Origin of the sequence: Vagococcus acidifermentans (assembly GCF_003987655.1) — a bacterium.
Classification (GTDB): Bacteria; Bacillota; Bacilli; order Lactobacillales; family Vagococcaceae; genus Vagococcus_B; species Vagococcus_B acidifermentans.
In genome coordinates this window covers 114,249-166,432 of the sequence record NZ_NGKC01000005.1, presented here as the reverse complement: position 1 = coordinate 166,432, position 52,184 = coordinate 114,249, and the positions used below count along the sequence as shown (strand labels likewise).

Annotated in this window: 41 protein-coding genes and 1 pseudogene; 5 read left to right on the top strand and 37 right to left on the bottom strand. The window is 40.8% G+C overall.

Annotated features, from left to right (window positions below):
• From CBF27_RS06330 to CBF27_RS06320, 3 genes are all read right to left on the bottom strand, one after another.
• The coding region (locus CBF27_RS06330; protein ID WP_211334624.1) for a transposase at positions 1 to 388 on the bottom strand (388 nt) is incomplete at its 3' end.
• Between the two features lie 95 nt (positions 389 to 483).
• The gene (locus tag CBF27_RS06325; protein ID WP_126813473.1) at positions 484 to 2,148 is read right to left on the bottom strand and encodes an AIPR family protein; all 1,665 of its coding nucleotides are present in this window, start codon (positions 2,146 to 2,148) and stop codon (positions 484 to 486) included.
• A 16-nt stretch (positions 2,149 to 2,164) separates the two neighbouring features.
• The gene (locus CBF27_RS06320) at positions 2,165 to 3,262 is read right to left on the bottom strand and encodes an FRG domain-containing protein (protein ID WP_126813472.1); all 1,098 of its coding nucleotides are present in this window, start codon (positions 3,260 to 3,262) and stop codon (positions 2,165 to 2,167) included.
• A 432-nt stretch (positions 3,263 to 3,694) separates the two neighbouring features.
• Here CBF27_RS06320 and CBF27_RS14285 point away from each other — a divergent pair.
• Positions 3,695 to 3,790: pseudogene (locus tag CBF27_RS14285) on the top strand (IS6 family transposase); the annotation flags it as partial.
• A 958-nt stretch (positions 3,791 to 4,748) separates the two neighbouring features.
• Here the strand turns inward: CBF27_RS14285 and CBF27_RS06310 are convergent.
• From CBF27_RS06310 to CBF27_RS06225, 18 genes are all read right to left on the bottom strand, one after another.
• The gene (locus tag CBF27_RS06310) at positions 4,749 to 5,291 is read right to left on the bottom strand and encodes a DUF1097 family protein (protein WP_126813471.1); all 543 of its coding nucleotides are present in this window, start codon (positions 5,289 to 5,291) and stop codon (positions 4,749 to 4,751) included.
• A 258-nt stretch (positions 5,292 to 5,549) separates the two neighbouring features.
• Positions 5,550 to 6,467: a ribokinase gene (gene rbsK / locus CBF27_RS06305; protein ID WP_126813470.1), complete on the bottom strand. Its 918-nt coding sequence runs from the start codon at positions 6,465 to 6,467 to the stop codon at positions 5,550 to 5,552.
• Complete coding sequence (locus tag CBF27_RS06300; protein WP_126813469.1) at positions 6,464 to 7,402, bottom strand: nucleoside hydrolase; 939 nt, start codon at positions 7,400 to 7,402, stop codon at positions 6,464 to 6,466. Before CBF27_RS06300 ends, rbsK begins: the two co-directional genes overlap by 4 nt.
• The gene (locus CBF27_RS06295; RefSeq protein ID WP_126813468.1) at positions 7,402 to 8,196 is read right to left on the bottom strand and encodes an energy-coupling factor ABC transporter ATP-binding protein; all 795 of its coding nucleotides are present in this window, start codon (positions 8,194 to 8,196) and stop codon (positions 7,402 to 7,404) included. Before CBF27_RS06295 ends, CBF27_RS06300 begins: the two co-directional genes overlap by 1 nt.
• Positions 8,197 to 9,048, bottom strand: a complete 852-nt coding sequence (locus CBF27_RS06290; protein WP_126813467.1) for an energy-coupling factor ABC transporter ATP-binding protein — start codon at positions 9,046 to 9,048, stop codon at positions 8,197 to 8,199.
• The gene (locus tag CBF27_RS06285; protein WP_126813466.1) at positions 9,045 to 9,785 is read right to left on the bottom strand and encodes an energy-coupling factor transporter transmembrane component T; all 741 of its coding nucleotides are present in this window, start codon (positions 9,783 to 9,785) and stop codon (positions 9,045 to 9,047) included. The genes CBF27_RS06290 and CBF27_RS06285 overlap by 4 nt, the downstream gene beginning before the upstream one ends.
• Positions 9,782 to 10,387: an ECF transporter S component gene (locus CBF27_RS06280; protein WP_126813465.1), complete on the bottom strand. Its 606-nt coding sequence runs from the start codon at positions 10,385 to 10,387 to the stop codon at positions 9,782 to 9,784. Before CBF27_RS06280 ends, CBF27_RS06285 begins: the two co-directional genes overlap by 4 nt.
• A gap of 209 nt (positions 10,388 to 10,596) precedes the next feature.
• Positions 10,597 to 11,295, bottom strand: coding sequence for a Crp/Fnr family transcriptional regulator (locus CBF27_RS06275; RefSeq protein WP_126813464.1), 699 nt, complete (start codon positions 11,293 to 11,295; stop codon positions 10,597 to 10,599).
• 204 nt (positions 11,296 to 11,499) lie between these two features.
• Complete coding sequence (locus CBF27_RS06270; RefSeq protein ID WP_126813463.1) at positions 11,500 to 12,222, bottom strand: type IV toxin-antitoxin system AbiEi family antitoxin domain-containing protein; 723 nt, start codon at positions 12,220 to 12,222, stop codon at positions 11,500 to 11,502.
• A gap of 247 nt (positions 12,223 to 12,469) precedes the next feature.
• Positions 12,470 to 13,675: an amidohydrolase gene (locus CBF27_RS06265; protein ID WP_170175020.1), complete on the bottom strand. Its 1,206-nt coding sequence runs from the start codon at positions 13,673 to 13,675 to the stop codon at positions 12,470 to 12,472.
• Between the two features lie 20 nt (positions 13,676 to 13,695).
• Positions 13,696 to 14,886, bottom strand: coding sequence for a MalY/PatB family protein (locus tag CBF27_RS06260; protein WP_126813462.1), 1,191 nt, complete (start codon positions 14,884 to 14,886; stop codon positions 13,696 to 13,698).
• 23 nt (positions 14,887 to 14,909) lie between these two features.
• The gene (locus CBF27_RS06255; protein WP_126813461.1) at positions 14,910 to 16,121 is read right to left on the bottom strand and encodes a hypothetical protein; all 1,212 of its coding nucleotides are present in this window, start codon (positions 16,119 to 16,121) and stop codon (positions 14,910 to 14,912) included.
• A gap of 1,071 nt (positions 16,122 to 17,192) precedes the next feature.
• Positions 17,193 to 17,834: a hypothetical protein gene (locus CBF27_RS06250; RefSeq protein ID WP_126813460.1), complete on the bottom strand. Its 642-nt coding sequence runs from the start codon at positions 17,832 to 17,834 to the stop codon at positions 17,193 to 17,195.
• Between the two features lie 13 nt (positions 17,835 to 17,847).
• On the bottom strand, positions 17,848 to 18,537 hold the full coding sequence (locus tag CBF27_RS06245; protein ID WP_126813459.1) for a SipW-dependent-type signal peptide-containing protein: 690 nt from the start codon (positions 18,535 to 18,537) through the stop codon (positions 17,848 to 17,850).
• Complete coding sequence (locus CBF27_RS06240; RefSeq protein WP_126813458.1) at positions 18,527 to 19,096, bottom strand: signal peptidase I; 570 nt, start codon at positions 19,094 to 19,096, stop codon at positions 18,527 to 18,529. The genes CBF27_RS06245 and CBF27_RS06240 overlap by 11 nt, the downstream gene beginning before the upstream one ends.
• Before the next feature lie 64 nt (positions 19,097 to 19,160).
• Positions 19,161 to 19,457 carry a hypothetical protein gene (locus CBF27_RS06235; protein ID WP_126813457.1) on the bottom strand — a complete coding sequence of 99 codons (297 nt, stop codon included), beginning with the start codon at positions 19,455 to 19,457 and terminating at the stop codon, positions 19,161 to 19,163.
• A gap of 22 nt (positions 19,458 to 19,479) precedes the next feature.
• Positions 19,480 to 23,712 carry an endo-alpha-N-acetylgalactosaminidase family protein gene (locus CBF27_RS06230; RefSeq protein WP_170175019.1) on the bottom strand — a complete coding sequence of 1,411 codons (4,233 nt, stop codon included), beginning with the start codon at positions 23,710 to 23,712 and terminating at the stop codon, positions 19,480 to 19,482.
• A 284-nt stretch (positions 23,713 to 23,996) separates the two neighbouring features.
• Positions 23,997 to 27,392 (bottom strand): Cna B-type domain-containing protein, encoded by a 3,396-nt coding sequence (locus tag CBF27_RS06225; RefSeq protein WP_126813456.1) that lies wholly within the window; start codon positions 27,390 to 27,392, stop codon positions 23,997 to 23,999.
• Between the two features lie 557 nt (positions 27,393 to 27,949).
• Between CBF27_RS06225 and CBF27_RS06220 the strand changes: the two genes are divergently transcribed.
• A complete protein-coding gene (locus CBF27_RS06220; RefSeq protein WP_126813455.1) occupies positions 27,950 to 28,936 on the top strand; it encodes an ornithine cyclodeaminase family protein in 987 nt (328 codons plus the stop codon).
• Positions 28,937 to 29,088: 152 nt separating this feature from the next.
• Positions 29,089 to 30,675 carry an L-serine ammonia-lyase, iron-sulfur-dependent, subunit alpha gene (locus CBF27_RS06215; RefSeq protein WP_126813454.1) on the top strand — a complete coding sequence of 529 codons (1,587 nt, stop codon included), beginning with the start codon at positions 29,089 to 29,091 and terminating at the stop codon, positions 30,673 to 30,675.
• Positions 30,676 to 30,879: 204 nt separating this feature from the next.
• Here the strand turns inward: CBF27_RS06215 and CBF27_RS06210 are convergent, their stop codons facing one another.
• On the bottom strand, positions 30,880 to 33,342 hold the full coding sequence (locus CBF27_RS06210; protein WP_126813453.1) for a CoA-disulfide reductase: 2,463 nt from the start codon (positions 33,340 to 33,342) through the stop codon (positions 30,880 to 30,882).
• A 355-nt stretch (positions 33,343 to 33,697) separates the two neighbouring features.
• Between CBF27_RS06210 and CBF27_RS06205 the strand changes: the two genes are divergently transcribed.
• A complete protein-coding gene (locus tag CBF27_RS06205; RefSeq protein WP_126813452.1) occupies positions 33,698 to 33,958 on the top strand; it encodes a metal-sensitive transcriptional regulator in 261 nt (86 codons plus the stop codon).
• A 469-nt stretch (positions 33,959 to 34,427) separates the two neighbouring features.
• Here the strand turns inward: CBF27_RS06205 and CBF27_RS06200 are convergent, their stop codons facing one another.
• The 3 genes from CBF27_RS06200 to CBF27_RS06190 form a co-directional block, all read right to left on the bottom strand.
• Positions 34,428 to 35,390: an AraC family transcriptional regulator gene (locus CBF27_RS06200; RefSeq protein ID WP_211334623.1), complete on the bottom strand. Its 963-nt coding sequence runs from the start codon at positions 35,388 to 35,390 to the stop codon at positions 34,428 to 34,430.
• Between the two features lie 261 nt (positions 35,391 to 35,651).
• The gene (locus tag CBF27_RS06195; RefSeq protein WP_126813450.1) at positions 35,652 to 36,182 is read right to left on the bottom strand and encodes a chromate transporter; all 531 of its coding nucleotides are present in this window, start codon (positions 36,180 to 36,182) and stop codon (positions 35,652 to 35,654) included.
• A complete protein-coding gene (locus CBF27_RS06190) occupies positions 36,179 to 36,724 on the bottom strand; it encodes a chromate transporter (protein ID WP_170175018.1) in 546 nt (181 codons plus the stop codon). Before CBF27_RS06190 ends, CBF27_RS06195 begins: the two co-directional genes overlap by 4 nt.
• 84 nt (positions 36,725 to 36,808) lie before the next feature.
• Between CBF27_RS06190 and CBF27_RS06185 the strand changes: the two genes are divergently transcribed.
• On the top strand, positions 36,809 to 37,663 hold the full coding sequence (locus CBF27_RS06185) for a LysR family transcriptional regulator (protein WP_126813448.1): 855 nt from the start codon (positions 36,809 to 36,811) through the stop codon (positions 37,661 to 37,663).
• Positions 37,664 to 37,928: 265 nt separating this feature from the next.
• Here CBF27_RS06185 and CBF27_RS14350 read toward each other — a convergent pair whose 3' ends face one another.
• The 12 genes from CBF27_RS14350 to CBF27_RS06125 all read right to left on the bottom strand — a co-directional run bounded on the left by CBF27_RS14350 (position 37,929) and on the right by CBF27_RS06125 (position 52,182).
• The gene (locus tag CBF27_RS14350) at positions 37,929 to 38,930 is read right to left on the bottom strand and encodes a DUF4767 domain-containing protein (RefSeq protein ID WP_245985978.1); all 1,002 of its coding nucleotides are present in this window, start codon (positions 38,928 to 38,930) and stop codon (positions 37,929 to 37,931) included.
• Positions 38,931 to 39,222: 292 nt separating this feature from the next.
• The gene (gene preA, locus CBF27_RS06175; RefSeq protein WP_126813447.1) at positions 39,223 to 40,470 is read right to left on the bottom strand and encodes an NAD-dependent dihydropyrimidine dehydrogenase subunit PreA; all 1,248 of its coding nucleotides are present in this window, start codon (positions 40,468 to 40,470) and stop codon (positions 39,223 to 39,225) included.
• Positions 40,470 to 41,699, bottom strand: a complete 1,230-nt coding sequence (locus tag CBF27_RS06170) for an FAD-dependent oxidoreductase (protein WP_126813446.1) — start codon at positions 41,697 to 41,699, stop codon at positions 40,470 to 40,472. Before CBF27_RS06170 ends, preA begins: the two co-directional genes overlap by 1 nt.
• A 301-nt stretch (positions 41,700 to 42,000) precedes the next feature.
• The gene (locus tag CBF27_RS06165) at positions 42,001 to 42,849 is read right to left on the bottom strand and encodes a histidine phosphatase family protein (RefSeq protein ID WP_126813445.1); all 849 of its coding nucleotides are present in this window, start codon (positions 42,847 to 42,849) and stop codon (positions 42,001 to 42,003) included.
• Positions 42,850 to 42,861: 12 nt separating this feature from the next.
• A complete protein-coding gene (locus tag CBF27_RS06160) occupies positions 42,862 to 44,307 on the bottom strand; it encodes a glycoside hydrolase family 1 protein (RefSeq protein ID WP_126813444.1) in 1,446 nt (481 codons plus the stop codon).
• A 20-nt stretch (positions 44,308 to 44,327) separates the two neighbouring features.
• Positions 44,328 to 46,178 carry a beta-glucoside-specific PTS transporter subunit IIABC gene (locus CBF27_RS06155; protein WP_126813443.1) on the bottom strand — a complete coding sequence of 617 codons (1,851 nt, stop codon included), beginning with the start codon at positions 46,176 to 46,178 and terminating at the stop codon, positions 44,328 to 44,330.
• A gap of 21 nt (positions 46,179 to 46,199) precedes the next feature.
• Positions 46,200 to 47,039: a BglG family transcription antiterminator LicT gene (gene licT, locus CBF27_RS06150; protein ID WP_126813442.1), complete on the bottom strand. Its 840-nt coding sequence runs from the start codon at positions 47,037 to 47,039 to the stop codon at positions 46,200 to 46,202.
• A gap of 181 nt (positions 47,040 to 47,220) precedes the next feature.
• Entirely contained in the window at positions 47,221 to 48,855 is a 1,635-nt protein-coding gene (locus CBF27_RS06145; protein ID WP_126813441.1) for a glycoside hydrolase family 13 protein, read from the bottom strand.
• An 11-nt stretch (positions 48,856 to 48,866) separates the two neighbouring features.
• Positions 48,867 to 49,376 (bottom strand): glycoside hydrolase family 31 protein, encoded by a 510-nt coding sequence (locus CBF27_RS06140; protein WP_245985976.1) that lies wholly within the window; start codon positions 49,374 to 49,376, stop codon positions 48,867 to 48,869.
• Between the two features lie 134 nt (positions 49,377 to 49,510).
• Positions 49,511 to 50,290, bottom strand: a complete 780-nt coding sequence (locus CBF27_RS06135; RefSeq protein ID WP_126813440.1) for a PHP domain-containing protein — start codon at positions 50,288 to 50,290, stop codon at positions 49,511 to 49,513.
• 193 nt (positions 50,291 to 50,483) lie between these two features.
• Positions 50,484 to 51,254, bottom strand: a complete 771-nt coding sequence (locus tag CBF27_RS06130) for an ABC transporter permease (protein ID WP_126813439.1) — start codon at positions 51,252 to 51,254, stop codon at positions 50,484 to 50,486.
• Complete coding sequence (locus tag CBF27_RS06125) at positions 51,247 to 52,182, bottom strand: ABC transporter ATP-binding protein (RefSeq protein ID WP_126813438.1); 936 nt, start codon at positions 52,180 to 52,182, stop codon at positions 51,247 to 51,249. Before CBF27_RS06125 ends, CBF27_RS06130 begins: the two co-directional genes overlap by 8 nt.
• Positions 52,183 to 52,184 lie beyond the last annotated feature (2 nt).

Below are 52,184 nucleotides of genomic sequence, written 5' to 3'. Positions count from 1 at the left end.
TCCCACAGAGTTCTTCAACAATTTTAGAAACTTTACGAGTAGAAACACCCGAAACGTACATCTCAAGCATGGCAGCAAGCAGCGCTTTTTCATTTCGCTGATAACGCTCAAATACTGATGGTGAAAACCCGCCATCACGTGTTCTAGGCACTTTTAATTCAAGTGTTCCGACACGGGTCGTAAACTCCCGCTCATAGTAGCCATTTCGTTGGCTTTGACGTTTTTCTGATCGTTCGTAGTCCTCAGCTTGAATGTATTCCGTTCGTTGGCTTTCCATTAACTGGTTGAACACGGTGGTCAAAATGTTTTTAGACACCTCATCTTTTACTGAATGGTCAATCATTCTTTGAACCTCTTCGCTTTTCAGTGTAAAATGTACTTGGGTCATGTAAAGTCCTCCTAGGTATGTTTTTGTGGTTAAAAACATTGTACCGTAAAAGGGCTGTTACATGGCCTTTTATCTTTTACACAATTATATGGACTTTATCCTTTCAAGTAATCTAAATCCTTTTTATAATTCATTATATAAGTTAATATAAAATATACTCCATTTGTCGATATTGTTTTAAATTCCATTGAATAATTACTTTCTTCAAACTTTTGGAAACTATCCTTTAATGAACTATTTTTGCTTTTTTCAAAATCTTTGAAAATTTCATCTAAATAAGCTTTTACTCTAAATGCTTGATTAACATCTTTATATTCCTCTTTAAATTTTTCTCCAAAGCCATCGATATCATCTTTTTCTAAAAAATCTTGTCCTATAAAAATTGTTTTTTCAGCAAACTGATCGATATCATTATTATTTTCTGTTTTAGTTTTAATTTTCAACAAAGAATTTATTCCCTTGCTTCTAGCTGATCCTGGATGCTCATTTTTGTATGCCTCTACAATTCTTGCAAAAGCAATTAAAGAATACCTTTGTAAATAATTACTTTGAGTCTCACCCCTTCTTATAAATTCAAAGCTTATTTCAGAATCCGTTTTCTCCTCAAACGATAATTGATTAACAGCTTCTACAAAAGGCATTCTATATCTTAAATCCTCTGTAGTAATTGGTTTTTGTCTATTTAAAGATATCGTAATTTTCTCAATCTCCTTCGACATTACACTTTTTATATCATTATCTTTATTTTTTAAATTAACGGCTTTTTTCTCATTATCGTGCACTTCATAAAATGTGAAAATTCTAAAAATGACTTTAACTTTTCCAGTAATTTCTTCGAATAAACTAGAGGAGATTGTTTGTGCACCATTCACTACTGAAACAACCTTATCTTCTCCTAATAAAATTCTCAATCTATCATATCTGCTTAAATCTAATTGATCAAAGTTTTCAACATACATAGTGATTCCATTATTTAAAAACCAAAAAGATTCAGGATCTTCCTTAATTGTTTTTCTTATGGATGAATCGACTCCCAATTGTTCCTTAATCTGATATCTCAAATTCTTTTCAAATAAAGCTTCTCCTAAATCATCATAAAATGTTATTATATCTTTTAAATCTGCAGTAAATGCCATTCCTTTTAAGTATATATCTTTTTCATTATTATTTAGTTCTAATTTCTTTTCGACTTCTAAAGATTTAATTCTTCTTTCTAATTTTACAGAATTATATTTTTCTTTTAAAGGTTGTGGAATAAACAATGCTCTATAATTTATTTGACGTAGCAACATTTTTCCAAGTCCTTTTTCCTTGAAGACCTTTTGAAATAATTTTTTTATTTTTTTCTCTTCTTCTTTACTACTAACTATCCTTCTATCCTTAATACTATCAACTAGCATGTATATAAAAACATTTGGTTTGTCATTTTTTTTAACTTTCAATTCTGATAAATCAATATATTTGTCTCCTATACATTTTTCTATTTGATCGGTTAACCCTCCATTGTCAGTGAAAGCTGTCTTGATTTTCTTGTAATTAATAAAAATAAATATGTTTTGATCTTCAAGCATTTCTCCACTCTCATATGAGATACCCAGACTTGTATTAGTCAATCCTATTTTATCCTTAATTTCATTATTCAATAATTCATCTACCTGATTTACTAGGAGTGGATAGTCATATGATTCATTACCATTATCAGTTAATAATTGCGTTATCTCTTTACGTACCTTCATAGTATATTTATTATTTATAGACATCTCTAACTCCTCTTTTCTAATCTAAATAGTATTTCCTGGGTGCTAAATTTGATTCTTCTAAAAACCCTAACATTTCTAATTCTTCATATGTTGAATTAATATGCTTTTCAAATTTATCTTTTACTTCATCATAAATTCCATCTACAGATAATGAACTTTTCTTAAAATCTTCAATAGTCATATATGCAGTTTCTAAGTACTCTTCAAACTCAATTAATAGATCGTTATATGTATTTTGATTAATCTTTTTATTAATTAAATTATATTTTCCTAATTTAATGGATTGAATATACCCATCAATTGAATCAACAATACTCTCAACAGACTTATTAAGTGAATTATTAATTTCATATGTATCATTATTTAAGAGTTCTGATTTTTTCAATAAATAATCAACTTTATTAAAAATTTCTGGATACACTGTGCCCATATTATAACCAAAATTTGTTTCTAATTGGTGTCTGATTTGTTCCTTAAAAGCTCCATCTATAATAATTTGTTTTTGTTTATGCTTTGGATATTGTACAAATTCATTCCCCTTAAATAATATAAATCCTCCTTGTTGAGCAACAATTCTTTCATTAAGATAAGAATGATCAATTATTAGATGTTTATAGTTTAGCAGCCTAACTTCATTATACTTACCTTTTATAAGTTCATTAAACTCATCAGATAAATTTTTGGACATTGGGGAATAGAGCTCATCTACATTATAGATAATAACTACTGCATCTTTTCCATCACTACTTTTTATGTTTTTACTATAATGTGGTGTCACAGCAAAAAAAAGAGCTATTAGCGAGTTAAAACTAACATCCAGTAGTCTACTTGGGAATCCCCCGTGTTGTGCATTGATTGCTTTTTGTAAGTTATTATTTTTATTTTGCATACTATGTGATGAAAGCTCATCTAAAATATTTTGTTCAAAGTATTTTATCTCACTTAATTTTTTGTTACTTTCATCTCTAAATATATTAGGCATTCCAGAAACAGCATATCTTTCTTGCTCACCTCTAAAAACACATAGCTTATCATTACCGTAAGTCAATTCTCTTATTATAACATCAATTTGTCCTAAAAATTCAGAAACATTTTTTATCTTTTTTTGTTTCATTTTAGTTGTCTCCTCTCGTCCAAAAAATATAGTTAATTAATTCTATCATTTTAAAATTTAAAATGTTGATAGAATATTGATTTAAACGCTTTGTCTTATAATTAACTTTTTGTAACTATTGATGTTATGCTGAATTCATGAACACATTTTGGTAGAATTATGACTAAGAAAAAAAGAACGCGTCTAAGATGCAAAGAAAAATCTACTGAAGATTTTAAATAAACAGTGGTGGAACTATATCGTGCTGAAATCTCAGTGGATTAGCTGGTAAACGAATATGGAATGACAACACAGACTATTTATAAATGGATTAGACTCTACACACTGAGTAAGAAGTCAGACATTACAAAATCAGAATGGTCCTGTTGCAAAGTTTTCCAATCAAGTTCTTTTAGAGTAAACCTAGTCAAACACGGACTAGAAGGAATTAAGATGGATCACTTTAAAGGTAAACAATTTCAGAAAGATATTATCATTGTCACTGTAGTCTACAATCTTTAGTATAACCTTAGTTATCTTGAAGTCCAATAAATCCTTTATGATCGTGATATTAACGTGTGTCACACAATCATTTATCGTTAGTTTCAAGAGTAAGGGAAGCGATTCAAGACAATATAAGAGAAATTGAAAAGAAGGCGCTCCCTTTGGTTTTTCAGTTGTACTGAAATCAAAATATTATTGGGAGTTCCTGTTTAACTACAACAAATTAGCCAAAACTTGTCGTTCTCTGTAAACTTTGTAACGCAACTCTTTTTTATCATCGATATGCTTTAGAAGTTACCATAATCATCTGCCAAATGAAATGATTATGGTAACTTCCTAAAAGCCATCAAGGATATTATCTTTTTAAAACGAGTATCGAGAAAATGGTAGCAATATTCCCAAGTAAAACAAATACTTTTGCACTATTTTTATTTTTCCAACACTTTTTAAGACTTTTATCAAGTCCAAAAACATTGATAAATCAACAATCCTACCCAATACTGCCCACCATCAAAGAAGAGTGGGAATAGTAACAGCTAAGCTTCAACCCCTTATTTGCCAAGGATTTGATGCTTGGCTGATTGCAAAAATCCGCTTTATGATTCTTGTCAACTTTGTCGCTACTCTCGAAATTATTGTTGGAGTAAACATACCTGTAGGATTCCTGAGTCGCTTCGATGTCTTCATGGTTCAAACGATTTGATACTTCTAACAGTTCGCTCTTCACTACCAACACGGTTAATAAGGTCTTTTTGCCGAAATATACCTAGAAAGATAAACACACACAAATTTCTTTTGAAGTTTGTGTGTGAAGCTATGCTGAGCAAAATATTTATGCTGCTACTAAAATTGCCTGGTATTATGCAAACTAACACTGGTTAACAATTTCAATAAATTTTTCCTATTAAATCCGTTTGATTTCTCCATATTTTTATTGATTTTTGTCTCAACGACTGTTACTACAAAGCGTGTGTTGTTTATCTTTATGAAGCGCATGCTTTTCTCAATTATCCTTCAACTTATCCGTAATTTTAATGTAGACGAGATCCATCATGAAAGCCATAGTTAAGCCGTAAGCATACATGGCACAAGCAATCAATATACCAACAGTGATTGTTTTATCTCCTAAAAGTCCTTGACCAATAAACGGTGCCGGCCGTCCCCATAACAAGATTGTTACTGTCAATCCAGTAAAAGTTGCAGGCAGGCACCCGGGGAGTTTGTTATCGAAGACAATCACCGCACCAATACACAATAAAAAAATGAGAAGTCCACCATCAATGAAATTGATGGATAAAAATGAGAATAAATCAGAAAAATAATGCCAAATAAAATTAGAAAGCTGTCCCCAGACGAGACCCATTGTGAATGAGACAAACATTTGAAGACACTCTTTCTTTCGCATAGCTATATTTCCCATGAAATAAAACTGTAACGCAAGGAAACTAATCCAAATGAACTGGCCGATTTCTAATTTCCCAATCAATAGTGTTCCACTCAGATTAATTAGTGCTATCACAAGGCATAGTAAAAAATTGCTTTTCATCAAATCACCTCTTTAATTTACTTAAGATTTGCCTTTCCCATAGTTCGTTCACAAAAACTATGCCTATTTTATGCGTAGCCCTCATCGCTTATCAGTAGTGTTGATGAGAATTTTTCAAGCAATTCCGCCTATTTACTTGATGTCTACTATATTTTCTTAAATACCTCTTCAAGCCGCTGAAATCGCAACAACCTTATTGTAAAATTGAGTTTCAAAAAAATAATTGATTTTTCCTACACCATACACTAACCTAATCAATTAGAGATAAACAGACTGCCCTCGCTTTTTAATTTCTTCCAGTGTTGGCATCCCTTCTTGTGCTCCAACTTTTTCAACTGAGATTGAGGCTCCTAGAGTTGCCCATTTTACAGCATGTTTTAGCAGCATATTTTGGGATAAACAAACAGCAAGTATGCCATTAAACGTATCCCCAGCACCTGTCGTATCTGCCACCTCAACTGGTATTGCAGGAACTTCACACACTTGATTGTTGTCAATGTAAGCTGCTCCCTTTGATCCTCTGGTCACTATTACTTTGGTTCCTAATTTTTTCTCTAAATAAAGTAAATCTTCTGCAAATGTTTTTGGCTGTCCGAAAAGCTTGAAAATCTCATTAAATTCAGTTTCATTTGGGGTTAGATAATCTGTGTACGGTAACAGTACTTTTAAAGCTTGACAAAATGGCGCAGGATTTAACAGAGTAGGAATATTCTTTTGCTTAGCTATTTTAAATGCTCTACATAGAGCTGAAATAGGAATTTCAAGTTGTCCCAACAAAATACCAGCTTCCGAAATTACTTCTTGTTTTCTATCAACATAAGCTTCATCAGTTTTTTCATTGGCTCCTGAAATCACAATGATATGATTATCCCCTCTAGCTCTAGTAATTACGGCAGTACCTGTGGACATACCCTCCTCTATCTCAATATGTGATAAATCTATTTGTTTATCTTTAAGAGTGGTCCATATCTTTTCACCAAATGGATCTCTCCCGATTTTACCTAATAAAATAGTGGGTACCTGCATCTTAGCAGCTGCCACAGCTTGATTAGCGCCTTTACCTCCTGGATAGTACACAAGTTCTTGCCCTAAAATCGTTTCTCCAATTTTCGGAAAGCGGTCGCAGCTGACACTCAAGTCCATATTTAAACTCCCCAAGACAATTACTTTCTTCATTGAGCAATCTCCTCATCCAATTTTTCTAAGGCCTTCACTAACAGTTCGACAAACCCTTCCCGATCTACGTCCTCTAAAACCAAGGTGTTTTTCTTTTGACTAGCAGTCAAACGCTTATCAGCAAATGTGTGACCTCTTCCTATCCCTTCGTTAGTATCAACTGTGACAAAGTAGTGAGTACCAGTAAATAGAGCTGGCTTCAAGAGATATGCAATAGCACACAAATCATGAATGGGACTATCCTCAAAGCCAAACTGGCGCCCAGACTGATTGTAAAAATGCAGCAATTCATATGCTAAATGACTAACAGGCCCTTTGTTTTTTAGAGCTTGAATTTCAGAAACTTTTATGGCAGCTTTTTCGGTAACATCCAAACCTGCCATAATAATTGGAAGATTTGAATTAAAAACAATATGAGCAGCTTCGGGATCAATATAAATATTGAATTCTGCTAAAGCAGTCATATTACCGTGAGTCAATCCTCCGCCCATCAAACTGATAGCTTCGATTTTTTCATGAATTTCGGGATAACTTTTCAACAAGATGGCTATATTGGTCAAAGGAGCTAAACCAACGATTGTTACCTTCTCATCAACTGACATTATTTGTTTGTACATAAAATGTACAGCATTTTCATCAACAATCGGATAAGCAGTGTCTTTGAAATAAGGTCCATCCATACCACTTTGGCCGTGAGCTTCATCTGAAGGTATAAACTCCTTTACAAGCGGGCCTTTTTGCCCCATTGCTAAAGGGATAGTCGCTGAAACAAAACTAAGAACATTTTTAGCGTTTTGCGTCACTTTAGCTAATGTTTGATTACCGCCAACCGTTGTAATACCTATGATATTTAATTTTTGTGCATTCGCTAAAGCTGTCAAAATAGCTAAAGCGTCATCATGCCCAGGATCACAATCGATTAAAATATGTTTCATCAGAATACCCTCTCTATCAACTCATTTATTGTTATAATATCCTTAAAACCTAATCTATCAGCCAATTGACAGATATACGGCTGTTTTAAGTTAGCTTTTTTCAACAAAGGAAAATCCCAGAATATGATCTCTGGACTGGCATCTTGTTGCTTTTCTTTATCAGTTAAGACAATCACACGTTTGAATTGTTGAGCAACGAACTCCATATCATGGGTTATAGTGATCACAGTCTTATTTTCTTTAGAAAGATAAGTGATTATATCTGCCAATAACTCTGTAGATTCACGGTCTTGCCCCGCCGTAGGCTCATCCAAAATGATGACCGGTGTATCCATCACAATTACTGCTGCAATCGTCACAAATTTTCGTTTAGAATACGGAAGATTATAAGGATGCTCTTGTAAGACTTCACTCAAACCGCAAAGCGCTGCAGCTTTTTTTACTTTTTCTTGAATTGTTTGGGTTGGCAACTTTTTACTCACAAGACCATAGGCGATTTCTTTATAAATCGTTTCTTGAAAAATTTGCTCATCCGGATTTTGAAAAACATAACCCACAAGCCGGGACGTTTGGGCCGTCGTCATGCGGGCAGTCACGTTACCCTCAACCAGTACTTCACCTTTAGTTGGCTTCAACAGGCCGTTCATCAGCTTGACTGCAGTTGTTTTCCCTGCGCCATTTTGTCCGATGATTGCCACAGACTCGCCGAGGTCAAATTCCAGATTTAAATTTTTTACTGCTTCAAAACCATTTGGATAAGTATAAGAAACATTTTTCAATTGCAAGAAGCTCATTTATTTCACTTCCTCTCTTAATTTGGCATACGCTTCATCAAGGGTTAGCGGTAATCTTTTTTCCTTTTTTAGCTTCTCTTGCGCCATGGCTTCAAGAAAGAAACGTGTGACTTGCGGCAATTGGCCCCCATGCTTCAAAACTTCAGGATTAGATAACACTGACTTCACATCTCCAGATAAGACGATTTCGCCATCTGCCATCAAGATGATTTCATCACAATATTCTGCTAATAAATCTACTTTATGTTCCACCAAAATGACAGTTTTCCCCTGATGTTTCAATAGGTCAATCACTGAAAAAATTTCTTCAGTACTCTGTGGGTCAAGTTGGGATGTAGGTTCATCAAGGATTATTATTTCAGGATTCAAAGCTACTATCGAAGCTAAAGCTACACGCTGCTTCTGTCCTCCAGACAACTCAAACGGGTTCTTATCTTGCAAGTCAGCCAATTTAAACAGATCAATCAATTCTTCTACTTTAGCTATCATTTCTTGACGAGGAAAACCAAGATTTTCCATACCATAGGCAATTTCTTCATAAACTGTTTCTTTTACCCCTGAAATCTGAGTAAACGGATTTTGAAAAGAATAACCGATAATCGATGCGAGTTCTCCCTCTTTATATTCGTCAAGTTGTTTGTTTTTAAGGCGTATGTCCCCTTCCAGTTTCCCTTTATAAAAACTTGGAATAAATCCTCGGATAATATGGCACATTGTGGTTTTGCCCGCTTCATTTGCACCGAGAATTCCATAAACTTTACCTTTCTCAAATTCAAAAGAAAGATTATGAACAGCTTCTTTTTCTTCTAATGGATAAGTATAACTAACCTTTGACAATGATAAAAAACTCATTTTACTACCCTCCATATCATTAAACCTACTACAATCAACAAGCAACTCCAACTAATTAAATGATCCATAGTAGATTTTTTTATTTCATAAATAGAGGTTCTTTTATTCTTGGACGAAAAAGCTCTTGATTCCAAGGTCAAAACTCTCTCCTCTGTTTGTTGTATTGACGACAATACCAATGGCCCAATCATCGGAACAAATGATTTCATTCTAATCCATAAAGAGCCCTCTGTTTCAATCCCTCTTGATTTTTGGGCATCTGTAATAGCTTTTGAGAGCCCAGACATTTGTGGAATCAATTGAATAGTCGAAGCAACAACAAATGTCACTTTTTTGGGAACACCGGATTTCTCCAACGCATAATTGATATCTTTAGTACTTGTCACTTGGAAAAAATAAATGATGGCTGAGCTGATTCCAATAATTTTAGAAATCATCAACAGACTATTTTGCCATCCTGTTTCGGAAAAATGAAAAATCCACCACAAATGTTGTGAATCGTCATTTTTTACGATAAAAACTTGAATTGCAATTATAAACAATACGATTATCAATATCGACTTCATAAACACTGAAATAAAATTCCCAGCTGTTTTAGAAAAAAAGCTCAAAACAATAATTATAGGCAGGACAGCAAACTGGAGTTTGTAGCCTGGTGTAAACATACAAAGTAAAATAATCACCAACAGACAAAAAAATTTTGTAGAAGGATAAAGTTTTCCTATAGTACTTTTCATGCCAGCTCCCCCTTTTTGCGCACATAAGGTGCCCCGTAATTTAATTTAACCAAAAACCGGTCTGGTATCCTTCTAACAATCAGCCAACTAATAGAAAAATTAATAATGGTATTCACTGTACCTGAAATCAGATTAGTTGACATAACAGAGTTCCAGAGTTCTTGACCTGCTGCAAGAAATGCTGCTGTAATCAAATCCGTTCCTGCTCCGGTTACTCCGCCAAACATAAATACCGTCACTACTGCAGCAGATGTCGCTGAAATAACAGACAAAATCATGCAACTGATAATGACACCCACAATGTTCGTATAAAACTTCCACCTCGAAAGATAGCCTGAAACCAGCCCTACACACAAAGACACCAAGCCATACGCTATGGCAATTGGATTCAACATACCGCTTACCACATTACCTAATAGCCCCGTCATTCCACCGACCCATGGGCCTGCAATCATCGACACCATGATAGTGCCAATCATATCAATAAAAACTGGTAACTTTAAAATCGAAGATAATTGATAACCGACAACATTAAGAGAGACGCCAACTGGAATCAGCAACAGAGCAATCAAAGGAAAATCATATTTTAGACCTCTTTTCACTAAATAAAACCTCCATTTCTGTGAAACGCTTTCATTTAACAACATCATTATAAAAGGATTCCCATTTTTCGAAAAGGACATCTGTCTGTATTATGAAAAAGAGTTGCCACCAAATCATAGAATTGAAAAATCCCATAAAATCAATGATTTAGAAAGATGATTTCATGAGATTTTTTATTTAGTATTTAAAAGCTATTTATAAGTCAGCCTCAACCTGCCCAATAATTTTTTAATTTTTGATATTGGTCTTCTGAAATTTTTATTTTTTTTCCAGATATTGATATTTCACCATTCTTTTTCAGTTTGTGAACACTCCTGCCGACAGTTCGAATGCTGACACCAATTTGAGCTGCGATTTGTTCATAACTCATCTCAACCAAAAGACTGTCTTGGGATAAATATTTCATTTGAAGTTGCTCGGCATAGTTTAATAAAAACAAACGAAGCCGATCAATTCCCTCATAATAATAATAAATGCCATCATTGCCGGAACGCTGATACAAATCATCCGCCAACAATAAAGAACACTTCCTCAATAAATCCAAATCATTCATCAATATGTCATAAACGGCAGCTGACTCCACTTTAACAGCTACGACTTCCGTCAGACTAGTGATTGTCGCAACATATTGTTCATTTTTACTTAGTATCTCCAACAATCCCAGATTGCCATTTTGTTTATCAACTTGAAAATAGCGGTATTCACTTCCATCTTCATATTCCCGTTGTCCAATTGCCAATCCCTCAATAATAAAGTAGATATACTCAGGGAAATCGCCCCTTTGAACAATCATTTTACCTGGAGGATAAGTTACTGTTTGACCTTCTTTAGTCAAAAACTTAGCAACATCTGCATAATTTAGCAATTTATTTACTTGGTATTTTTCCCATACATCGTGCAACTTCATAATAACCCTCCCTTTTCATCTCCTCTTTTAAATGTTATCATTTTTTTATAAAAAATACATCAGACGTGTCCCTCTTATAACGAAAGCTTCTTTGTATGCTGATTTACTGATACGCATTAAAAATCGCTCGGTAGCATATCTGACATCTAAAATGCAGAGGCACGGCCTCGTCTTGCCAAGTTCTTTTTTATATCTCTAAATCTGTTAGGATTCATTGTTCAATACGACCTCTACAATCTGAAGGTTCTCCTCATATACACCTTCTTTTTTCGCCATTCTCAACAGCTTACGATGGTCAGCATCTTCTCGCTTCATGTAATCGATCACTACCTTGCTCCTGATTTCTTCGTCAACCGAATACTTAGGATTCATAATATCACAAATCGTTTTGTATATATTGGTAAATTGTGCATAGTTCCCTTGATTGGTCGGCATCACAACAGTGTTTTCTGCCACATCGAAATTCTTATCTCTAATCACCCTGAGGTTAGGCGTATTATTCAATGTTTGATTGTTATAATTGATATCAACCGAACACACTGTAAATCGAGGAAGCACGTTTGTCAAATTGTGGTGATACAAGGCCGTCTCGTGACTGAAAACCAGTTTCGGATATCTAATGTGAAGTTCGAACAGTTCGTCATGTTCTCCGGATATTTTTCTGAATACATTGCGAGCAACGTATTCATAGCCCATGCGTCGCAACAATTCCTTACCTGCCGTGCCGCTTAGGTACTCGACCCAGACAAAGTCTGTGACTGGAGCCGTTCTATCTGACAATTGTTTTAGCTTCGACGTAAGCACATTCGAATCCTTCTGAATCGATAGGAAAAGATTGATAATGTCATTCAGAGCCACGTAATTTTGTTTTTTCAGCGTATGCTTGATTAGATTCAGTACATTTGGGTGGTCCATGATCTCTTTCATCAGCGACCTATTATTTTTGTATAAGGGAGCAGCACTTTTATTCTGCCATAAACAATATGGTGGTGGCATATTTGCGTAAACCCAATGAAATAAGCCCTATTCAACTCATTTAAGAAGTTAAAAGTGCGGAGAAACAGTAAATAGCCTGACCTTTATACTAAAGTCAGGCTATTTGGTGTGTAGGCACCGTTTTATCAGGCGCCTGCTTTTTAGAGATTAAAGAAGATACAGCACTTTAAGACAATAATTATACATTAGCATTTTCATTTAAAAAGTTAATAGCAAATTTGACTGTGGAACCAAGGCTGTATGGCATAGCATCATTATCCATGTCAAAACGATCATTATGATGTTCAGCACCACTGCCCAACTCCTCATTTCCAATACCAACGAAAGCAAAAACACTAGGCGCTATTTTTTCATAATGTGAAAATGATTCGGAAGCATACCATTGAATACCTGTTACCAGTTTCTCTGGGTAGAGTTCTTTGACTCCTTCACGAGCGAGTAAAGATAGTTTATCATCATTGTACACAGGTATTGTGGCAATTTTCATGTCGTTTGAAAATTCAACTGTGCAAAGGTGAGCGGAAGCAGTTTTTTCCGTCAAATATTTGAAAACATCAAACGCCTTTTTACCTTCATTCAAATCAAAATATCTGAGACTACCGCTAATGCGAGCCTTTTCAGGAATAACATTATTGACTGTTCCTGCATGAAACTGAGTGAGTCCTAGAGTTACAGTTTTGCTAACATCTAGCTGATTCGCCCACGCACTAGTCAATCCGTTTAGGATGGCAGAAGCCGCAAAAATCGGATTGATAGATAAATCAGGACGTGACCCATGGCCGGAACGTCCGATAACCTCGAAGTCAATGACGATAGCTCCAGCCATTCTTGGACCGCTATCCAGACAAATTTGTCCAGTAGGCATGAAAGAAGTCAAGTGAGTCCCATAGATTGCATCAATAGATTGATCCTTGATGCCATCCAACATAGCCTCAATGCCTGAACCTATTTCCTCCCCTTCTTCAAACAGAAAAAGAACTCTACCTTGTAGATCATCTTTGATGTCCACTAAGAGCTTCATAGCTGCTAGTAAAACAGCCATATGCCCGTCATGACCACACATGTGAGCCACTCCATCATTTTTAGAAATCCATTTTCTTGGACCTTTTAAATTGTTTGGATTTTCTTGAATTGGCAGTGCATCGATGTCAGTACGTAATGCAACTGTTTTCCCAGGCTTGCCAGTATCAAGAATTGCAAAGAAGCCTGTTCCTTTGACTGGAATGATTGGCAAGCCCAACTTTTGAATTTCTTTTTTTAAAAATTCTGCCGTTTCATATTCTTGTGAGGATAGCTCAGGGTGCTGATGCAGATAGACTCGAGTTTCTTTCATATAAGGAGTTAGTTCGTTTATTTTTTCCAGTAATATTTGATTATTGATCATAATAAAGTTTCCCCCTGTTTTTAGAATGACGTACGCTGATGAACAGCTGTTTTTAGGCGTTGCAATCCATCCTGTAATTTCTCAGTGGAGCAAGCAAGGTTTATTCTTTGATAACCGGAACCTTCAGGCCCGAAGATATGGCCGGCATCGAGTATCAATTGGCAATCTTTAATCAGAAAGTCATCTAGTTCTTCATCTGACATTCGCAGCGCTCTGCAATCAAACCATTGAAGATAGGTTCCTTCCAAAGGTGTTAGTTTAATCATAGGCAAATGTTGTGTGACATATTGTTCAAACGTTTGGCGATTGTGTTCAATCAGTGAAAGAAATTCTTTCAACCATAAATCTCCATGCTGGTACATGATCTCACAGGCTTTTGGACCGATACAATTCAGCATATGGAACCCATCACGGCTTTGCTGGTCAATAAACGCTTGTCGCAATTGAGGATTTGTGATTACCACATTTGCAGTTTGCAGACCTGCAAGATTAAACGTTTTGCTAGGTGCCGTGAAGACAATCGTATTTTCACTTGTTTCAGGAGATAGTGTGCTGAATACCGTATGAGAATGCCCCGGTAAAATCAAATCAAAGTGAATTTCATCAGAAACCAAAATGACATTATGCTTTCGGCAAATCTGGTCAACTTTTTCCAATTCTTCTTTTTTCCATACTCTTCCTACGGGATTATGAGGACTGCAAAATAACAACAAACCAACATCTGGCTGACTAGCTTTATTTTCCAAATCAGTGAAGTCAATGGTATACTCTCCATTTCTTTCAATGAGCGGACTGCTTAAAACCTGACGGCCGGACTTTAAAATGGCGTTGCGGAAAGGATAGTAAACTGGCGATATAATCAGAACTGAATCACCAATTCTTGTATAAGCTTTGACTGCATTAAACAAAGCGCTCACCACTCCCGGTGAAGGAACGATGGTTTCTGGACTGATTTTCCATTGATGATGACGCTCAAACCAGTTAACGACAGTTTCGAGATAAGTATTTGTTAGTCCCGTATAGCCAAAGATCATTTCTTGTATATACTCTTGCAGACCATCAATAAGTTCCGGAGGGTGAGGTAAATCTACGTCTGCTACAGAATAAGGGACAACATCTTCTTCGATTTTTGGATTTAAGTCCATCATTTGTTGCCATTTGGCAGAACCTTGCGGCAGACGATTAATAGTGGTTCTAAAATCATAAGTCATTTATTATTGTTTCCTTTCATAATTTAGGTAAAGGCAATACCTGCAAACAATCCTGCAAGAATTGCAGAAACAATGGACACAGATACGATACCGGCAATAATCATTTTTGGCATAAGATAAGCAGTTAAGTAGTTGACTTCTGCTGGATCATCTGTCGCTCCTTTAATAGCTTCCGTTGTTAAAGCAAAGTTAAAAGGAAATCCTAAAAAGCAGTTGAGACCGATAACAAAAGCCATTTGTGGCGAATAGCCAAACAATTTTCCAAAAAAATACGTTGATATAAAAATGGCAATTAAAGCTAACACCATTAAGACAACGATTTTTATTAAAAGTGCGATCAATACCTCCCAAGTTGCCATAGCAAAAGAACTCATAAAACTTGCAAACAAAGCCAAATTGAGGATGCCGCTAGAAGCAGTTTTATCCATTAACTTAGGCTCGACCAGTCCAACGTAACTTAAAACTATTCCTACGAGAACTTGAACGATGGCATTGTTTATCCCTGTTATTTCCGTAATTTTAGAACATACAAATCCAAGAATAGTTAACAATGCCAAGTAATAAGTGGGTGTTCTAAAGCGTTCAGGCACCTTTTCATAAAAAGGACGAGAGCTATTATTATGTTCGTCTGTATTTTCTACAGTATCGCCTGTTTTTTGAGTAGATGTTTCAGACTGATCATGATTATTTTGACGAAACACATTTAACAATCGTTGACTTTCTTTTCCAAGAAAAGTCGCTGTCAATGGGAATCCGAAAAAACCGTGCATAATAAAAATCATCATAGCTAACATACCTAATTCAGGTAAACCCGCAGTAGTTGCTGCATCTTTCATAATTAAAGCAGCCATACCACCACCCGTCATAGGCGCAGCAGCAGTAAAAGCAGTTTCTTTCCCGAAAAGCAACGTCCCAAAAATAAGAATTACAAACACAATACCTGCAACAGCCGCCAGAGTCGTGACTACTACTTTCCATTCGTTTAAAATATCTTTGATGTTGAACATTGTTCCAACATGAATCAGAATGAAGGACATCATAATATTGGCCAGTGTCGTAATGCCGGCTATGTCCAAAATATCTTTAGGAAATATTGTCCAATAGCCTATTAGAAAAATTACCGCAACTACCAGCATTTGGGGGATACGACCTTTAGAGCACGTTGATATGATATCTCCAATGAACATCGTTACGACTACAATCGCTAGTGCAGAACTCATAGTGAGATTTAACATAGGGCGCATCAGTCTCCTATTCGTGTTTTTTCATTGATAAGTTATTTGTCAGGATAATTTAGGGGCTTCTCCCACAAAATAGTGTCAGAAATTAATAATCAAATAGTCTATAGCCTATTTGATAAAATCAGCTGACAAAAACTCGTCAGTTTTCTTGCCGCAGGAAAAACCGAAATGTCCAGAGCACACAAAAAAGCGGTATCAGACAAGTTGTCTAATACCGCTTACCATAGCCTATGGAAAATATATCTCCAGCTCGACACATAACCATGTAATTTAAAATAATCCATTCTATACTATTCTGTCCGAAACCTTGCCTCAGACAAAAAAGGACTAGAAATTATCCTTAGAATTGATTATAATAAACATGTTAGCGTCTAGCGCTAGCCTATTGGCAACTTGATTAGTCAGCTCATATCTGATTAGTCAAGGCTTCACAGGAAGGTTGCCGCCTTCCTGTGCAGTGCCAAAGAACATATTCATTTTTCTAAATTATCCTAACGCCCACATTGTATAATCAATAGAAAACGTTGTCAAACCGTTTTTGTAACATAGCAGGTTTAAAAAATCTTTTAAATAACATTTAAATATAACAAACAGGAACTATATAATGATAAAGAAAACAATTTAACAGGTGATGTTAAATTGTTTTCTTTATCATTATACGTTGATTAGTTAGCGTTTACATGAAATGTTTTTGATTAACTGTTTTTAAATAAAAGATTATTATTTAAATTGGCAGAATAACACGCAGTTTTTTCTAATTTGTGGGCTTTTTTAATGTTTTCAGATATTTCCCGGCAAAACCGGGCACTTTATCACATTCGATGCTCCTACAAAAGGGATATTTGCACTACATGAATGGCTAACTGAATTTGATTCCTAATCCTTTTGTGTCAGAGGAACTCATACAACATTTGCGTGAATTAAGTGTGGACATATAAAATCTTCCTTTCTAGATAGTGTTACGGTGATTCTATTCTAACGGAAATTTTGTATGTCTGCTTTTTTTTATAAAAATATGGGACCGACAGAATTTTTCTACCAGTCCCATTCACTATAGTACTGCAATTAATTGCTTTTCTTATTTTCTGACGTGCTAAATCTACTCAACTTACGGCGACTAATTGAAACAGCCGATAAAAACATACCTAAGAAAATCAAGCTAAATTGGCCGGCTTGGCCAGTAGCAGGCAACTTGCCTCTGCGTTCTTCCGATTTTTCGGATACGGGACTGGAGCTCTCAGCAACGCTTACTTCCCACAAAAGTTTCCCTTTTTGGTTCTGAACCTCATTAGGTGTTTCCTCCCCTTTAATACCCAGCACCATTGACATTTCCACCGTTTCATCGGCAGCCACTTTTTCTGTCAGCAGCAAAGGTAATTGAGTAAACTTTTCTTTCCTGTAATCAGTATCACGCGTCACAACTATTTCCCCTTCAAAATAGTCATTCAACTTATCTATGCCGCTATCAGCTACTAATGAAATCGAAAGCGCCCGCGGAGTACCTGTTTTATTCACAAGCAAAAATTTTTCTTCGGGAAATTGATAACCCGGATAAGCATTTTCCACATCATTCAGCTTCAACTCCCCGGCCAACTCCTGAGATTGTCCGCTTTTCTGAATAATAATTGTGTTGTCTTGGTTTTCTGCCTTCACGATTTGTGGTGGAGACAGACACAATAACAACAAAACGGCAACTATTTTCTTCATCGGCATTCACTGCTTACTTGCCGCGGGAAACTAACTCATGAAGTCTTTGTTCCCCTTTGCTGAGTCCTCTCTTCGTACGGGTGCCATTGGCTGATTCAGCCAACTCCGTCAAATCATCTGTTGTCAAACCAAATTGTGATTGCAACGCACCGTTCAATACTTGAGTGGCATCCAGCTTGGCTCCAATCCGGATAGTTGAATCCTGGTATTTGTTCCCCATCACATTGCCATCAAATTCAGCCACGATTTCTGTGTCTACAAATCCGCCTGTTTCTAATAATATATATCTGCCGCCACTACTGTCTTTAAAGAAGTAAGCTTCATCACTTTCCCCGGTGAGATCAATTGATAATTTGATTGCTTCTTCCCCATCCTTTATGAATTTCTGCTCCGACTCCGGGATAGCTGTCATTTGATCATCACTATACACAAATTTGATTTCGGAATTATTATTTAACTTTATCATCGCCGGGATGGTTCCCTTGTTTTCAATTCTACCGCCAATTTCTGCCGTTAAGCCAGGTTCATAACCGATCGGATCTTCTAATTCAGCAAAGTCTGCTTTTATTTTCAAATTCCCCATCGTAACTTCCTGCTCTTTTTGAATAGAAGCAACCCACCAAGCATATGTTCCTCCAATTGCTACCAGCAAAATGGCAATGCCAGTTAAAATCAAAGACCATTTTCTTCTTTTATTCGACATCTTTATGTCTCCTTTCCATTCTCAATAACTCTACAAAATATCTGATAAGCAACATCAATACAACTGTTAAGAAAACTGCCGCAACCCCTGCTGGTTTTTGAGCAGTTAAAAGAAATTTACCTAAAAGCGGAAAATGACATAAAACTTTTTCTTGTATGTTTTCCGCAGTCACGGGTTCACGGTCAATTGTCTCGTTGTTATCGCCTTGAGTAATCAAAACGGTTTCCCCGTCATCTATCCGCTTGTCTTTCACACGATGTGAAACTAAGTCATCTTCCGTTTTAAATGTGACAATATCATTTTTCTGGACGTCTCCTATGGTGGTATTTTGAGTCACGACTAAGCTCCCTGATGGCATTGCCGGCTCCATGCTTTTACTTAAAACCACTCTTAAATGATAGGTTAAATAGGCTCTGTCTTCAGTCATTCTCGCTCCTGCTGACAAGATTATCAGCAGGAGCAACAGCCCAATATAACACATTTCAACGACAGCCCAACAGGTTGTTCTATCCTTTAACTTGTGATGACTCTTCTTACGGGTTAGTTTCTTTTTCATCATTCTTGCAACCACCTGTGTGTAAAACTTCTGTGTTAGAGAAGCGTCCTTATGAATAACTGTTTACCTACTCAGCTTCTAAAATTTCTAGTACTTCAGCTGATGTGCCGATTGCTGTCTCACTCGTCTCCGTAGACTCGGTCTGAGAAAGCGTTGATTCAGTATCATCATCGGCATCAGTGGCTGAATGATGCTCATCTTCCGGCTGGTCTTGAGTCGTATTCATTTCTTCCTTTAACGGTTCAACACGACCGATAAAAATTTCTACCGAATCACTAAGATAACCAAAGGCGTTGACGGCTAAAGAATGATATAAGAGACCGCTGATTAAAATGAGTAAACACATCCCGATTTTCACTTTCACGTTATCTCATTCCTTTTCTTACTTAACGAGTCACTCGCAGAGTAAAGCTGGTTTCAACGCCGTTTTCCGCAACGGCAGTCACTTTTGTCGTACCGGGCTTCAGAGCCTTCAAAATACCTTTATCATCCACAGAAGCAATTGTCTCTTTAGCAATTTTCCAAGTCAGCTTTCCTTCTGCTGCCTCTTTAGGAGATATTTCAGGCTTCAAATCCAGTGTTTTGCCTTTTTTCAAAATGGTTAAATCTGACGTGTTCAGTGTGATTGATTCAACAGGCGGTATGACTTTTTTCACAGTGAAATTATCAATAATCAAATCATACGCTCTGCCATTTGTGTAGAAGCCAAACATCGTATTACCATTTTCAGACCCCACAATTTCCCAGTCAATGTGGCGTGTTTTTCCGTTACCCGCTGTTGAAGGCAGAGCTGCAGGTCCCCACTTGACTTGATTTGTCTCTTTAAATTCTGTATCAAATACTCCGTAATAGAAATGATTTGAGGCATCTGTTTGATAATCAAAGCTGATTTGATAGCGCACACCCGGCTCAAAAGTCAACGTCTGCGGAGTCGTCTGCAGCATCATGCCGACCCGTTGTTTATGAGCTTTCAAGGACCAGTTTCCTTCTAAAACATCAGACACTTTATTGCCGTTCCATCCGTATTGCGTATAGGGTTCATGTTTCTCGGATAAATGAACTCTCGGATCTTCCACGCCTCCTGCTGATCCTTTGACAAACGGATACAGGCCAACAGCTTTCGTATCTTCAAAATTTTGTGAAACCAGTGTGCGATCGTCCACCTGTTGAACATCCTCTTGACGTTCAATAATCTGAATATCGTCAAAACGGACGATGCCTTCCCCGGCCTCAGCTGCGATTGAAAGAGAAACTTTATCCGCATCTTTTTCTGGCACCTCAAAATCTATCCGTGCTTTTTGCATATACTGCGGATATTTAGCCTTAGTATGATTCACATCTGCCTGAATATAATTTTGAACTAACGCATCTTTGTATTCATGGTCATATGTTTTCCCGCCAACTTCAACAGCTAGTTTTACCAGCCGGTTATGAGCCTCAGTGTTAATGTAAGCACTGTATTTCCCTGCTTTCAGATTTCTTAATGTCTGAGTTACCCGCATTTCCTGAGGACCTGCTTCCATGACGTAATCACCATTGATATCACGTTTAATTTCCGGTGAGCCTTTTTCTACTTTCCAATTCTTTTTCAAAGTATCCTTGGCATTGAACCCCGGGTCTTTCAAAGCCGTATGACTGCCGAATTCTACAGATTTGATGCTGTCCGGTGAAGCTATCACATAAGGCGTTTTCCCGGCTGCTTCAATAACGACTTTACCGTCTTTGATAACAACAGCGCCTTTGTCAACTCTGCCTTGGTCTGTTAATTGATACAAATGGAGGTCACTAAGGTTTTCTACATCTCCGCCTACTTCCCACGTTGTTGTTCCTCCTTCAGCATTCCAATGGTACAGTTTCTTCTGCCCGTCAACGTCCCACGGCAGCAGGTAGCTGTCTCCTTGTAAAACGATTTTATCGTTCAGTGTCATCACACGTTCCTTTGATTCATTGTCATCTGTGACAACTACATGATCATCGCCCTTTTTCAATTGAATTGTTCCGTGGATTTTGCCGTTTGCCGCTGTGTCTGTCTGCCAATTAGTAATTTCATAGTGCTGCAAAAACTTTGTCGGAATATTGGTTGAAAAAGTTACTTGCTCATACAAGTTAAAGTCCACACCTGTTGTGTACCATCCCTCGTGAGCAATAAATTCTGTCCCGCCGAGCAACACATTATCAGAAATAATCCAAGTGTCTTTTTGATGGTTTCTGATAAAACGGACGATATTGCTGTTAAAACCTTTGACCGTTTTGCCGCCGTAATCCCTTTGAGCGGACCAGTGATTCCAAATAGAATCATATTCCAGGGAATTAGGAAACTCGTTAGTTACCACCATATCCAAATCATTGATTTCTCTTGCGATTTGCCTGCTTTCCCAGCCTGCTTCTCCTCTATTTCCCCAAACATCGACATAGATGAAGTCCATGCCGGGAACCTTTTTCTTCAATTCTTTGAAACGGTTGAAACGATTGCCGGTCAGCGCATCGGGTCTTTGCTTGATCATATAAGACGGGTCCAGCCAATCCCAACCGCGTGCATTGATATCCACCAGCTCCTCGTTGAATGATTTAGCTTCCGGATAAGACTCGCTGTCATTAATATGGACACCAAAGACGCTGTTCAGCTTATGGCCTTCCTCTATCAGTTTGTTTAAATCATCCGCTCCGCCCGGTCTAAGTCCAACAGCATCATAGTCCGGATGAGCCGAGTCATGGCCTTCGTTTTGATACCCTTTCAACAAGACCATCTGACCCAATCCGTCCGTTAAATTGTACACTCGTTTCGTTTCATCAAGAGACATTAAAAATGGGTTGGTTGCTTGTGAGGCAAAGTTCATCGGGATTCTCTGATTAACCAATTCAGGAACAAGTTCTGAACCTTTAGGATTATTCATAATCTCTCTAAAATTAATCGCAGCATCCTGCCAGTCCACTTGCTCATCCTGATTCAAGTCGCCAGAAAAATTAATTTTGACTTCCGGCACTTCATCGACAACAGCTTCCTTATTGCCGTCAAACGGTCGGTAAGTCCACGCACCGCTGGATAACTCTGTCACAAATCCCCGATCTGTTTTTTCCGTTTTGCGATGAATACGGTGACTATCGCTGTGGTCGATTTTATTGCCGGAACTATCCTTGTCTCCGTTGGCATTTGTCCAGATGCTGGCCGCATATTTGCTGCTGTTTAAAAACGCATACATGTATTTAAATGACCCCACTTTGTTACTGACAGTCAAATCCTCAAATGTATCACCATTTTTATTATTATTATTTTCATTGACGGCGGTATACATTGACGCACCGGCAAAAGCCGCGCCTTTATCCAAGCTGCTCACCGATAATAATCCCTGATTTGGCAAGCTGATTGTATGAATCAATTTTTTTCCTTCTGTGATATCAGTCAGCGTCATTGAAAGTTGTTTCTCTTTGCCGATTTTGAAATTAACTTTGAAGCTAAGAGACAGCTCATCCACTTTAACCAAGTAAATCGCCTTATCGCCGGCTGCTGATTCCAAGCTTGCACTTGCAGTATAGTTTTTCCCGTCAATGGCAACCTGATTGTTTTTTTGCTCCTGTCCTTTGAAAATCAACGTATCGTCTGCCGGGTTTTCATAACGGAGAACGCGCGGAAATTCCGGATCTAAAATGACGGCCAGCTGATCCGTTGAAATCTTTTCTCCTTTTTCCTGCTCACCGGCTGCCACAACAGTGATAACTGCTTTTGCAGGTATCTCCGTTCCGGCCACTTTTCCAGTAACTTCAACCTTCCCCGGTTTTTCGAACTTTTCTTCAGATATTTCTTCCCATTCCACCTTCTTGGATTCAGTTTTACCAGTATTATAGTGAACGGTTACAGTTTCAGGTAATTTAGGAACCGTCCCTTTATTCGTAAACAGTTCCACGGGATCGATCGAAATTATTTCCGGTACTAATTCAGGAATGCTGCCCACTGCACCGTTTTTAAAATATGAAAATGAAACAGTTTTGGTATCATACCACGTTCTAAAACCAAGACGCCCTTCATTAACCGGTATTTTACTGCCATCACTTAAAATCGGTTCGCCGGAATAAAACTCTTCACCGTTTAGATACATTGTCACTTTCGTTCCCTCGTATCTTGCTTTAAACACATAAGATTTATTCTCTTCCAAAGTCGGACCTTTAATATCATCTTTCCAAGCTCCTGGCTTTTCAACCATCCAAGTCCCGTTATTGTACCCCAAAAAGACCCATTTACCGGCTTCTGTTCCTCTAACAACGAGGCCAATTCGGCTATTTCCCCCAGTCATGGAAAAACTGACTTCAGCTTCACCATCCGCTTGATTAGGAGAATCCAGATTGAGAGATACTGCATTGTTACCGCTATCCACATCTCTGACGATTTCCAGCCCTTTTGCCGTTACTTTTTTATTAATTTTTCCAACAATGTCCTTCCAATTTCCTAATTCTTCGCCTGCAAAATCAATCTCCCAACAGCTGGACTGATTGTCTTCAATCGTTTCAGCTAAGACCGTTGATATATCATTCCCTAAGACAACATTTGGCAAAACTGCACTTGACAATGACAAAAGCATGGCACCGCTGACAGCTTTCACTAGATATCGCTTTTTCTTCTTCATTTCCAACCTCCAAAATTTGTAAGCGCTTTTTAAGACATGTTAAATATAGCGTAATTTTTAAAGAGTTTTATATAAATTATTGGTGGTTTTTTTATAAATATTTATGAATTAGCTAGAATTTTGATATTTCAGCCACTTATTAAAATCTTCCTATACCTTTTCATCTGCCGCAAATAACTGTTCTCTGGAAGAAGCACAGCTCCTTTTAAAGACGGACAATTCTCCGAAGAAGAATAAAAAAAGGACAAGCAAAGTAACTTTTGCTTGTCCTTTTTTGCGGATGATTATTGTTCAGTTTTTTTTCGTTTTATCATTGTAAAAGCAATAAATCCTGACAATAAAATCCCTGATAATACAGGTATTAATGTTGCTTCTTCTCCAGTTTTCGGCAATACACTTGTTTTATTTGAAGGAGTCACTTTTGGATTGCCATTGTTGGATTTTTTAGAATCCAAACCGGAATCCAGACCGGGATTTGTTAACTTTGTTGTGTGAATATTAGTGATAATAATATTTCCTTTGTCCGTATCATCAATGACTGTTGTATAGCCTGCCACTTTAGTTATTTCTTTGACCGTGTAACTGATGTCTTTACCGCCGACTTTTTGGTCCAAGTCTGTCCAAGTATACGTCCAAGCTGTCTGGTCGGCTAACGTCACCGGTTCACCGGCTGCTTTGCCGTCGGCATACAGCTGGACTTGGACACTGTCTGGACGCTTGCCGTCTTGATTGTTGTTGTCTGCCCAGGCCTTTGTGACCGTCACACTGGTTTTACCCGGTGTGTAGCTGTTAGTGATGGTTGTGCCGTCAATGCTGGTCGTGTAGCCTGATACCTCATTTTCGGTTACTGTGTAACGGATGGCTTCACCGGCTTGATACTGCGGGACATCTGTAAACTCATATGTCCAGCCGTCGGCTGCCGTGACGTCTTTACTCGCTGCGACTTGCCCGTTGGCCAGCAGGTTCACCGTGATCGACTCCGGACGCTTGCCGTCTTGGTTATCGTGATCATCCCAGACCTTGCTGCCTGTGATTGTGGTGACCTCAGGTGTGTGGCTGTTGGTTATCACGATATTGCCCTTGTCTGTATCATCAATGACTGTTGTATAGCCTGCCACTTCGGTCACTTCTTTGACTGTGTAACTGATGTCTTGACCGCCGGCTTTTTGGTCTAAGTCTGTCCAGGTATACGTCCAAGCTGTCTGTTCGGCTAACGTCACCGGTTCACCGGCTGCTTTGCCGTCGGCATACAGCTGGACTTGGACACTGTCTGGACGCTTGCCGTCTTGATTGTTGTTGTCTTCCCAAGCCTTTGTGACCGTCACACTGGTTTTCCCTGGTGTGTAGCTGTTAGTGATGGTTGTGCCGTCAATGCTGGTCGTGTAGCCTGATACCTCATTTTCGGTTACTGTGTAGCGGATGGCTTCACCGGCCTGATACTGCGGGACATTTGTAAATTCATATGCCCAGCCGTCGGCTGCCGTGACGTCTTTACTCGCTGCGACTTGCCCGTTGGCCAGCAGGTTCACCGTAATCGACTCCGGACGCTTGCCGTCTTGGTTATCGTGATCATCCCAGACCTTGCTGCCTGTGATTGTGGTGACTTCAGGTGTGTGGCTGTTGGTTATCACGATATTGCCCTTGTCTGTATCATCAATGACTGTTGTATAGCCTGCCACTTCGGTTATTTCTTTGACCGTGTAACTGATGTCTTTACCGCCGGCTTTTTGGTCCAAGTCTGTCCAGGTATACGTCCAATCTGTCTGTTCGGCTAACGTCACCGGTTCACCGGCTGCTTTGCCGTCGGCATACAGCTGGACTTGGATACTGTTTGGACGCATGCCGTCTTGATTGTTGTTGTCTGCCCAGGCCTTTGTGACCGTCACACTGGTTTTACCCGGTGTGTAGCTGTTAGTGATTGTTGTGCCGTCAATGCTGGTCGTGTAGCCTGATACCTCATTTTCGGTTACCGTGTAGCGGATGGCTTCACCGGCCTGATACTGCGGGACATCTGTAAATCCATATGTCCAGCCATCGGCTGCCGTGACGTCTTTACTCGCTGCGACTTGCCCGTTGGCCAGCAGGTTCACCGTAATCGACTCCGGACGCTTGCCGTCTTGGTTATCGTGATCATCCCAGACCTTGCTGCCTGTGATTGTCGTGACCTCAGGTGTGTGACTGTTGGTTACCGTAATGACTCCCACTCCGTCGGCATCAATGGTAATATCATAGTTCTCCGTGTATCCGGCCGGCACATTAATTTCTTTAGCTATATATTTAGCGTTAATATCCAAGTTATGAAATGATGTCGTCCACGAATTATTACTATTGAGAGCGACAGGGCTTCCTTCTTCTTCGCCGTCTTTATACAATTGAACTGCCACATCTTCAGGACGTATGCCATCTTGGTCATCACTGTCATCCCATACTTTTTTTACAATTAAATCAGTTAGTGTATAACCTGTCCCAGTCCCGCCTGTCTCTGGGGTAAACGCCTCTAAAGTTTGCGGCTGAATGTTGTCACCAGTAAATTCAATGTTATTCGAATAGAACTTGGATGCCCCGCCATCTGTCGCCCGCGTCGAATAGTATATAAAAATTTTATTATGGATATCACCAAAATCTATCTTAAAACTTGTGGTGTCATAGGTGATATCAACTGTGGTTTTATTTACGTTTTCATAACGGTCTATGGTTCCATCTGATTTAAAAAATATAATGGACAAGGTTTCCGGCATAAAATTTTGAGCGTTACCGATAGTATCTTCCAAGATAGCATTTGTTATATCTAATCCGCTATTATTCAGCGTAACAGTCCACTTAATTAAAGTGTCGTCATCTCCACTCAAGCGTCCGCTTTTTGTTAACAACCGCGTATCAGGACCGACTTCCTTAAGATAAACACTCGTTTCTTTAAATCCCCAGTCAATCGTATTGTTGGCGCCATTCTTGATTTTAGATACGTCCCAGAGCACAAAAATACTGAAACTACCCGTAATATTATTCCTAGTATTTTCTTCCACATATTCAGTAAATGTGATTACTATTTTTTTGGTATCTTTATTGACTGATGCTTTGCCAATGACATGATCGCCGCTGTCCAACAAATCAAAGTCGGCAGATTTCTGTATAGTAAAAATTTCAGGAACAGCCACAGTCACGGTGTCTCCTGCTTTAACATTCGATCCGCTAGGTATGTTAAAATCCCATTTGGCACTATTGTTTGAGTTTCCTGTAGTTTCTTTGACAATATTTCCATTAGAATCGTATAAATTCGCATCGACGATAAAGTTTAAGCCGTAATCTTGTGAATAAGTAGAATCCGATGGTGCCCGTGTTTGTTGTTCATCCGATTGAATAAACTCCGACTGCTGTATTCGGTCAGTTTGTGTCCTTTTTAATGTAGCGGAATCATCTGTGTCAACTTGTTTACCTTCATTTTCAACAGGTGCCTTTTGGGAAGTTGATTCAGCACTTTTTTCTTGTCCGACGGAACCCGCTGTTGCTGTTGTTTCAGTCCAAACTGATTGTGCACCGGCAACCGAATTGGTTGTTTCTGTTTGTGCATATTCTGTACTGTCAACTATCCCGTTGGTTTTCGCCAGTCCAGTTAAAGGTGTTGTTATAAATGCGTTTAATATAACAAACAAACTCAGATACTTTGATATATTTTTTTTCATATTGATTGATACCTTCTTTCTTTCCCGACTTTATTTTGTTCGATTAACGTGGTGTTTAAAGGCTTTATACCCCCTAACCCATTATGGTTTTTTCATAAACACATTATAGTATTTTATTTGTTAAAAAACATTTTTTTTGCTCACTAAAACGGCTTTTTTAGTCTTTTTTTTAAAGGAACTTTTATTTTATAGCAACATTTTTTCTAAATATGAATGGTTTTTCGGCATTGAAGAATCTTATTGTGTGCAATCATTTCATTCTTGAATTGTTAAAAAACAGTTTGATACTGGGATGCTAACAACCTGTATCTCCGATATCTGAATCAAACAAAAGAGCCGCTAACATCTGAGATGTTGCTCTCAACTGTTAGTAGAATGACACCTATTTTTATTATCATTTTTCCAGAATTAGTTTTATTTCATACGTCTATAAATCTTTAACATACAAAAACCAGCTTTTTAAGTTCAACATTGCTTTCAGCTATTTTTTACTTTATACTCAAGGGGAAAACAGTTTATGAACAGTTGCTCAAAAAATCACAAGGAGGTCATTTAACATGTTGTTATTGTCAAGAAATGATATCAAACAAGTCTTTTCTATGAAAGATGCTATTGAGGCTGATAAGCAGGCATTTACATTGTTTACTCAAGGAAAAAGCGATGTACCGTTACGAACACAGATTGTATCAGAGAAACAGGAAGGCACATTTTTATTCATGCCGGCGTATGTAGAAGAGTTAGACGCAGCTGCCTTAAAAGTAGTCAACATTTTCCCGAAAAATATTGATAAAGGATTGCCTTCTGCTCCTGCACAAGTTTTATTGATTGACGGGGAAACAGGAATAGTCAACGCATTATTGGACGGAACGTATGTCACACAGTTAAGAACAGGTGCAGCTTCTGGAGTGGCTTTGGAATTGTTCGCACGTAAAGATGCCAAAGAAGGCGCTTTGATTGGAACTGGCGGGCAAGCTGCGACTCAATTGGAAGCGATGCTGTGTACAAGAAAGCTTGAGGTTGTGCGTGTTTACGACTTAAACTATGAACGGACAAAAGAATTTTCAGAAAAAATGTCTGAAGAATTAGCTCATTATGGCACACGAATCATTCCTGCCGCATCTTCTGATGAAGCCATTACAGGTGCAGATGTGATCGTTACAGTCACGCCTTCTACTAAACCTGTTTTCGATGGGACAAAAGTTAAAGAAGGTGCGACTGTCAGTTGCGTCGGCTCATACCAGCCCGACATGCAAGAGATGGATCCTGTTATTTTGGAAAGAGCTTCCAAAATTTATTTCGATTCAGAGGAAGCCGTCTTGTCAGAAGCCGGCGATATTTTGATTCCGTTGGAAAAAGGCATCATCTCCAAGGATGATTTTACCGGAGATATCGGGGAAGTTTTACTCGGCAATCTGGTTGGCCGTGAAAATGAGCAAGAAATCATTGTTTTTAAAACAGTCGGCATCGGAACACAAGATTTGGTAACTGCTAAAACGATTGTTGATAAAGCACGAGAACAACATGTCGGGACAGAATGGTCTTAACTTTTTGATAAGTAGGACGATAGCGAAAGCGTATGATGTTTAAGGTGTGGTAAATCTTGTTTGCAAATTCGGGAAGGGAAATTTACTGCTGAAAGATTGCACCACTACATAATCAGCAGCGACTTTTGAAAAAATGAAGGAGGTCTTTGATAATGGTTAAAGAACATGCAAGCATTTTCAATGATGTATTGGGTCCGGTCATGGTAGGACCATCAAGCTCACATACAGCAGCCTCGGTTAGGATTGGACGTGCTTTGGCTCAGATGGTAAAAGGGAATATCATCTTCTTTCAGGCTGATTTTGATCCTGAAGGGTCGTTAGCAGCGAGTTATATCGGTCAGTGTTCAGATGTCGGTTTAGTCGGCGGGTTGCTTGGCATGGATCCAACTGATAAAGATTTGCTTAACTCCATCACCATCGCACAAAATAACGGGATGGAAGTCAATTTTAGAATCGTTCCTTATGGTGCAACCCACCCTAATACATACAAGATGACTATCAAATCAGATCAAGATGAAAGCGTTGATGCTACAGCCTTGTCAGTTGGCGGCGGCATGATTGAGTTTACCGAAATTAATGGGGCAGCTGTTTCTATTCAGGGCGGTTTTTATGAGACGCTGATTTTTGGGCATGATGTGTCTATTTCAGACAGTGAGATGGACAGTCTGCTGGAACAAAACATTGACAAATTCTGTTCCGTGTCAATACATCAAGCAGGTAAGCAGACAGTGCTAAATATTAAAACACATCAGCCAATTGAGGATGAAAAATTGGCTTGGTTATCTGAGCAGATGACTGTCGAGTCGGTTATCGCATTTGATCCAGTACTGCCGGTCATGTCACAGAAGGTCCCTCATCTTCCTTTCTATACGGCTGAAGAAATGATTGACATCGCCAACAAGGAAAATCTCGACTTAGCGGATATGGCGCTAAGATATGAAAGCGTTCGCGGGAATATTTCTGAGGACGAGGTATATCAAAAAGCGGTGCGGATCGTTGATATTATGACTGAGGGAATTAAAACAGGGGTAGCCGGCACCAGCTATGATGACCGAATCTTAGGCTACCAGTCTCATAAAATACTTGAAGCACGTGACAAGATGATTGGCGGCGATTTGAATGCCCAAATTATTGGTTATATTTCCGCAATGATGGAAGTCAAAAGTTCAATGCATGTTTTTGTTGCTGCTCCGACGGCAGGCTCATGCGGCGCACTGCCGGGGACTGTTATTGCAGTGAGTGAATATTACCATAAGTCGAAAGATGAGCTGGTCCGTGCTATACTTGCGTCCGGCATGATTGGCGTTTTTATTGCAGAATATGCTACATTTGCAGCTGAAGTAGCCGGATGTCAGGCGGAGTGCGGGTCGGGATCAGGTATGACAGCTGGAGCACTGGTACAATTGATGGGCGGCACTATTCAACAGGCCGTGGATGCGGCATCTATGGCTTTACAAAATGTTTTCGGAATGGTTTGCGACCCTGTCGCCATGAGAGTGGAAGTGCCTTGCCTAGGAAAAAATGTTATGTGCGGTTTAAATGCGTTAGGAGCAGCTAATATGTCATTAGCTGGATTTGACGTGGTTATCCCGCTGGACGAAACGATTGACAGTTTCAATAAAGTCGGCCGAATGATTCCTTCTGAATTAAGATGTACTGGTTTAGCAGGACTGGCTCAAACAAAAAGCGGGTTAAAAATTGCAGAGCAATTAGGATGCGCAATGGGGTGCTGTTCATAATAAGACAGAAAAAGGTGTTTGCCACACACCGGCCTATGCAACACAAATTAAGGAACGACATCATAAAACGATGTCGTTCCTTTTTCAAAACCTGAATTGTAAAACATAACAAAAAAGTCATAGGATTTCATCATAAGCGGCAAAAACGCAGCAATGAGTTACTCGTTGCAGACGATTCCCAGGAAGCACCCAAAATCTGCCTTGCTAAATAAACAAGTTCAAGTTTGCCCCTTCAGCATCCCCTAGATAAGCGGCAACACCGCCGTACTCCACAAAGTCAAAGAGCTCGGCACGTTCGACTCCCATGATGTCCATACTCATTGTACATGCAACAAATTTGACACCCAATTCATTCGCTTTAGTTATCATTTCCGGTAGAGGGTCGACGTTCTTTTGCTTCATTACGGATTTCATCATTTTAGCACCGAGTCCGCCCATATTCATTTTAGATAGCGGAAGCTTAGTTGCTCCGTTTGGCAGCATGATGTCAAACATCTTGGCCAGTCCGCTTTTTTTGATTTTTTCTTTTTTCAAAATACTTAACCCCCAGAAGGTAAAGAAGATGGTGACTTTTTTACCCATAGCGGCTGCACCGCTGGCAATAATCATTGACGCCAATGCTTTATCCATGTCACCGCTGAAAACGACCATCGTTGCGCCTTCTTTTGTTTCGTGAAGTACACCTTCTTCCGGCAGCCGGTTTGGGACTTTGACCGGACTTTCTGCTCCTAGTCCTTTAATGATTGTCGCCTTTACTTTATTTCCCTCAAGTCGGTTCTCTACTAACGTATTTCCGGTATTTTTACTCCACGCTTCAATATCTGCAACAAAGCCGAAGTCACTGGCCTGAATTTCTAATTTTTGTCCTTCTTCCATGTGATCAATGGCTTCTTTCACTTTCAATATCGGACCGGGACACTGCAAGCCGCAAGCATCTACTTGGATGGTTTCAACGGCTTCATTGGTTTTCTGTGCAGTTTTTGGTGATGGTTGTTTAGCTATCAATGGTTCTCTCTTCTTCACTTGATAGTGAGCCTGTTTATACGTCTTGTACCCGCCATCGATATTTTTCGCAACAAAGCCGTTTTGCATCAGGATTCTCGCCGCATTATACCCGCGCAACCCAACTTGGCAATAGACATAAATCGGCTGGTCTTGCGGTAATTCTTCCAAGCGGTGCCTTAATTGTGACAGCGGAATAAAATGACTGTTAGGCAGTTCTCCAGTAGCCCGTTCAAAGTCTTCGCGGATATCCAGTAAATACGCACCTTCTGCTATTAACTGGTCCACTTCCTGCCAAGAAACTGTTTCTACTCTTCCCGACATGATATTGTCAGCTGTATACCCCAGCATGTTGACCGGATCTTTAGCGCTGGAGTAAGGAGGGGCATAAGCCAGTTCGACAGCTGCCAAATCCGGCGCAGCGGCACCAAACTTCATCGCTGTTGAAATGACATCAATCCGCTTGTCGACACCTTCCGTCCCGACGCCTTGTGCACCCAAGATTTTACCGTCTGTTCCAAATAAAAGCTTCAACGCAATCGGACTGGCCCCGGGATAATACCCGGCATGAGAGTTCGGGTGAATATGGATACTGTGATAAGGTATGCCCAAACGTTTCAGAGTTTTCTCCGAATTTCCTGTGGAAGCTGCCGTCAGTTCAAAGATTTTCGCGGCTGACGTGCCTTGGGTTCCCTGATAAACTGCGTCAATGCCGTTAATGATATCTGCAACCAGCCGCCCTTGTCGATTGGCCGGCCAGGCAAGCGGAATAAGGGTCGGCTGCCCATTGACAAAATCTGTCACTTCAATAGCATCACCAATGGCATAAATATCCGGAATACTCGTTTCCAGCTTATCATTGACTTTGATTGATCCCCGTAAGCCTAGTTCGATGCCGGCTTCTTTAGCCAGTGTGCTTTCCGGAGCGACACCGATTGACAAGATTGTCATATCAGCTGAAATAGTTTTACCGCTATTTAAGAGTAATTTCTTCCCTTGCTGTTGAAAAGCTTTCAAGCCATCCGATAATGTCAGGTCGACACCGTGCAAATCGATTTGCGCATGTAAAATCTGCGCCAGCTCGAAATCAATATTCGGCATGACTTGATCAGACATTTCCACCAGATGGACATGAATACCCAATTCAACTAAATTTTCCATCATCTCCAGCCCGATAAAACCGCCACCGATAATGGCAGCTTCTTTGACTTGCTTATCTGCGATATATTTTTTTATGTTATCCATGTCAGGAATATTTCTCAGGCTAAAGACATTGTCAGCTTCATCCAGCCCGTCTATAGGCGGCACGATCGCCTTTGCTCCTGTTGAGATAATCAGCTGGTCAAAGGTTTCCTCATAGGTCTCATTTGTTTGATGGTTTTTGACAGAAACAGATTTTTTATCCGGATTGATGGCCGTCACTTCTGAAAAATTGCGGATATCCAAACCGTATTGTTCTGACATACCGTCGACTGTCTGTAACAGCAAGTCCTCCCGGTTTTTGATAGTGCCGCCCACATGATAAGGAAGACCACAATTGGCAAAAGAAATGTATTCGCCTTTTTCAAACAAAATAATGTCATCTTTTTCATTTAACCTTCTCAATCTTGTTGCTGCCGTTGCGCCACCAGCTACTCCGCCGATGATTACAATTTTTTTCTTCATGATACAGCTCCTTCTGACATAAAGTCTATACCCTGTATAGGTATTAAAAGTTGAATTAATTTTGCTGCAGGTATCATCACTCAATGTCTTAATTGATGATAACCGCTTTATGTATAGTTTAATATACCCCGTTAGGTATTTCAAGAGGCGTTTTATGCTCAAAAGTAAATTAGGCAGGATTACAGATGGATAAAGCAATAAATCAGCCGGTCTATTGTTCTTATAACTAGTCAAAAGTTTCAAAATACCAAAGAGGGTATGCTACTGTTTAGACAGTACCTTTATAATAAGGTACAATCAGAGAAGGTATAGTACGTATTTTACTGATATGTTCTCCTAGGAAGGAGGGATGACAATGGCGTCTTGTGATAAAGCAATTTTAAATCGGCTGAAAAGAACAGAAGGACAGCTGCGGGGCATTCAAAAAATGATTGAAGAGGAAAAAGAATGTGTGGATGTTATCACGCAGTTAAGCGCGGTGCGTTCCAGCGTAGACCATATCATGGGCCTGATTGTGGCAGAAAATTTGAAAAACTGTCTGGAAAACCCTGAAGCGGATGCAGACCTTCAACATAAAAAAATCGCACAAGCTGTAAAATTAATCGTAAAAAAATAGCAGAACTTTGAAAATTGAACGTGATAACGCGATGAATAAAGAGCATTGCAAACCAACGATTGCCAGCTGTATCGTGTCAAAAAATGCGTTTAGAGTCACCTTTACATATAACGCTAACAACCCGATAAAATAAAGTGCTGACTTGTTTTTAGGCCATAGAAGAAAATACACTTCAAACAAAAGGATGATTTTATTGCATCACATCTTCAAAAATGGGTATGTTTTCGATAACCAACCTTGCCGGATATTACGCTATCGAGCTGACATATGCTTTTTGATAGTTTAATAGCAAGCAGGAAAAATATCAGCGGTGAAAATGACTATTTGGGAAAATTGTTTTATTCACAATTGACCGTGTCAGTTTTCAGCGATATGATGCAGAAAGTTAATGACGCCAAGAAAATTTCTCGGCGTCATTTTTAATTTGACAAAAGCAGCGGACTTCATGTGTCCTGCATTTTTCCATACTCTAACCTTCATCTAAAATCCTTGTCACGGGAATCCATGTTTCAATCGTATTGTCTTCCCCATAAACTTCCAAATCTGGACCTGCTGCAAATTCGTACCCGCTTGTCGGTAGCCAGTCCATGACAATCTGGCATTGACATGCTTGGATTTCTTCCGGCGTCGCCCCCTGATGCTTAAAAGTCGCCCAAGTAGCGGCTGCAATCGTAAGTTCATGCCAACCTTCTCCAGCCTCATGAGTGCTGGAGACACCGATATAGTAATCAAATTTACTATCGTCTATGTTAGGATTATAGTCACTGATTCCCAGCAAGCCAACCGGCGCTTGATTCATGTGGGACAGAATGCTCGGAATAACCTTGTTCATTTGAAGCTCTCCCCAGAAGGCCGGGATTTCACGATAGCTTCTCCCCTCTTTCATGGTTGTCCGGATTTTCTTTCCAATAATACGAAAACACTCTGTACGCACTATTTTGTAGTCAAGTACTGCCGCTCCTTTAACGGTCACTTCCAGACTTAACGGCGGATATGCCTTCACAAAATGTTCTTTCTTTTTGATATCTTTTGGTGTGATACCGTGAAAAGCTTTAAATGCCCGGTTGAATGATGTGGGTGAACTATACCCATATTTGTATGCAATGTCTGTCACACGATTGTTTTCATCCAGCAAATCATGCGCAGAACAAGCGAGTCGCCGGCAACGTATGTACTCTGAAATCGGCACATTTGACAGCATTAAAAAAAGTCTTTGAAGGTGATAAGGAGAGTAGCCGACGTTTTTCCCCATCTCTTCATAATCAATCTTTTCAGTCAGATGCTCCTCAATGAATGCAACTATATCATTAAAGCGATCCACAATATTTTCCATAACAAACTCTCCTTTTTTGACAGGTACTATACCGCGTCCATCAGCCAGATTATACACATGCTCCGCTGGTGCACCGGTAGTTTGCTTATCTATTGGCAATCTACTTTGCAGACAAAATAAGCATATGTCCTGCTAACATCGTACCAAAAAAAATAGGGAAAAACCTTACATCTGCTGTTGGATAATGTAAGGTTTGCGCTTGGTTTGATTATTTGAGCTAATAATGTCGCAATATTATCACTTAATACCAAAATATAACCGAAAAAAGTTGTTTCCCTTTTGAGCAAAAGCTGCTAGATAAATCAACCGTTTCCTCAACGGCACAGTCATCAAGGTGTACTTTTCTACGTAAAATATACTCTAAACACCACACACATACAACAGACACCCAACCATTCCGACGACTGCCAAGCTGGGAATCACAGCTAATTTATAGCGAAAACGCAATAGTGACACAGTCACCATTGATACGATGGAAACCACAGGCAACTCGCTACTGAACAGGGAATCAGAAAGCAGCGAAATCGCCACGGAAGCGATCATTGATACTGCGGCGATTTTTAAATATTGAAGCATTTTTTCTAAATATATATTGTTTACAATGGTTGTTTCATATTTCAAAAACAAGGCTGAGCAGACGAATGATGAAGTGCAGACTGCTAATGTTGCAACCAATCCGCCAACCAAACCAAAGGTCATATAGCCGACATATGTTGCAGAGTTGACTGCAATCGGCCCTGGAGCCAATAAATCCAGCGTATTCATATCAGTAAATTGCTGCATGGTCAGCCCTAGCGACAAAGCGTCTTTAAAAATCAGCGACAACATTGCATAGCCGCCGCCAAATCCTAAAAATCCAATCTTCAAAAAAATCCAAATCAGTCTTATCATAACAAATCCTTTCCCAACCACACGGAAATAACTGCTAACACGCCGTACACGATGAGAATCAGCACGCTGGAAATCGGCAAAAAAGCTAGCATTACGGCAACGAGCGGCACGATGAATTTTAATTTCTTCTTGCCGTTCGTAACATGCGGGTACATACCCAAAACAGCTTCCAAAATATATACGCCGGCAGTTGCCCTGAACGCACTCATCACATAAACAATAATCCCGGTCTGGGGAAGAAGGCGATACGCTGCCGTCAAAGCTGTCATAATCACCAGCACCGGGGCAATCGCTCCTAAACTTGCGGCGTATCTGCCCCAGCGCCCGTTGATTTTATATCCTAACAAACAGGCAACACTAACAACTTGCACACCGGGCATCGTTTGTCCCAAACTCACATAATGATAAAAACTTTCACTGCTCATCTCATTTCTTTTTATGACAATTTCCTCATGGAGCATCGGCACCGTGGCCAAACCGCCTGAAAATGTCAGTGTACTTGCCAGAGCAAATAATTTGAATATCGTCATAAACCGTTTCATGTCACACTCTCCACAAGAATTATACGTCATTTTTCTTATTAATAAAATTTATAAAATATTATATAATGTATAAGAGGTGGTTATATGACGATTGATAAAATTAAAATGTTTTTGGCTATTTGCACGGAAGGAACTGCATCAAAAGCGGCGCTCAGTTTGCACATCACACAACCGGCAATTACACAAGGCATCAAAGATTTGGAAGCTGCACTGCAGACCAAGCTCTTTCACCGCATCGGTCGTCAGCTCATTTTGAGTGATAACGGCTATAAATTTTTAGACCACGCAAAAATAATTATCCAGGCGTATGATGACGCATTTTATGAATTTACCCACGCGGCGATTCACCTGCGGATTGGCAGCTCCTTGACTATCGCAGCGTATCTCTTGGCTGATATGATTCAAGCTTATGAGCATGATACAAACGCCAGCGTGGACGTTTACTGCAACAACATGAAAACGATTCAAGAAAAAATGGCCAATAATGAACTGGACATCGCCTTTATTGAAGGGAGCATTGATGAAAGGGACTATAGCTATTACCCCTTGGGTGAATTTGACCTGCACTTTGTGGCTAGCCCCACTTATATGGCACGGCGGAAGGACTTGCCGTCTGATGCTTATTTGATACGGGAACGGGGCAGTACATACAGACGTCTGATAGACAGCTACTTTCAAGAAGAACAGATCAGTGCCTATAAGAAATGGGAGTCTTCAAGCAACGGGGCGTTAAAACAAGCTGCTTTATGCCACCAAGGAATCGCACTGCTGCCACAAGAAGCCATCGCTGACGCCGTCAAGGAAAATAAACTCGTCATTTTGAAACTCACAGACAAAACGTTTAAAAAGAAATACGGAATGATTGTCAAAACTATTAAGAAAGATGACTACAGGGTGCAGTCATTTTTGAAGTTTATGATGCGGGGTATGGAGGAATGACGCACGTCAAAGAGCAGCCAACAACTGTTTTGGCGACTGGCAAACTGGGGAGATAGCACTGTTGCAATCAAAATTTGAACTGCAAGTATCGCTTGACTAAGCGAGGTATCTATAAAAAAAAGAGTAGCTTTCCCCTAAAAAACGGCTGGTTAGCTACTCTTTATTCAGTATGTATACAAGCATATTTATAATAAATGAGTTTCATACAAATTGTCAAAGCATCTCTAATAGCGTTGAGTTACTTTTAAAAAAATAAACACACCTATTAATTCCCCGCAACAATATCAGCAAACCCTTTTACAAGCTCCGCGTTTTCAGATTCGTTAAAATACAAATAATTGAACTCATTGCCTTGATTCTGCATGGTCACAAGCACTGACGGTGTCCCGTCAGAACGTAGAGTAAAGAAGTAAACGTGTTGCTTCAAATAGGGCTGGCTTTCTGCATCTGAATAAACCGCAACCAGAGCATAGCCAGAATCTGTTGCCCCTGTTTCTGACCATTGCAGCTGAATCGGATTATCGCCGATAGCCGCCTGCCAGTCACCACCGTTACCAAGTACAGCAGCAGGTAACATTAGACCGTATAAATCCACATTGTTGGTTGGAGAGTATTGTTTGTAGCTCTGGTCCATCCGTTGTCCCCAATCTGCCATGAATGTCGCAAGTTTTTGGGACTTGTTCGCATCCCACAGCGCCCCGCCTGCTTTTTTGGCATCAACGTAAGCCAGCTGTTCTTCAAACAAAGATTTCATATTGTCTGACGCTTCAACCTTCTGCGTTGCTTTGTCGATATTTGCCTGATTCTCCTCGTATGCTTGAAACATTTTATCTTTCGCTATATGTTCATTAGTGACGGCTACTTCTTCATATCCGTTGGCTGCGCCCATATAGCTTACAGCTTGCAAAGGCCGAATCCCCTGCTCATCGACAGCTAAATGATAGACCGGATGGCCGGAGCCGGCACCACTGCTTATTTGAAAATAGAGGTCGTTGCCAACCATCTGATATGAGAGCAATAGTCCTTCCAAACCAGGATAATCCCGCACACGATTGTCAACCGTGTCTGCGTACAGGACAATTTGAGTTGCCTGAGAAAGTTTGTCAAACGGCTGTTTTTCCTTCGCTGCTTCTTTTGTTTCAGTTGTGCTGACAGATGTGTCCTGAATGCTTCGTTCCGTACTGGTTTGGGTCGGTTTTTTGGAACTGCAGCCGCACAGTATAAGAAACGCGGCAACTCCTAACAACACCAGTGGCTTCTTCTTCATTATAATCACTCCAAGTAGTCGTTATTTGAACAAACCTGAGTGTATTGCCAGATTTGTTATGGTTAAGTTAAGTATATCAAAATAATGAGGAGTGATGTGGTGTATTTCTGATTAAAATCTTGATGTTAGCAATGATAATTGTTTATTCTGGAAGTCGTACGATTTCTAAAGTAAAAGTTGTTTTTCAGATTAAAGTTTTATGATACAAAAAACGCTGGCACTTTTGTTTGCCAGCGTCAAATAGGAAATTATATTCGTATAGAGGAAATGCCCCTGTTTGTCGCAAAAACACCTAAACAATCTTTCCCGCCGGATTCCCTACACGTCCCGGTTTCATCACTACTTCTCCCATACTGATGGCATTGACCGGGCAAACCAGCGCACAGAGGTGACAGCCGACACATTTCTCTTTATTACACGTCGGTTCGCGTGTTTCCTCGTTCCAGTCGATTGCTTGATGGGCACCGTCATAGCAGGAAATGTAACAGCGACCGCAATTAATGCATTTCTCCAAGTCGATTTCCGGGTATACTTTATAGTCGCGGTCCAGCTCCTCGGCCGGAATAATCTGTTTATTGGCCAAACCGATTAACTCTTCAAGAGAATCAACGTTTTGTTCGTCCATATAATGCATGAGGCCATTTGTCAAATCTTCGATGATACGATACCCGTACTGCATGACAGCAGTGGTGACTTGTACGGTAGTGGCACCAAGCAAGATAAATTCCGCAGCATCTTCCCATGTTTCAACGCCGCCAATGCCGGAAATAGCCAAATCTGATAAGCCGTCAGCTACTCGCAACTGTTGGATAAACCGCAAGGCAATCGGTTTGACTGCTTTTCCTGAGTACCCGGAAATAGACGACTTGCCATTGATGACCGGCAGTCCTACTTTACGTTCCAAATCCAAATTTGTAATGGATTTAACTGTATTGATAGCGGCGATACCATCTGCACCGCCGTCTAGACTGGCTCTTGCTACTTCGACCATATCAGTGACGTTTGGTGTCATCTTGGCCATCATCGGCAAACTCGAACCACGCTTGACCGCAGCACTATATTTGCGGCATAAATCCGGATTGGCGCCAACGTCAGACCCCATGGCATGTGATGTCATCTGGGGGCAGGATAAGTTCATTTCGATCATGTCTGCGCCGGCTTCCGTTACCAAGCGGGCAAGCTCAACCCAGTCTTCCTCGTTGGTTCCCATAATGGATGCAATCAGCACTTTTTCAGGATAGTCTGCTTTCAGGCGCCGCAAGTCTGCCAAATTTTCTTCCAGCGTGTGTTCAGCAATTTGCTCCATGTTTTTAAAGCCGATAAATGGTGTGCTTTCCTTCTCCAACATCGCAAATCTCGGCGAAACTTCATCAATCAGAAAATGCTCTGGTCCGATGGTTTTGAAAACAACACCGCCCCAGCCTTCGTCATACGCTTTTTTACACATATCGTAACAATTGCCCACTGGAGAGGAAGACAAACAGAAAGGATTTTCGAAGCGGACACCTAAAAACGTCACGGACAAATCTTTTTTTATCATTACTTGTCGCCTCCCAACGCATGATGGATTGCCTGAGCGGCTTCTTTGCCTTTTTGAACTGCCCAAACAACTGTTTTATCCCCTTGAACAATATCGCCTGTCACAAATATTTTTTCATCCGGCGACTGATACCCGGCAAATGCCGTCTCGTTATGAATGATTTCTATCCCCAAGTTATCGTCCCTGACAATCTGTCCGACCGCCAGAATGATTTTATCGGCTTTAATAACTATCTGACTGTCGATTTTCCGGTGCCTAAAGGTGACTTGATTACCCGAAACCTCTTCCGGGACGTAACCGTCAATAATGGTGACACCTTGTTCCTGAGCTCCTGCCAGCTCTTTTTTGGACGCGAGAAACTCGGAAAATTCTTCATAGACGATATCCGTCACGTTCGGCACATTCAGCAATTTCAGTGTCGTGGCGACGTCCATCGCGACATCTCCGCCGCCGATGACCAGCACATTTTCAGGCAACTGAATGTTCCCCCGCTTCATCTTGACATCGGCTAAAAATTCGACTGCTGTTTCAACGAGCGGGTTGTTTTCAAAAAGCGGCAGCACTTTGCCTGCCCCTGCTCCTATGGCAATTAAAACCGCATCATATATCTCTTTCAATTCGTCCAGCGGCATATCTTTTCCTATCGTTACACCGCATGTGATGTCGGCGCCCAAAGCCGTGATTCTTTCGATTTCATAATCAACAATCGCGTTTGGCAGACGATATTCCGGAATACCATATTTAAGATATCCGCCTGCTTCGGCTTGCTTTTCATAGATATGGACATCATAACCTAATTGCAGCAGAGAAGCTGCCGCTTGCAAACCGGAAGGACCGCTGCCGACAATTGCCACTTTTTTACCATTTTTCTTTCCTTGTTCCAAAATCGTCATGTTGGCTTTTTGTTCAAAGTCAGTCACAAACTGTTGAATCCCGCCGATATTAATCGGCTCGTCTATACCGCTTCTCTTGCATCCTAACTGACAGTATTTTTCTGTGGGACACACTCTTGCACAGACAGCTCCCAGCGCATTGTTTTCACGAATCGTTTCCGCTGCCCCTTTAAAATTTCGGAAGCGCACGCTTCGAATAAATTTGCCGGGGTCGGTTTTCGCGGGACACGCTTCCGAGCACGGTGCATCAAGACAGAGCAGGCATCTTTGTGCTTCTTCCATGACCGTTTGTATGGTATATGCTGTTTCTGCCTCGTTTAAATATTTTTGATTCATCGCTCGACATCCTTTCTGCGTCAAATTGTTAACCGATTGTTTCTTATCGCATCACTAATTGTTCACAACTTCACATGAAGATGCAGCGTCAGACTTTTTTCTTTTCATCAACTAGAAATCTTTTTCCAACCATCCAATTGCCAGTATATCATCACTATACTCCTTATCCTCATCCGTTTCAAGCGCTTACACAAGTGTGCCTATGGATAGGAAAAATCTGCATAGCAAAAAAATGTCAGGCAAGGATATTATCCCGCCTGACATTCTTGCTGACAAAAACGGCTCAGCGCACTAAGCTCGATTATTCCTGACCTTTCTCCACATAACTCATGTCATTAACAGATTCAATGCTGTATTTGCCATCACTAAATGTGACTTTTGACACACTGGCATTTTCAAGACCCATTCCTATTTCAACATCAGGATCGATATGGCTTAAAAATGCGGCAATCGTCATGCCGTGGGAGACAACCAGCACATTTTTTGCATTTTTCGACTGTGCATCTTTGACAATTTCATCTATGCCTTTTGTTGTCCGGGCGATATATGTGTCATAATCTTCCGCCGGCCAGTTGACGCCTTCTTCAACTTTTTCTTTATCCAGCTTTGCTAAAGAATTTGCTGCGCTAATCAGGCCACCTTTCATGCCACTTTTTTGCATCTCAGCCATATATTCTTCCATAGTTTTTCCTTGTACTTCTGCAATAGCAGCCCACATTTCTTCATTCATCATGCCTTCGAACGTGCCGAAGTTCAGTTCCCTGATGTTTTTATTGGTAACCAACGAGTCTACCAGCTCTTTTTGCCCGTTGTTCTCAAGGACCAGTGTTGCTGTTTCAATGGCGCGGCCGCTGTCGCTGGAGTAGGCTGCGTCAAACTTCAGACCGTCCAAACCTTTCCCTAATGCCTCAGCCACTTCTATACCGGCAGGTGTCAACGGCGAATCAATCCAGCCTTGGGAACGGTCGACTGTATTCAGCATGGTTTTGCCGTGACGCGTGATGTAAAGTGTGACATCTTCGGTCTTGGCTGTTTCCGTGCTCTTCGTTTCACTTGTGCCTGCCGTACTCCCGCCAGCGGAGTTTCCGCATCCTGCAAGCAGTGTCAACGACAATAACCCCACACCCAACAATTTCAACAACTTTTTCATATAACTTCTCCCCTATCTTTTTTCTAAAACACTTTTTCCGTTAGTTGCAATCACTTCTTTATACCAATCAAATGACTTCTTCTTGCAGCGTGCCAATGTGCCCTTGCCTTCATTGTCCCTGTCAACATAAATGAATCCGTACCGTTTCTTCATCTCGCCTGTACCGGCAGAAATCAAATCGATACAGCCCCACATCGTGTAACCCATCAATTCAACACCATCATCAATGGCATCTGACATCGCGATGACATGGTCCCGCAAATAATCGATTCTATAATCGTCAATAATTTCACCGGTCTCATTCATCGTATCCTCGGCGCCCAATCCATTTTCGACAATCATCAGAGGCACTTGATAGCGGTCATACAGCTTGTTCAGTGTATACCTCAGTCCGACCGGGTCGATTTGCCAGCCCCATTCACTTGATTTTAAGTACGGATTTTTGACCCCGCCTACAAGATTTCCCATCGTCATCTCTTTGCCGCTTTCAGCACTGATACAATTCGTCATGTAATACGAGAAGGAATAGAAATCAACAGTACCGCGTTTTAAAATATCCTTGTCGCCTTCTTCAAAATGGATGTCAATGTCATTTTCAGCAAAGTATTGCTTGATAAAATACGGATACTCCCCTTTGACTTGGACATCACCGCAGAAATTATTGAAGTGATTGTCCCAGCGCTGCGTCAATAATACATCTTCCGGGTTAGGAGTTAATGGGTAAGACGTCGCATGGGCAATCATACAGCCGATTTGAAAATCCTGATTGATTTTATGACCTTCGACAACTGTTTTTGCACTGGCGACAAACACATTGTGCAGCGCTTGGAAGCGTTCCTGTTTGTTGTCGACTGGATTAAAAATATCCTCAGTCCGGTCATCCAGCATGCCCAGCACATTCAATGCACCGAAAGGCAGTGTGGCAAAATTGACTTCATTAAATGTCAGCCAGTATGTCACCTTGTCCTTATAGCGTTCCATGACGGTCGTCGCGTAACGGACGAAGAAATCCACAACCCGTCTATCTGAAAATCCGTTATATTTTTTTACCAAATTGTACGGTATTTCAAAGTGGCTCAATGTTACCAGCGGCTCAATGCCGTGTTTTAAGCATTCAGCGAATACCTTGTCATAAAAGGCCAGTCCGGCTTCATTTGGTTCTGCGTCATCACCGTTAGGAAAAATCCTGCTCCACGCGATGGAAATCCTGAATACTTTAAAACCCATCTCGCCGAACAAAGCGATATCTTCTTTATAATGATGGTAAAAATCAATGGCCGTGTGGCTCGGGTAATATTCATCTTCTAAAATTTCTCTGTCAAATACCCGTTGTTTAGTTAAACTGCCGGCCCGGTTATGGTCGCAAATACTCGCCCCTTTACCGTCAATATTCCAAGCTCCCTCGCATTGATTGGCCGCTGTTGCGCCGCCCCATAAAAAACCATTTTGAAATGTCAATCTATCGTCATCCTTTCTGTTTATATCATCAGCGTCAATATGTCGTCCGTTGTTTCAACCATTTCATGGCTGTTTTTCATCGGTATGATATCAGTATAGTCATTGGAATTCGTAATAATGACCGGTGTTTGGACGGAGAAACCTGCGGCTGTGATTTTTTCTATATCGAAAGAAACCAGCAGTTCGCCTTGTTTGATCTTTTGGCCTTGAACGATATCACTGTCAAAATATTTCCCGTCTAGTTTGACGGTATCCAGTCCAATGTGAATCAGCACCTCTGCGCCCTCATCGCTGACGATACCGATTGCATGTTTTGTCGGGAACGCTGTCACGATCGTGCCGTCACATGGGGCAAAGACTTTGCCTTCTGATGGATTCAGCCCAATCCCTTGACCCAGCAACCCTTCTGAAAAAGCCTTGTCCTCAATGTCTTTTAAATCGATAACTTCACCTTTGACCGGACTGCAGATTTTCTCGGTTTTGCCTAATCTGGTTTGAGAATCAGCTGACGTATCCGTTTCGGCGGCTTCGACCGTGTCATCTTTGTACATGACCATCGCCAGGACAAAACTAATGATTGAACTGATTAACGTTGCAATCAGGAAATTAACCAAGTCTCTCATGGACCCATTCGCTGGATTAATCATCGCCGGTAACGAGAATATCCCCATACCAGCCATTGTATACATCGTCACATTTAAGCCGCCGACTATCGCCCCGCCGATTGCCCCGCCAATACAGGAAATGACGAACATCTTGATTCTCGGCAGCGTCACACCATAAATAGCAGGTTCTGTCACACCGAAAATACCTGAAATCCATGCCGGAAAAGCGATATTTTTCAATTTCCTGTCTTTTGTTTTTAACCAAATGGCAATGACCACTGCTGTCTGCGCAAATGAAACTGTTCCCATTAATGCCATAAACGTGTCCGGATTCCCTGAAATCAAGCCTGTTATTGAAGGCATAATCAGCATCATATGAACACCGAACATCACGAGTATCTGCCAAAGCGCCCCCATCACAAATCCTGCAATAATCGGGCTGATTTTTACTATTTTATTCATCACATCAGCTAAACCAAAACCGATTAAATTGGCTGTAGGGCCGATTAATACAAAGCCGATAGGAACCGCTACCAAGAGCACCAAAATCGGGGTAATGAATGTCTTGATCACATCAGGCACTACCTTGTCAAAAAAACGTTCCAACGGAGCCGCCAGCGCAACCACTAAAATGACAGGCAGCACTGATGATGTGTACGTCGCATTAACTGTCATGCCGAAAAAGTTCATGTCCACACCGTTAATCGCCGGATAACAAAGAATCAAGCCAATCAATAAACCGGTGTATTGATTCGATTTGAGCTTTCTAGCCGTATTTAACCCCAGCACAGCCGGCATGAAATAAAAAACTGCATCGCCAATCGCATTTATCAGGACATAATAGGAGCTTTCCATGGTGTAAAGTCCCATAGAAAATAAAATCGTGTTTAGCCCCTTGATAATCCCGGAAGCAGACAGGAGCGCAATCATCGGCAGCATAATGCCGGAAATCAAATCGATGGCCCTTGCCCCGAGACTCATTTTCTTTTTCTCGCCGGATGAGGCCGTCTGCTCGGATATGCCGGCGATTTCTGTAAACTGTTTGTACACTTGCGGCACATGGTTGCCGATAACAACTTGAAACTGCCCCCCGGCTCTCATCGTCGTCACAACACCATCCAGTTCTTTGAGCGCCTCATCTTGAGCCAGCGAATCGTCTTTTAATACAAACCGCAGCCGTGTCACACAGTGGGTCAAGGATTCGATGTTATCCCTGCCGCCAACATGCTGTAAAATTTCTTTTGATAATTCTTCATAATTTGCCATAGGTCAATCCCCCTTGGTATCTTAATGTTCTTCTTTATAAATCAATCGTTCGATGTGAATCGTTAAATATGACTGTTCTTCATCTGACAGACGGTAATGGTAATTTTTTTCAATAAATTCATCAATAAGGGCAACACATTCGAATGAATTGTGATACTTCTTTTTTAAAATCGCCAGCAAATCACTGTCATCGTCGTGATACTGTTTACCTGAAATGACCCGCTGGGCAAAAAATTTCAAATGGGTCACAAACCGGTAATAATAGACACTCTCAGGATTCAGGGAAACTTTGAAAAAGTATGTCACGATGTCTAAAATCTCTTGCATCAATTTCGTTACTTCATTAATATCAGCCATTTCCACTTCTGTTTCGGCACTGACGACGTGGGTGGCGATGAATGCGGCTTCGTCTATCGGCAGTTTGACGTGAAAATTCTTTTCGATGATGTTTAGCGCCTCGACACCGATTTCGAATTCATCTTTGTAGAAACGCTTGATATCCCACAAAAGCGCATTTTTCAAACTAATGCCTTCTTTAAACCGTATCAGCGACGAATGAATGTGGTCGCTCAGCGAAATAATCAAGCTGTCGCTGATTTTCTTTCCCAGTTTTAGTTTGGCGTATCTGATGATGTCGTCGGCTACTTCGATATTTTTGATTGGAATATCTTCAATCAGCTGCTGCAGCCGCAGATTCGTCTGATTGTTTTGAACAACAAACTTTTTGTTTATCTTTTTTTTGTCAATCTCATCCCCTTTTCGTTTGCCGTAAGCTAGACCTGGTCCACAAACAATTCTTTCTTCTTTATTCTCATCTAAAATAATGACAGCATTATTGTTTAGTATTCGGTATATTTTCATGCACATCCCCCTTTCTGCAACAAAAAAAACCCATCCAAAAATAAGCGTAAAGACGCTCTTTTTAGATAGGTTTAGCTTGCTAATTATGCAATGACCAGCCTACTCAACGTTATTCAACTGAAATCAGTCTAACATACTCCATTTAAAATGTAAACCCTAACAACCAATTATTTTTTTGACACTACTGTTTTCCAAACCCAATCACAAAGGCTTCATAAGGGCGCAAAGTCACGTCGCCCGCCGGTACTTCCGGCATGTCATAATTGGCAATAATCACTTTTTCCCCTTTTGCCGGCACTGTGATGGTGTTTTCTTTTGCACTGATATTGGCCACGACTAACCATGTCTCGCCGTTGAATATCCGTTTGTAAGCAAAGACATCATCTGGTGTATCGTCCAACAATTCATACTCGCCCCAGACGACCAGCTCGTGGTCCTTGCGCAGAGCAATCAGTTTTTTGTACGTGTGGAAAATCGAATTCGGGTCCGCCAAGTTGTTTTCCACGTTGATGTCTTTATAATTCGGATTCACATGCAGCCACGGTTTGCCGGTCGTGAAGCCGCCATTGGCAGACTCATCCCACTGCATCGGTGTCCGGGCATTGTCCCGCCCCTTGGCATTGATTGATTCAATCAGCTCGTCATTTGTAAAGCCTAACGAGCGGCGCTCACGATACATGTTGATGGTTTCAATATCCTCTGCCTCGGCAATATCGCTAATCGGGTAGTTTGTCATCCCGATTTCTTCTCCTTGATAAATATAAGGCGTCCCTTTCATCATATGCAGGAGAATGGCAAACAGCTTCGCACTCTCTTCACGGTAAGCCGTGTCATTGCCCCAGCGGGAAACGATTCTCGGCAAATCGTGGTTATTCCAGAACAAGCTGTTCCACCCTTCATTGCCCAGTGACACTTGCCATTTGGAGAGCACTTTTTTTAGTTCGGGGATACTCAGCGGTTTCAAGTCCCACTTGTCTTTCCCTTCGCCATGTTCCTGGTCCAGCCCGACATGTTCAAACTGGAAGACCATCGACAGTTCGTGGCGTTCCGGATTGGAATACAGCTTGGCAATTTCCGGTGTTGCACCCCATGTCTCGCCGACTGTCATCAAGTCCTTGCCGCCAAAAGTCGCCTTGTTCATTTCTTGCAGATACTCATGAAGTTTCGGACCGTTGCCGGTAATTTCCTGATCCGGCACTTTGCCAATCAAGTCAATGACATCCATCCGGAAGCCGCCGACCCCTTTGTCAATCCAAAAATTCATCATCTCATACACTTTTTGGCGGACTGTTTCATTTTCCCAGTTCAAATCCGGCTGACGCTTGCTGAACAGATGCAGGAAATACTGCCCTGTCTGCTCGTCAAATTCCCACGCTGTCCCGCTGAATGTTGACCGTAGTCCGTTGGGAACATCGCCGTTGACTGCATCGCGCCAGATATAGTAATCACGGTAAGGATTATCTTTGCTTTTGCGCGATTCGACAAACCACGCATGCTCATCTGACGTATGGTTGACCACTAAGTCCATGATGATTTTGATGCCGCGTTTCTCGGCTTCCGCAAGCAACCGGTCCATATCGGCCATCGTGCCGAATTCTGCCATGATGTCTTCATAATCACTGATGTCGTAACCATTGTCGTCATTGGGCGATTGATAGACCGGGGACAGCCATATCGCATCGATTCCCAGATTTTCCAAATAATCGAGGCGCTGGATAATTCCATTTAAATCGCCAATGCCGTCGCCGTTGGTATCTTGAAAACTGCGGGGGTAAATTTGATATACCACCGATTGATGCCACCATTTTTTCTCCATTCTTTTTCCTCCTATAGTTCAATCCATTCTATCTCAAAAGCCAGTTCGCCTTCACAAGTGACTGACCGGGCTGACGCGTTGACCGTCAAGTGAAGCGTGTTGCCTACGTGGTCGCGGATGGTTTGCTGAAAATCATCTTTGGCTGCGATAATCAGCTTCGGCTGTGTGTACTGTGTCACATCGTTGCCCACGTGGCCGCCCACTTGTCCCGATTCGCCGACGTTCAGCAAAACGGCTGTGTTCTCTTTGATGAAAACAGGGATTTGATGCACGTCAGCCAAGACCTCAATGGTTCTGTTGCCTTCATAAACATCGTGTGTCCAAAAATCGGTCCAGATACCTGCCGGCAGCGTCACCTTCCGTGATTGTACACCTTCTTTGATGACTGGTGCAACCAGCAAGGCATCTCCCAGCATAAACTGGTCATAACAATGATAAAAGTCTTCGTCGGGATATTCCAGCTGCAGCGCCCGCATCAGCGGCACACACTCCGTCACTGACTTTTGCCTTGTACACGGCACACATTTTCCTGTGCCGTCGCACCCAGAAAATCCATTTGATTGAACGTGACAGTCGAACGAATCAGCAAGCGGTTACACTATTATTTTCTGCTTAAAATTGGCAACTAGCTGCTGATGGGCAGTTGACTTATGAATTACATAGCAACCAATTGCAACTTGCCTTTTTGGTACGTTGCCAAGTGCGACACACCAAATCCTTTTAAAAATTCACTCATATCATCAAAAGCCAGTTCATAGTCTGCTGCACGGTGAGCATCAGAGCCTAATGTGAACAATTTACCGCCAAGCGACCTATACAAAGGCACTGCATAATTGTACAATAGACGATTGCCGTACGTGATGAAGCTTTTGGCATTCAACTCAAATGCCAGCTGCTTTTCAATGACTGCTTTAAACAATGGAATCAAATACGGCTCGGCATATGATTGAAATGCTTCCGGAGTCAGCGACAATCTTCTGACGCCATAATCAAAATGAGTCAGTATATTACAGCTGTCGGCTGTTTCAACGGCACTGAGCATCCGCGTGTAATAGTCTGCTATCAACTCTTGGGGGTCAAGCGTCAGGACCACATCGTCCATATAGTCATATTTGCCATTCTGATGCACACTCAACAATTGCACATCAAAATCTTTGCCGGCCAAATAAGATGCAATCGCCGGCCAATGCTCTTTGACAAAACCAATCTCAATGCCTTTTAAAATCCGGATAGTATGCTTAGCCTCCAACTCAGCAATTTCAGCTGTGTATGCGTCATAATCCGGCATGCTGTCGGCAAAGTCCTCTGCTGGATTACATAAATCAAGATGCTCGGTCGTCACCAGTTGCCCGGGCGACAACGCCAAATAATTTTCAAACGATTCCTGACAATCAAACGAATGATGTGTATGCAAATGCTGGTCGTAATAAGTCATGATAACTCCTCCTCAGATGTCAATGTAGCACATTTTTGAAGGAAGGAAAAGAGAGACATTGAAACTAAGAGAATCTGTCTGCCGGATAATTGCAGACAGAAAAAAACAGCTGCAGCGGTTCCTGTTTCACTTCGGAACGGCTGAAGCTGTCGTATTCATTGATTAGTTGCTGTTGTTCTGTTTCAGACTCTTATCAGCTCCGCAACCCTCTCCCCGTATCGACCAGGTACCAGCAGACTGTATAGAGCACGGTGATAAACAAAACAAGTATCGTTACGGAAACTTGAATCGGCACATCTGTCGTCCCGAGGAAACCATAGCGGAAACCTGAAATCATATACACGATCGGATTAATTTTCGATACCGTCTGCCAGAAAGGCGGCAACATCGAGATGGCATAAAAGACACCGCCGAGATAGGTCAGCGGCTGCAGAACAAACGTCGGGACAATAGATACATCGTCATACGTTTGAGCGAAGACGCCATTGATTAAACCTGCCAAAGAAAACAACACAGCTGTCATCAATAATGTGAGGATGACAATCAGCCATGAGTGCACATGCAGCGGAACAAAAAAGAGCGACACCACCGTGACCAGCGTCCCGACGAGGAGACTTCTGCCAAGCCCGCCAATCACAAAGCCCCAAATGATAACATGCGTCGGAACAGGTGCAACCAGTAGTTCCTCAATATTTTTCTGAAACTTTTGCGAGAAAAAGGATGAAGAGACATTGGCATAAGAGCTAGTGATGGCGGACATCATAATAAGTCCCGGCACGATAAACTCCATGTACGAGAAACCGCCCATGTCACCAATCCGTCCACCGATCATTTTTCCGAAAATAACAAAATATAATGACGTTGTGATGACTGGCGGCACGAGCGTCTGTACCCAAATCCGCAAATAACGGTTAGTCTCTTTGACCGCCAAACTTTTTAGCGCTGTAAAATACGTACTAATCATGTGTGTCCCCCGCTTGCTGTTTTTCTTCTGTGATTTTTAAAAATAGCTCTTCCAGTCGATTGGATTTATTGCGCATGGACAAAACTTTTATGCCCTGCTCGCTGAACTGCTCAAATATCTCATTGACTCCTTGGTGACGTTCGATTTCTACAGCAAGTGTCATGTCATCTTCAAATGAGCTTGTATAGCCTTTTATCTCAGGTTTTGTATCATAAGGCGCCAAATCGAACAAAAATGTTTCAAACTGCAGTTTTGACAGCAGTTTCTTCATACTGGTGTTTTCGATTAATTCACCAGACTGGATGATGCCGATGTTGCGGCACAGCATCTCTGCTTCTTCCAAGTAATGGGTCGTCAAAATAATGGTCGTGCCGCTTTCATTCAACTCGCTTAGAAATGCCCACATTTCCCGCCTCAGCTCGATGTCGACACCTGCTGTCGGTTCGTCCAGTATCAGCAGCCGCGGCTTATGCATCAGCGCCCGGGCAATCATCAGTCTGCGCTTCATCCCGCCGGACAGCATACGCGCACGAGTGTGGCGTTTCTCCCATAAATCTGCTTGTTTCAAATATATCTCGCTGCGCACCAAGGCTTCTTTGCGAGGAACACCGTAATAGCCCGCCTGATTGACTACGATTTGCTGTACCGTCTCAAAGGGATTAAAATTAAACTCCTGCGGCACAAGTCCAATCTGTTTTTTGGCCAGCTCTAAGTCCTTGTCGATATCATAGCCAAATACTTTCACCTGTCCGGATGTTTTATTGACAAGCGATGTAATAATGCCGATGGTGGTCGATTTGCCGGCGCCATTCGGTCCCAGAAGGGCATAAAAGTCACCTTCTTTGACTGCCAAATCAATACCGCGCAGAGCTTCCACCCCTGTTGCATAAACTTTTTTCAACTGTTTTATTTCAAGTGCATTCGTCATAT

Bases quoted from the DNA above. Each gene is read 5' to 3' on its own strand.
- CBF27_RS06195 (WP_126813450.1), bottom strand. From the start codon at position 36,182: ATGATAAGACTGATTTGGATTTTTTTGAAGATTGGATTTTTAGGATTT.
- CBF27_RS06220 (WP_126813455.1), top strand. From the start codon at position 27,950: ATGTTGTTATTGTCAAGAAATGATATCAAACAAGTCTTTTCTATGAAA.
- CBF27_RS06285 (WP_126813466.1), bottom strand. From the start codon at position 9,785: ATGAAAAGTACTATAGGAAAACTTTATCCTTCTACAAAATTTTTTTGT.
- CBF27_RS06125 (WP_126813438.1), bottom strand. From the start codon at position 52,182: ATGACGAATGCACTTGAAATAAAACAGTTGAAAAAAGTTTATGCAACA.
- CBF27_RS06300 (WP_126813469.1), bottom strand. From the start codon at position 7,402: ATGAAACATATTTTAATCGATTGTGATCCTGGGCATGATGACGCTTTA.
- CBF27_RS06265 (WP_170175020.1), bottom strand. From the start codon at position 13,675: ATGATCAATAATCAAATATTACTGGAAAAAATAAACGAACTAACTCCT.
- CBF27_RS06185 (WP_126813448.1), top strand. From the start codon at position 36,809: ATGACGATTGATAAAATTAAAATGTTTTTGGCTATTTGCACGGAAGGA.
- CBF27_RS06215 (WP_126813454.1), top strand. From the start codon at position 29,089: ATGGTTAAAGAACATGCAAGCATTTTCAATGATGTATTGGGTCCGGTC.
- CBF27_RS06290 (WP_126813467.1), bottom strand. From the start codon at position 9,048: ATGAGTTTTTTATCATTGTCAAAGGTTAGTTATACTTATCCATTAGAA.
- CBF27_RS06145 (WP_126813441.1), bottom strand. From the start codon at position 48,855: ATGGAGAAAAAATGGTGGCATCAATCGGTGGTATATCAAATTTACCCC.
- licT (WP_126813442.1), bottom strand. From the start codon at position 47,039: ATGAAAATATACCGAATACTAAACAATAATGCTGTCATTATTTTAGAT.
- CBF27_RS06135 (WP_126813440.1), bottom strand. From the start codon at position 50,290: ATGACTTATTACGACCAGCATTTGCATACACATCATTCGTTTGATTGT.
- CBF27_RS06240 (WP_126813458.1), bottom strand. From the start codon at position 19,096: ATGATGAAAAAGAAACTAACCCGTAAGAAGAGTCATCACAAGTTAAAG.
- CBF27_RS06165 (WP_126813445.1), bottom strand. From the start codon at position 42,849: ATGAAAAAGTTGTTGAAATTGTTGGGTGTGGGGTTATTGTCGTTGACA.
- CBF27_RS06205 (WP_126813452.1), top strand. From the start codon at position 33,698: ATGGCGTCTTGTGATAAAGCAATTTTAAATCGGCTGAAAAGAACAGAA.
- CBF27_RS06250 (WP_126813460.1), bottom strand. From the start codon at position 17,834: ATGAAGAAAATAGTTGCCGTTTTGTTGTTATTGTGTCTGTCTCCACCA.
- CBF27_RS06270 (WP_126813463.1), bottom strand. From the start codon at position 12,222: ATGAAAGAGATCATGGACCACCCAAATGTACTGAATCTAATCAAGCAT.
- CBF27_RS06155 (WP_126813443.1), bottom strand. From the start codon at position 46,178: ATGGCAAATTATGAAGAATTATCAAAAGAAATTTTACAGCATGTTGGC.
- CBF27_RS06170 (WP_126813446.1), bottom strand. From the start codon at position 41,699: ATGAATCAAAAATATTTAAACGAGGCAGAAACAGCATATACCATACAA.
- preA (WP_126813447.1), bottom strand. From the start codon at position 40,470: ATGATAAAAAAAGATTTGTCCGTGACGTTTTTAGGTGTCCGCTTCGAA.
- CBF27_RS06190 (WP_170175018.1), bottom strand. From the start codon at position 36,724: ATGAAACGGTTTATGACGATATTCAAATTATTTGCTCTGGCAAGTACA.
- CBF27_RS06260 (WP_126813462.1), bottom strand. From the start codon at position 14,886: ATGACTTATGATTTTAGAACCACTATTAATCGTCTGCCGCAAGGTTCT.
- CBF27_RS06295 (WP_126813468.1), bottom strand. From the start codon at position 8,196: ATGAGCTTCTTGCAATTGAAAAATGTTTCTTATACTTATCCAAATGGT.
- CBF27_RS06325 (WP_126813473.1), bottom strand. From the start codon at position 2,148: ATGTCTATAAATAATAAATATACTATGAAGGTACGTAAAGAGATAACG.
- CBF27_RS06310 (WP_126813471.1), bottom strand. From the start codon at position 5,291: ATGAAAAGCAATTTTTTACTATGCCTTGTGATAGCACTAATTAATCTG.
- CBF27_RS06210 (WP_126813453.1), bottom strand. From the start codon at position 33,342: ATGAAGAAAAAAATTGTAATCATCGGCGGAGTAGCTGGTGGCGCAACG.
- CBF27_RS06230 (WP_170175019.1), bottom strand. From the start codon at position 23,712: ATGAAGAAGAAAAAGCGATATCTAGTGAAAGCTGTCAGCGGTGCCATG.
- CBF27_RS06320 (WP_126813472.1), bottom strand. From the start codon at position 3,262: ATGAAACAAAAAAAGATAAAAAATGTTTCTGAATTTTTAGGACAAATT.
- CBF27_RS06130 (WP_126813439.1), bottom strand. From the start codon at position 51,254: ATGATTAGTACGTATTTTACAGCGCTAAAAAGTTTGGCGGTCAAAGAG.
- CBF27_RS14350 (WP_245985978.1), bottom strand. From the start codon at position 38,930: ATGAAGAAGAAGCCACTGGTGTTGTTAGGAGTTGCCGCGTTTCTTATA.
- CBF27_RS06275 (WP_126813464.1), bottom strand. From the start codon at position 11,295: ATGAAGTTGCACGATGTATGGGAAAAATACCAAGTAAATAAATTGCTA.
- CBF27_RS06255 (WP_126813461.1), bottom strand. From the start codon at position 16,121: ATGTTAAATCTCACTATGAGTTCTGCACTAGCGATTGTAGTCGTAACG.
- rbsK (WP_126813470.1), bottom strand. From the start codon at position 6,467: ATGAAGAAAGTAATTGTCTTGGGGAGTTTAAATATGGACTTGAGTGTC.
- CBF27_RS06245 (WP_126813459.1), bottom strand. From the start codon at position 18,537: ATGTCGAATAAAAGAAGAAAATGGTCTTTGATTTTAACTGGCATTGCC.
- CBF27_RS06225 (WP_126813456.1), bottom strand. From the start codon at position 27,392: ATGAAAAAAAATATATCAAAGTATCTGAGTTTGTTTGTTATATTAAAC.